Consider the following 56,271-nt stretch of genomic DNA (forward strand, 5'->3'; position numbering starts at 1 on the left):
GGCCGCCCTGCGCCTGAACATCCCGGTGGTGTTCGTCTCCGGCGGGCCGATGGAAGCCGGCAAGACCAAGCTGGCCAACCATGGCCTGGACCTGATCGACGCCATGGTCGCGGCCGCCGACGACAGCTGCTCCGACGAGAAGGTCGCCGAGTACGAGCGCAGCGCCTGCCCCACCTGCGGCTCCTGCTCCGGCATGTTCACCGCCAACTCGATGAACTGCCTGGTGGAGGCCCTGGGCCTGGCCCTGCCGGGCAACGGCACCACCCTGGCCACCCACGCCGACCGCGAGCAGCTGTTCCTGCGCGCCGGGCGCCTGGCCGTGGAGCTGTGCCAGCGCTACTACGGCGAAGGCGACACCTCGGTGCTGCCGCGCAGCATCGCCAACGTGCTCGCCTTCGAGAACGCCATGAGCCTGGACATCGCCATGGGCGGCTCGACCAACACCATCCTGCACCTGCTGGCCGCCGCCCAGGAAGGCGCGGTGCCCTTCGACCTGCGCGACATCGACCGCCTGTCGCGCAAGGTGCCGCAGCTGTGCAAGGTGGCGCCGAACATCCAGAAGTACCACATGGAAGACGTGCACCGCGCCGGCGGCATCTTCTCCATCCTCGGCGAACTGGCCCGCGGCGGCCTGCTGCACACCGAGGTGCCGACCGTGCACAGCCCTTCGATGAAGGACGCCATCGCCGAGTGGGACATCACCCAGACCTGCGACGAGCGGGTGCACACCTTCTTCCAGGCCGGCCCGGCCGGCATCCCCACCCAGACCGCGTTCAGCCAGAACACCCGCTGGCCGAGCCTGGACGACGACCGCAAGAACGGCTGCATCCGCAGCGTCGAGCACGCCTACTCCGCCGAGGGCGGCCTGGCCATGCTGTACGGCAACATCGCCCTGGACGGCTGCGTGGTGAAGACCGCCGGCGTGGACGAATCCCTCTACGTGTTCGAAGGCAGCGCGAGGATATTCGAGAGCCAGGACGCGGCGGTGAAGGGCATCCTCGCCGACGAAGTGAAGCCGGGCGACATCGTCATCATCCGCTACGAAGGCCCGAAGGGCGGCCCGGGCATGCAGGAGATGCTCTACCCCACCAGCTACCTGAAGTCCAAGGGCCTGGGCAAGCAATGCGCCCTGCTCACCGACGGCCGCTTCTCCGGCGGCACCTCGGGCCTGTCCATCGGCCACGTTTCCCCGGAGGCCGCCGCCGGCGGCGCCATCGGCCTGGTGCGGGACGGCGACCGCATCCTCATCGACATCCCCAACCGCAGCATCGACCTGCTGGTCGGCGACGAGGAACTGGCCGCCCGCCGCGTCGAGCAGGACGGCAAGGGCTGGAAGCCGGCGCAGCCCCGCGCGCGCAAGGTCAGCAGCGCGCTAAAGGCCTACGCGCTGCTGGCAACCAGTGCCGACAAGGGCGCAGTACGCAACAGGGCGCTACTGGAGGACTGAACATCCACCCCGGCGCCTTGCAAGCCTGGAAGCCGGTGATAGAGTTCTCTCAGGAGATGGCATTCTCCGTTAACCGCTGACACGTTCAGCTGATGATGCCTACCGAACCCGCGAAGGCGGGGGCGGTAGGCATTTTCGTATCTACCGCCCCACCTCGCTCAGGTCGTTCCCCCGCCAGCCTCGCTTCGCCGTACGGCACCGGCTGGCTCCGTCACCTGGAGGTACAAGTGGGCACTCCCATGCATGAAGACGCAGCGTGGTCATCGTCGGTGACCAGCCTGGTTTCCGATGACCTGGACGCATTTCTCCAGGCGCTTCCGGCGCACCACGTACTGCTGAAGATCACCTACCCCGCCGCAGCGCAGATCGCCCGCGAGCAACAAGAGCACGTGGCACGGCTGCTGTTCACCCAGGGGCTGAAGCGCTCCGCCCTGCTGGTCGAAAGCGGCGCGCAATGCCTGGTTTTCTCCGAGCCCCGCGAGGCCTGGGATACCTACTGCTGCCTGCGCTTCGCCAGCCTGGCCCTGGAGGTGCGCATCTATCGTGTCGGCTTCTATCGGGAGGCATTGGCCGAGCGACGTGCCCGGGATACGGCACTGTCCCCGCCCGCGCCCTACCGCCTGCCCGCATCGATCGTCGACGGCACGGGGAGCCCGACATGAGCGAGACACTGGGAACCCCGTCGACGGATTCGCAGCCCGGCCCGGACCCGGAGCTGCAGCGGCTAGCCGCCGGCCTGCTGCACAAGGCCGGCATCCAGATCAACGGCCAGCGCCCCTGGGACATGCAGGTGCTGCGCCCGCGCGTGTTCGAGCGCGCGCTGGCCCAGGGCAGCCTGGGCCTGGGCGAAAGCTACATGGACGGCGACTGGGACGCGCAGCACCTGGACGAGTTCTTCCACCGCCTGCTGCGCGCCCGCCTGGACCAGGAGGTCCGGCCCTGGCGCCTGCTCGCCCACGTCCTGCGCTACCGCCTGCTGAACCTGCAGAACAGCCGCCGCGCCTGGCAGGTGGGCCGGCGCCACTACGACCTGGGCAACGAACTCTACCGGGCCATGCTCGACTCGCGCATGACCTACAGCTGCGGCTACTGGGAAACCGCCAGCACCCTGGAGCAGGCCCAGGAGGCCAAGCTGGAGCTGATCTGCCGCAAGCTGCGGCTGGAGCCGGGCATGCGCCTGCTGGACATCGGCTGCGGCTGGGGCAGCCTGATGGCCTATGCCGCCCAGCACCACGGCGTGGAATGCGTGGGCGTGACCGTGTCCCAGGAGCAGGCGAACTGGGCCAGCGACCGCTACCGCGACCTGCCGGTGGAGTTCCGCCTGCAGGACTACCGCACCCTGACCGGCAGGTTCGACCGCATCGCCAGCGTCGGCATGTTCGAGCACGTCGGCCACAAGAACCACCGCGCCTTCATGCAGGTGGCCCAGCGCTGCCTGGCCGACGACGGCCTGTTCCTGCTGCACACCATCGGCAAGAACACCCGCCACGGGCGGCCCGACCCATGGATCGACCGCTACATCTTCCCCAACGGCGACCTGCCCTCCATCGGCCAGCTCGGCGACGCCGCCGACGGCCTCTTCGTGGTCGAGGACCTGCACAACTTCGGCGCCTGCTACGACCGCACGCTCATGGCCTGGCACGCCAACTTCGAAGCGGCCTGGCCGCGTTTCTCGGCGCTGGGCGAGCGCTTCCGGCGCATGTGGCGCTACTACCTGCTGTCCTGCGCCGGCGCCTTCCGCGCCCGCGATATCCAGCTGTGGCAGTGGGTGCTGTCCAGGCGCGGGGTGGCCGGCGGCTACCTGCGCCCGCAGTTGTGAGGGGCCCCCTCATGCATTCGAACGAACCAAGGAGAGCGGCATGGCCATCCTGATCCAGCAGATAGACGCCCGGGAAATCCTCGACTCCCGCGGCAACCCCACGGTGGAGGTCGACGTGACCCTGGAGGACGGCGCCCGCGGGCGCGCCTCGGTGCCCTCGGGGGCCTCCACCGGCAAGCACGAGGCGGCGGAACTGCGCGACTGCGACCCGGCGCGCTACGCCGGCAAGGGCGTGCTGCGCGCGGTGCACAACATCCGCGGCGAAATCGCCCCGCTGCTGCGCGGCCACGACGCCAGCGAGCAGACGGCGGTCGACCTGGCGATGCTGCAGTGCGACGGCACGCCGAACAAGGCGCGCCTGGGCAGCAACGCCATCCTCGGCGTCAGCCTGGCGGTGGCCCGCGCGGCGGCGGCGGCGGCCGGCATGCCGCTGTTCCGCTACCTCGGCGGCGACCAGGCCAGGCGCATGCCGGTGCCCATGTTCAACGTGCTCAACGGCGGCGTGCACGCCCACTGGCAGGGCACCGACTTCCAGGAATTCATGATCGTCCCCTCCGGCGCCGGCAGCTTCCGCGAGGCGCTGCGCTGGGGCGCGGAAATCTACCGGCAGCTGCGCACCCTGCTGGAGGCCAGGGGCTTCTCCACCTCGGTGGGCGACGAAGGCGGCTTCGCCCCGCCGCTGAAGTACAACGCCGAGGCCCTCGACCTGCTGATGAAAGCCATCGAGGCCGCCGGCTACCGCCCCGGCGAGCAGGTCCAGCTGGCCATCGACCCGGCGCCCAGCGCCCTCTACGAGAACGGCTTCTACCGCCTGCACAGCGAAGGCCGCCTGCTGGACGCCGACGAGATGATCGGGCTGTACGCCGACTGGGTGGAACGCTACCCCATCGTGGTGCTGGAAGACGGCCTGGCCGAGGACGACTGGGAAGGCTGGAAGCGCCTGACCGAGGCGCTGGGCCAGCGCATCGAGCTGGTCGGCGACGACCTCTTCGTGACCAGCGCCGAACGCATCCGCCGCGGCATCCGCGAACGCACCGCCAATGCCGTGCTGATCAAGCCCAACCAGATCGGCACCCTCAGCGAAACCCGCACCACCGTGCTGCTGGCCCACAACAACGGCTGGGGCGCGATGGTCTCGCACCGCAGCGGCGAGACCGTCGACAGCTTCATCGCCGACCTCACCGTGGCCTTCGGCACCGGCCACCTGAAGGCCGGCGCGCCCTGCCGCGGCGAGCGGGTGGAGAAGTACAACCAGTTGCTGCGCATCGAGGAAATGCTCGGCGGCACCGCCCACTACGCCGGCCGCCAGGCCTTCGTCCACTAAAGGGGCAAAGGGGCGCCTCGCGCCCCCGCGCCACCCGAGCAGAGGTGAAGCATGAGCGCCGCCGACCGTCTGGCCGCCCCGGAATCGATCGCCGAACGCATCCTCCGGCATTTCCGGGTGGCCCTGGAGGAGCGCGGCTACCGCGCCGACCCTCAGCAGCAACACGCCATCGAGCACCTGGCCAACTGGCTGGAACACTTCCTCCAGGCCCGCCACGCCTGGTTCCACAAGCCCACCGCCGGCGTCTACCTGTGGGGCGACGTGGGCCGCGGCAAGAGCTTCGTGATGGACGCCTTCTTCGCCGCGGCCCCGCTGCAGGCCAAGCGGCGCGTGCACTTCCACGCCTTCCTGGACGAAATGCAGGCGCGCCTGCAGGCCTTCGCCGGCCAGGCCGAACCGCTGGCGAAGAGCGCCCGCTGCATCGCCGGGGAAACCCGCCTGCTGTGCTTCGACGAATTCCACGTGCACGACATCGGTGACGCCATGCTGCTGGGGCCGATGCTGCAACAGCTGGTGGACCGCGGCGTCGGCCTGGTGTGCACCTCCAACTACCCGCCGGCCGGGCTGTGCGCGGACCCGCTGTACGGCGAGCGCCTGCGCCCCGTGGTCGGCTTGATCGAAAGCCGCTTCGAGGTGCTGGCGCTGGACAACGGCGAGGACTACCGGCGCCGGCTGACGCCGCTGGACGCCTGGGGCAGCTACCTGTGGCCCGCCACCGCCGACGACCCGGCGCCGCTGCGCGAGCGCTTCGGCCTGGGCCCGCAGGCCCGCTTCGACCAGGTGCTGCAGGTCAACCACCACCCGCTGTGCGTGCGCGCCCACGACGACGACCACGCCTGGCTCGACTTCGCCGAACTGTTCGAACGCCCGCACTCGGCGGCCGACTACCTGTGGCTGATCGAACGCTTCCCGTACCTGGCGGTCAGCGGCCTGGAACCGCTGCAGGGCTACCCCGACGACGTCGCCAGGCGCTTCCTGAACTTCATCGACATCGCCTACGACAAGCGCCTGAAGCTGCAGCTCTACGCCACGGTGCCGCTGGAACGGCTGGCCAGCGGCAGCACCACCCTGGACTTCGAGCGCACCCTCAGCCGCCTGCGGCAGATGACGCCGGTGCCGCTGGCGGCGGCTGCACCGTAGGGCGGATAACCGTTCGCGGTTATCCGCCGTTGGCCGTGCCACCGGGGCGTCCGGCGTGGCCGATGCCAATCGCGGACGGAGTCCGCTCCTACGCCCGTGCTTCCTGGAACCGCCGAGGTGCTCTTCGTAGGAGCGAGCTTGCTCGCGAACGGTGTTTCCCGGTGCCGTAGGTGCCGGGTTTAAGAGCCCCTCTCCCCAGCCCTCTCCCTGAAGGGAGAGGGGGCTAGTCCGTGCCGAGATAAGGAATGGTTTCAGCCGGAAACCACCTTGCTTGCCGGCTGACTCGGGAAAACCAGACCGCTCCGAACAGTCCCCTCTCCCTTCGGGGCGGGGCGCGCAGCCGAGGGTTAGGGAGAGGGAAAGGCGTCCAGCCAAAACACCGCAGTCACAGGTGAGCACCGTTCGCGAGCAAGCTCGCTCCTACGAAAAGCCGTGCGTCCTGGAACCGTAGGAGCGGACTCCGTCCGCGATCATGGCGGATAACGCCGTAGGCGTTATGCGCCCTACGCCAAGCCCTCCCATACCGTAGGGCGAATAACCGTTCGCGGTTATCCGCCGTTGGCCGTGCTACCGGGGCGTCCGGCGTGGCCGATGCCAATCGCGGACGGAGTCCGCTCCTACGCCCGTGCTTCCTGGAACCGCCGAGGTGCTCTTCGTAGGAGCGAGCTTGCTCGCGAACGGTGTTTCCCGGTGCCGTAGGTGCCGGGTTTAAGAGCCCCTCTCCCCAGCCCTCTCCCTGAAGGGAGAGGGGGCTAGTCCGTGCCGAGATAAGGAATGGTTTCAGCCGGAAACCACCTTGCTTGCCGGCTGACTCGGGAAAACCAGACCGCTCCGAACAGTCCCCTCTCCCTTCGGGGCGGGGCGCGCAGCCGAGGGTTAGGGAGAGGGAAAGGCGTCCAGCCAAAACACCGCAGTCACAGGTGAGCACCGTTCGCGAGCAAGCTCGCTCCTACGAAAAGCCGTGCGTCCTGGAACCGTAGGAGCGGACTCCGTCCGCGATCATCCGTCGTTGAAAACAGCCTCAACCCTCAGCCTTCACCCCGGCCAGATGGTAGGTCTCGTTGAGCCGGTGCAGCGTGAAGACGTCATTCTCCACGACCAACTCGTTGACGCAGCAAGGCTCCTGCTTCAGCCGCCAGTAGCGCGCCAGCGGCAGGCCCAGGGCCTGCAGCAGCAGGACGCGGTTGATGCTGTCGTGCCCCACCAGCACCAGTGTCTGCCCGGCATGTTGCCGCAACACCTCGCGCAACACACGGGTACCCCTGGCCAGCACGTCGGCCAGGCTCTCGCCATCGGGGATGGCCGCCAGGTCCGGCGCCTCCAGCCAGATGCGGTGCTCCTCCGGCCAGCGGGCGCGCACTTCGTCGTGGGTCAGGCCCTGCCACTGGCCGTAGTCGGTGTCGGCCAGGCCTTCCAGGGCCTGCGCCGGGGCGCCGGTGGCGCGGGCGATGGCGGCGCCGGTGTCGATGCAGCGCGACAGCGGGCTGGTGTAGATCGCCACCGGCTGCCAGCTTTCCGCGATGCGCCGGGCCACCGCCTCGGCCTGGCGCCGGCCCAGCGCCGACAGCGGCAGTTCGGCGCGGCCGCGGAAGCGCTCCGGGGCGATCCAGTCCACGTGGCCGTGGCGGGTCAGAATGATCCTTGTCATCGTCCTACTCCTGTCAGGTTCAGCAACGCAGGCTGGCAATGATGCGCTGCGGGTGGCTCAGCATATCCAGCGCCGAAAGGATGTCCAGGGCGACCAGGTCCGCCGAGCCGATGGCCACCGAGGAAGCGCCCTCCGGGCCGATCACCGCGATGCCCAGGGCCGACTGCTGCAACATGTAGCGGTCGTTGCTGCCGTTGCCGATGGCCACCACGCCGTGCAGGCCCAGGGTGCGCAGGTAGTCCTCCTTGGAAATGGCCTGGTCCTTCTCGGACAGCACCAGCAGGTTCACCTCCAGCGCCGCCAGTTCCGCCTCGGCGCTGCCGAAGGTGTCGCCGGTGACCACGTGCAGGGCCAGCTTCCGGCCCAGCACCTCCAGGCGCTCGGCCACCCCGTCGATCAGCCGGCCATCCACGGCCAGGGTGCCGTTGTAGTCGCAGATCATGTGTTTCAACTGCAAGCTGCCCACGCCGGGAATGTCGATCTGCAGCATGTCGTTTCCTCCTCCTGCCGCTCAGCCGCGGATGACCGTGACCGCGCAGGGCGCGTGGTCGATCACCTGGCGCGCCACCGAGCCCAGCAGCCAGCGCTCGAACCCCGAGTGGCCGCGGTGGCCGATGACGATGTGGTCGATGTGGTGCTCCTCGGCATAGCGCACGATCTGCTCGGCCGGGCGCCCCACCGAGACGTGGGTGGTCGGCCGCTCCTCCACCGGCATGCGGCTGTAGCCCAGCAGCTTGAAGGCGTGGTGGAAGTGCGTGCGGGAGCGCTCGATCACCGCCTCGGTCTCCACCTCGTCGCCGAACTCCGGCGGTTGCGCCACCGAGAGGATGTGCAGGCTGGCGCCAAAGCGCTCGGCCAGGTCGTTGGCGAAGTTCAGGGCCAGCTCCGCCGCCGTGGAAGCGTCGTAGGCCACCAGGATGCGCTTGATCATGCTTCACCTCCTCTGCGCCGCGTCTGCGGGCGCAAGTCGTCTTGGTGCGCAGGTTGCGGGGCTTGCGCCGGCGGGCCGGCGGCCTCCTCCGGGTCGTCCCTGGGCAGCAGGTGCCGGGGCAGGAAGAAGGCGTTGGCGATCAGCGTCGGCACCACCGCGCTGCCGATCACCGCGGCCACCAGCGCCGAGTACTGGCCCTGGTCGATCAGCCCGTGGGCCAGGCCGAACAGCGCCGAGATGGTGCCGAAGGTCAGCCCGGTGGACATCAGCAGGGTGGTGTAGGCCCCTTCCCGGCGCGGCGAGCCGTAGAACAGGCAGGTGGGGTACACGCCCACCAGCTTGGTGAGCATCTTCACCAGCAGCAGCAACACGAAGGCCGCGGGCGCCGCGGCCAGCGCCGGCAGCGACACCAGCGAGCCGGCGCGGATGAAGTAGAACGGCGTCAGCAGGCCGAAGGTCAGGGTGCGCAGGCGGCGGATCAGCGCGTGGTCCTTGCCCACGGTGCCGGCCAGCACCATGCCGATCAGGTAGGCCGGCAGCACCGCCTCGCTGTCGGCCCAGGTCGCCGCCGCGCCCAGGGCGAACAGGCAGAACATGAGGAACTTGGCCTCCAGTTCCGAGGGGCGGCCGCCGAAGCGCCGGAAGAAGCGCGGGGTGATCCACGGCAGCAGCAGCGCGGCCAGGACCAGGATGCCGGCGAAACCGGCGGTCCTCAGGGTGAAGGGGGCGAAGATCAGCCCCAGGGCGATCACCGTGGCCAGGTCGTTGACGAAGCAGGCCGCCAGCACGATCTTGCCGTACTCGCTGGTGTTCAGCCCCAGCTCCAGCATCACCGCGTAGACCACCGCCACCGAGGTGGTGGACATGGCGATGCCGGCCAGCCAGCTGGCCTGCGCATCCCAGCCCAGGCCCCAGCGCGCCAGCGCCGCGCAGCCGATGAAGGGCACCACGAAGCCGACCAGGCCGATCACCGTGGCCTGCTTCCAGTGGCTGCGGAACACCTTCGGGTCCAGCTCGGCGCCGGCCAGGAAGGTCAGCAGGATGGCCCCGGCGCCGGAGAGGAACTTGATCCAGCTGGCGTCGCCCTGCAGCACCGCCATGCCCAGCAGCGCGCCGATGATCAGCTGGGCGATGGTCCCGACGACGATCTCCGACAGCGCCGTGGCGATGCGCAGGAAGATCGACACCAGCGTCGCCAGCAACGCCAGCCCCAGCCACAGGGCGGCCTGGGCCCATATCTCAGTCATGGCGGCCTCCGTTGGCGGGCTCGTCGTCCTCGCCCAGTACGCCGAACTCGACGGGGGTCTTCACGTACACCAGCTTCAGGTGTTCCTCGGCCAGGCGCGTGAAGATCCGCTGCATTTCCGCCTCGGTGACCATCATCACCACCTCCAGAGGCTGGTCGGCCGGCTCGAAGAAGCGCGCGGCATGCATCCGGTGGTGGTGACCGAACCCCTCCTTGGCGGCCAGCAGGGTGGCGCCATGCACGCCCAGGCGCAGCGCCTCGGCCATCAGCCACTCGGCAACGGGCTGGTGGTGGACCTTGCGGTCCTGCTGGGTGAAGAAGGTCAGCTGGTAGCCCTTCATGGCGCACCCTCCCCCGCCGGCGGGCGGCGGCGCAGCACGGCGTACCGGCTTGCGGGAAGCGGGGTGCGGAAGGCGGCGGAACGGGACGGGTCGGGCATGTGCGCTGTCCATGGGCAGACCATGGACAGCAGAACAATGCCTACGCCGCCCATGGAGGGTTATGCGTAGGCATCATCAGCCGGGGGGCGGTTAGAGGAAGAATGCCATCTCCTGGTTAACGACATTAGCAAAGCCTTGGAAAAATGCACGCGGTCGGCGACGGCCGCGCAGGCCTGGCCTAGTGGCTGCCGCCCAGCAGGTCGAAGGAATCCAGCAGGCGCCAGGCGATTTCCGGGGTGCGCTCCAGGCCCCGGCGGATGGCCGCGGGGATGGCCTGGCGGGTCTTGCGGCACAGGCCGGGCTGCCCGGCGATGCGGATGTCCAGGCCGCGCATGCTGCGCACCTCGTTGAAACCGGGGGCGATGCTCAGGCGCAGGCCGAGCTGCTCGTACATGCGCTGCTGCATGTGCTGCAGGTCGGCCAGGTCCTTGAGCTGCTCCAGGCGCTGCAGCAGGCGCTGCTCTTCCTGGCGGGTGAGCAGGAGGATGCGGATGTCGCCGTGGGGCTCGGCCAGCAATGCCTCGCGCCCGCAATCGCAGGCGCCCGGCGGGCAGGGTTGGCGGAGGGGGAGCTGGCCGTTCATGGCCCCGAGCATAGCGATTCGCCGCGGGCGGCGCCCCTGCCCCGCGTAAAAATTCCCACGCTGAATTCGCCTTGAGGTCCTACGAGGGCGCTGGATAGATTCCGCCCTGCCGCAGCCTTGCTGTGGCCGGGGGTAGGATCCCGTTGCGGAGGGTGGTGCGTCATAGCCGTGAGCGCAGTCGGTCCATCGTTGTGTGCACTCACGTTCCGTGGCGGGCCGTCCGGGGAGGCCTTCGGGCCTGCCGTCTTCTTTCGCAACGGTATCCTACCCCCGTACGGTCCGCCTCCCTTTTCCGGGAGGCGGCTCTTGATCCCGCTCAGGAGCAATGGAACATGCACTATCCGTACTTCGCCCTCCACACCCAGGAGGCGCGCCATGTCTGATCTGCAACCCCTCACCAACCTGGCCCAGCCCCACGACGACGTACTGTTCGTCGACGCCGGCGCCCCCGCCCAGCACCTGTTCGAAGCCGCCGAGCGCCGCCTGGTGGCCCTGGAAGACCTGCTGTGCCTGCTGGCGGACTGCCCCGACGAAATGCCGCTGGTGCAGGGCCAGGCCCGCCTGGTCTCGGCCCTGCTGCCGATGGCGGCGGAAGCGCGGCAGCTCTACCAGTTGGCCCAGGACCGGCGCTGAGCGCCCCGGGCGTTCCGTACGGGGCGGCGCAGCGCTGCCGCTCCGTACCGGGCTAGCCGGCGCCCTCGGACAGCAGGCGGCAGCCCTGGCGGCGGATCTCGATGTTCGGGTAGACCGGCGAGCGCGCCTCGCCGCTGGCGCGCAGGGCCTCCACACGCTCCAACGCTTCTTCGATGCGCGACAACGGCAAGGCGGCGATCTGCGCCGGCGCCAGGTCCCACCAGCGACTGGCCAGCAGGCGCTCGCAGATTTCCGGCGGGAAGCGGTAGCGCACCACCTTCGCCGGCGAGCCGGCGACTATGGCGTAAGGCGGCACGTCGCGGGTCACCACGGACATGGCCGCCACCACGGCGCCATCGTGGACCTTCACCCCGCTCATCACCACCGCCCCCTCGCCGATGAAGGCGTCGTTGCCGATCCAGGTATCGGCGTCGGTGTCCTCGTAGCGCTGGCGTGGCGTGTCGTAGCGGTCGAACACCCCAGGCTCGTACTGCACCGAGCTGGTGCTCAGCCAGTCCATCGGGTGCGCACGGGCGGCCAGGCCGACACGGCAGTGCTGGCCGGTGGAGCTGAAGCGGCCGATGTGCGAGATGCGGTGGAAGCTGCTGGCGCGGATGGTGGAGAAGGCGCCGATGCGCATCTCGTCGCGGTAGATCTTGAACTCCGCCTCGCCGATGCTGCCGGGCGCCTCGACCAGCAGGCGCTTCCCGCGCCCCAGGCGGCTGACGCCGCTGCGGAATTCGATGTCGTGCTCTTCCAGCCAGTGCTTCCAGCGGCTGTTGCGCCAGCTCTTCAACATGGGTCCGTGGTCCTTTTGTATTTTTTCCGATACGGACCTCTGACAGGCGGGATACGTGCAAGGTTCGGTTGAAGTGAATTGCGGGGGTGTGAGTTGCTTTTCGTAGGAGCGAGCTTGCTCGCGAACGGTGCTCACCGGTGACTTCGGTGTTTCGGTCTGGCGCCTTTCCCTCTCCCTAACCCTCTCCCTGAAGGGAGAGGGGACCGTTCGGTGCGGTCTGCTTTTCCCGAGTCAGCCGGCAGGCAAGGTGGTTTCCGGCTGAAACCATTCCTTATCTCGGCACGGTCTAGCCCCCTCTCCCTTCAGGGAGAGGGCTGGGGAGAGGGGACCGTGGTCAAAGCCCATGCAGCGAAGTGGCCGGTTCACGCCGTTCGCGAGCAAGCTCGCTCCTACGAAAAGCGGTGCACCGCCCCCATCGAGACTGTCACCCCAGATGCGCAGCAAAGCCAGTCAACTGCGGTGCAATATCCTCACGCAAGGTCAGCGCGGGTATCTCGTAGTCCCCTGCGTTCTGCCGGCGGAACGGGAGGGGCGTGGTGCTGAACAGCCTGTCCAGGCGCTCGCCATAGGCCTGCTCGATGGCGGCGTAGCGGGCCTCGTCCATGCGCCCGGCGCGGTACACCAGGAACGCCGGCAGCACCTCGAAGCCCGGGTAGTAGAGGATGCCGTGGTGGATGGGGAACAGCAGGTCGTCGATCGGCCCGTTGATGCCACGGGCGCTGTAGTGCGACTCCCAGCCGCCGGTGGTGACCACCAGCATGGCGCGCTTGCCGGCCAGGCTGCCCTCGCCGTAGCGGTCGCCCCAGCGCGCATCGGAGTGCTCGCCCACGCCGTAGGCGAAGCCATAGGCGTACACGCGCTCGACCCAGCCCTTGAGGATGGCCGGCATGGAGAACCACCACAGCGGGAACTGCAGGATCAGCGCGTCGGCCCAGCGCAGCTTGGCCTGCTCGGCGGCGATGTCGGCGCTCTGCCGGCCGCCGGCGTAGGCGCGGCGGGAATCCTCGGAGGGGTCGAAGCGCCCGGCCGCCGCGCCGTCCAGGCTGTCGGCTGCATCCAGCGGGGCCTTCCAGCCCATGGCGTAGAGGTCGGACACCTGCACCTGGTGGCCGGCGGCCTGCAGGCGGCGCACGGCGAAGTCCTTGAGCGAGCCGTTGAGCGAGCGGGGTTCGGGGTGGGCATAGACGATGAGGATGTTCATGGCGGTCTCCAAAAGGTGGATGGCCGCAGCATGGCGTTGCCCACGGTATAGTGGAAATGAATATCCATTACACCAGGTATAGTCATGACCAATCTGCGCACCCTGGACCTGAACCTGCTGGTGACCCTCGACGTGCTGCTGGCCGAGCACAACGTCACCCGCGCCGCGCAGCGCCTGCACTTCTCCCAGCCCTCGGTGAGCGTGCAGCTGGCCAGGCTGCGCGAACTGTTCGACGACCCGCTGCTGCTGCCCGGCCCCCGCGGCATGCGCCCCACCGCCCGCGCCGAGGCGCTGCGCGAGCCCCTGCGCCAGGCCCTGGCGGCGCTGGAGCGGGCGGTGGCGCCGAGCGAGCCGTTCGACCCCGGCACCGCGAACAACACCTGGCGCCTGGTGGCCTCCGACTACAGCGAGGCCACCGTGGTGCTGCCGGCCCTGCGCGGCCTGCGCGAGGCGGCGCCGGGCACGCGCCTGGCGCTGTTGCCGCTGCTGCCGGCGCTGATCGTCAGGCAGCTGGAACAGGGCGACGCCGACCTGGTGTTCCACACCACCGAGGACGCTCCCGAAGGGCTGCGCCGGCGCCCGCTGTTCCAGGAACGCTACGTGCTGGTCGGCCGCGCCGGCCACCCGCGGCTGAAACGCCGGCCCAGCCTGGATCGGTTCTGCCAGCTGGAGCAGGTGATCGTCTCGCCGGACGGCGGCGGCTTCCACGGCCCCACCGACAAGGCCCTGGCCGGGCTGGGCCGCGAGCGCCGGGTGGTACTGTCGGTGCCGCACTTCCAGTTCGTCGCCCCGGTGCTGGCCAGCACCGACCTGGTGGCCATGCTGCCGCAACGCCTGGTGCGCCCGGACAGCGGCCTGCGCATGGTGGAAGCGCCGCTGGAGGTGCCGGGGTACGAGATGTCGATGCTCTGGCACGAACGCGCGCACCGCGACCCGGCGCACCAGTGGCTGCGGGGGTTCATCGCCGCGGCGGTGTGACGGCCTACCGCTCGGCCGGCCGCCGCCGCCGACGCCTTCAGCGGCGTAGGCTGGTGCGAGAACAAGAGGAGGAAACGAGCATGCGGCAGCACAGCCACCCGGATTTCCACCTGCACGAGGCGCGCCGCGCCATGCTGCTGCGCTGGGCGCAGATGGCGCAATGGTTCGGCCTGGTGATGATCCTGCTGACCATTGGCCTGGCGGCCCTGGGCGACAGCCTGGACGATCCCACCGGCACGAGCATCATCACCCTTTGCGGGGTATTGGGCCTGGCGGCGCTGATCCCGGCGCGGATGGTCCTGGCGCACTACCAGAAGCAGGACGAACGCGACGGCCGGCCCTAGCCGAAACGCACGCAGTAGATCGGCGGCAGGTGCGCGGACAGGCATTCCCAGCGCTCGCCGCCATCCTCCGACAGCCACAGGCCGCCGGTGGTCGAACCCATGGCCAGGCGTTCGCCGTCGTCGTCCACGGCCAGGCCGTGGCGGTACACCAGGTCGTAGCACGGGCCCTGGGGCAGGCCATGGTCCAGGGCCTGGAAGCTCTTGCCGCCATCCTCCGTGCGGTTGACCAGCAGGCGCCCGGCCACCGGGATGCGGCAGACGTCCCTGACCGCCGGGACGAACCAGGCGGTGTCCGGCCGGGTGGGATGCACGGCCACGGCGAAGCCGAAGCTGGAAGGCCGGGCCGGCACGTCGCGCCAGTGAACGCCGCCATCGCTGGAGGTGAAGATGCCGTTGTGGTGCTGCACCCACAGCCGGTCCGGCTGCGCCGGGCAATGCACCAGGCGGTGCGGATCCTGGATGGCGCCGTCCTCGCGCAGCTCCGGCGGCATGTAGTCGGCGTACATGCCGGCGGTGGTGTTGCGCCAGCTGGCGCCTTCGTCGTGGCTCTGCCAGACGCCGCCGCAGGACACGCCGACGGTGAGGTGGCGGCTGTCACGCGGGTCGACGCTGACGGAGTGGATGCCCGGCCAGTCGTAGCCGCCGCCGAACCAGCGGGCGCGCTCGGGGCGGTCCCACAGCGGGCGGTTGAGCGTCCAGCTGTCGCCACGGTCGTCGCTGCGGAACAGGCCGCCGGGAATGGTCCCGGCCCAGAGGGTGCCGGCCTGGTCGGTGCCGCCGGTCTCCAGGCACCAGATCAGTTGCAGGCTCCAGGGCGCCTGGGGAGCGTCGCCTTCGGCCGGCTCGGGCAAGGCGTCCGGCTGCGGCGGGTAGACCGGCACCGCGCATTCCTGCCAGTCGGCGCCGCTGGGCTTGCGCCACAGCTTGCAGCCGAAGTGGCCCAGGTCCAGCGCCGCGTAGAGGGTGTCGTCGCGGGGGTCGGCCAGCAGCATGTTCACCGGCTCGCCGAGGAAGTCCTGGCCCGCCTCGTGCCAGGCGCCACGGTCGTTGAGAAAGGTGAACAGGCCCTTGCGCGTGGCCACCAGCAGTCGATCGTCCATGCTTCCTCCTTCAGCCACCCGACAGCGCCTGCACCACGTACACCTCGCTGTCGGCCGCCAGGGCATCGCCCAGGCCATGGCGGTCGCGCAGGCGCAGGCCGTCGATGAACACGGTGACATGCCGGCGCAGGCCGCCCTGGTCGTCCAGCAGGTAGCCGCGCAGGCGCGGGTGCCGAGCGAACACGCCTTCCAGCAGGCCGCCGAGGGTGGTGCCGGGCAGGTCCTGCTCGGGTACCTCGACGTGGCGCTGGATGGACGGGGCGAAGACGATGTGGGCCATGGGCTGCGCGGCTTGACGGGTTTCGCTCAGTTTAGGCGGCAGGGCCGGCGCCGGCGGCGCGGATCGACCGGGCGGCAATCAGTTTCGATTTCGCTCAACTGAGTTCCACTAGATTCACATTTAAAGCACCCATCGCCTGTGCCAGTCTCCGGGCATCGTCCTCCACGCAGCCACCCATGCACCTTCTGCAACAGCACTTCGCCGCCGCCAGCGCCTCCGCCCCCCGGGCAGAGCCCCTGCGCCTGCCGCGCGAACGCTGCCGCTGGCTGCGCCTGCAACCCCTCTCGCTGCCGCTGGAGCTGGCCTTCTGGGCGCTCTGGCACTGCCGCCACGCGCGTCCACCGGATAGCGCCGCACGCTGACGGGCGCCCCGCGCCCGGCCCTTCGCCGGCACTACGCTGAACACAAGCGACACACGCTCCGCGTCCAGCCGTAGCCATAGCATCGCCTGCCCCGCCGCAGCCCGGCCGTGCAGGTCATCAGCGCGCCCATCGGCGCTATGCGAGAACAACAATGAAATTCGCTCCCGTGCAAGAGGCCCAGGCCTTCCTGGCCGCCAACCCCGACATCGAGATGGTCGAGCTGTTCATCCTCGACGCCAACGGCGTGCCCCGCGGCAAGCTGCTGCACCGCGAGGAACTGCTGGCGGTGTACGAGTCCGGCCGGCCCTTGCCGAGCACCATCCTCGGCCTCACCCTGCATGGCGAGGACGTGGAGGATTCCGGGCTGGTGTGGGACGTCGGCGACATCGACTGCCGCGCCTACCCGCTGGAAGGCAGCCTGGTGCGCCTGCCCTGGCGGCAGATCCCCACCGCCGCGGTGCAGGTCAGCATGCACCCGGTCGAAGGCAAGCCGGCCGACATCGCCGACCCGCGCCACGTGCTGGTCAAGGTGATCGACGAGCTGAAGGCCGCCGGCTACCACCCGGTGATGGCCTGCGAGCTGGAGTTCTATCTGCTGGACGCCAGGCGCGACGCCAACGGCCGCCCGCAACCGGCGCTGGACGCCGACGGCGGCCGGCCGCGCTCCACCCAGGTCTACGGCCTGCGCGAACTGGAGCAGATCGAACCCTTCCTCGCCGACCTCTATGCCGCCTGCAAGGCCCAGGGCATCCCGGCGCGCACCGCCATCTCCGAGTACGCCCCCGGCCAGGTGGAGATCACCCTGGAGCACGGCGACGCCCTCACCGCCATGGACCAGGCCGTGCGCTACAAGCGCTTGGTGAAAGGCGTGGCGCACAAGCACGGGATGCAGGCCTGCTTCATGGCCAAGCCCTTCGACGACCTGGCCGGCACCGGCATGCACATGCACGTGTCCCTGGCCGATGCCGAGGGCGAAAACCTCTTCGCCAGCGAAGACCCGGCCGGCACCCCGTTGCTGCGCCAGGCGGTGGGCGGCATGCTCGCCAGCCTGCTCGACTCGCTGCTGCTGTTCTGCCCCAACGCCAACTCCTACCGGCGCTTCCAGGCCAACAGCTACGCGCCGCTGGCGCCGACCTGGGGTTGCGACAACCGCACCGTCAGCCTGCGCGTACCGGGCGGGCCGGCCCACACCCGGCACATCGAGCACCGCATCTGCGGCGCCGACGCCAACCCCTACCTGGCGGCGGCGGCCATCCTCGCCGGCATCCACCGCGGCATCCGCGAAGACATCGACCCGGGCGCGCCGGTGGAAGGCAACGGCTACGCCCAGGCCAAGGAACTGCTGCCCACCGACTGGCTCACCTCGCTGCGCGCGCTGGAGCGCTCCAGCTGGGCGCGGGACGCGCTGGGACAGGAATTCCTCGGCGTGTACCTCAAGGTGAAGCAGGCGGAGTACCGGCAGTTCATGGGCGAGGTCGGGGAGCAGGATTGGCGGTGGTATCTGCACCAGGCTTGAGCATGAAGCTGAGAGCCAAGAGCCCCTCTCCCCAGCCCTCTCCCTGAAGGGAGAGGGAGCATCCGTGCCGAGATGGGAATCGTGCCCTCCGGAAACACCAGCGCAACCGGCTGAAACCGAATCAAAAGCCCGCTCCGATCCAGTCCCCTCTCCCTTCAGGGAGAGGGCTAGGGAGAGGGAACCCAGACAACAGGAAAAACACAAAAATGAACGCCGCACTGAAACCCGCCAAGCCCGCCCCCGAGCGCGCCCCCTCCTACTACTCCGCCAGCCTCGCCGTGGAAACCGACTACCCCACCCTGCAGGGCGAGGTGAACGTCGACATCGCCATCATCGGCGGCGGCTTCACCGGCGTGACCACCGCCGTGGAGCTGGCCGAGCGCGGCTACAAGGTGGCCATCGTCGAGACCAACAAGGTCGGCTGGGGCGCCAGCGGGCGCAACGGCGGCCAGGTCACCGGCAGCCTGTCCGGCGACGCCGCCATGCGCAAGCAGATGCAGCAGTGGCTGGGCCAGGACGTCGACGACTTCATCTGGCACCTGCGCTGGCGCGGCCACGAGATCATCAGGAACCGCGTGGCCAAGTACGGCATCGACTGCGACCTCAAGTTCGGCCACCTGCACGCGGCGATGAAGCCCTCGCACATGGCCGAGCTGGAAGCCTCCTATGACGAGGCCGTGCGCCGCGGCATGGGCGACGAGGTCAGCCTGCTCGACGCCAACGATGTGCGCCAGCATCTGGAGAGCGACCTCTACTGCGGCGCCATCAAGAACCTGCGCAACATGCACCTGCACCCGCTGAACCTGTGCATCGGCGAGGCCAAGGCCCTGGAAAGCCTGGGCGGGCTGATCTTCGAGCATTCCGAGGTGCTGGACATCGTCCACGGCCCGCGCCCGGCCGTGGTCACCAGCGGCGGGCGGATCAACGCCGCCCAGGTGCTGCTGGCCGGCGACGTCTACCACAAGCTGGAGCGCAAGCGGCTCAAGGGCATGATCTTCCCGGCCATGGGCGGCATCGTCACCACGAGGCCGCTGGGCGAGCTGGCCAGGCGCATCAACCCGCAGGACCTGGCGGTGTACGACTGCCGCTTCGTGCTCGACTACTACCGCCTGACCGCCGACGGCCGCCTGCTGTTCGGCGGCGGCGCCAACTACTCCGGGCGCGACTCGCGGGACATCGCCGGCGAACTGCGCCCGTGCATCGAGCGCACCTTCCCGGTGCTCAAGGGCGTGGAAATCGAGTTCCAGTGGAGCTGCGCCATGGGCATCGTGATGAACCGCATCCCGCAGCTGGGCAAGCTCTCGGACAACGTCTGGTACTGCCAGGGCTACTCCGGCCACGGCGTGGCCACCACCCACATCATGGGCGAGATCATGGCCACGGCCATGAGCGGCGACCTGGAGAAATTCGACACCTTCGCCCAGTGCAAGCACGTGAAAGTGCCCCTGGGCGACGTCTTCGGCAACCCGATGCTGGCGGCCGGCATGTGGTACTACCAGATGCTGGAGAAATTCCGCTGAGCCCCGCGGCTGCGGGCCCCGCCTCGCAGAAGGACGGCTTTTCGTAGGAGCGAGCTTGCTCGCGAACGGATTCCGCAGCGTGGCTCATTCACGCGCAAGAGCCAGGCGCCCCCTCCATCCTACGAAGAGCTCCCACGCCGTCGCCCCCGGCACCCGGCGTGCCGGCCGGCGGCGGATAACCGCGAACGGTTATCCGCCCTACGCGATGCGCGCCCCGAAACCACTCATCTTTCCTACCGATCAATCAGAAATTTCCATTGCCGGATTCAATAGTTCCAACTGGAGCGGTGCGTACCCGGCCACGTATCCTGCGCGCCCGCAGCGGTCGGCACCGGTGCCCGCGGGGCCCGGCTGCAACTGGCGTCGTTCTTGCTTCATCTTTTTTGTGACAAATTCATGACAAGCGTTGTCTGCTATTACAGGTATATGCGGCAAGCAGTATCAGGGGGTGCCCATGGGTAGTGCGATCAAGGAACGGGCGACAATCATCTGCCGCCAGGACGACAAGATCCTTTTCGTGCGCAAGGCCCGGCGCAAATGGAACCTGCCCGGCGGCCGCATCGAGGCCGACGAGGCACCGAGCCAGGCAGCGCAGCGCGAACTGGCCGAAGAGACCGGCCTGCAGGTGGAGGCCATGGCCTACCTCGCCCCGCTGGAGCTGTACCAGACCCTCCACTACGTGTTCGAGGCCGCCCTGCCCGAGCCGCAGAACCCCCGCCCGCAGAACGAGATCGCCGATTGCCGCTGGTTCTCCCTGGACGAACTGGCCAAGCGCAACGTCAACAAGGCCATCAAGCGCCTGCTCAAGGACTGCCAGCGCCCGCCGCAGTGACGCGGCGGGCCCCTCCCCCCGGAACGGCAGCGTCAGTTTCAGCCAATAGGCGTCACCGCCGAGGCGGGGCTCATCGCGGACGGAGTCCGCTCCTGCGTCCGTGCTTCCTGGAACCGTAGGGCGAATAACCGTTCGCGGTTATCCGCCGTTGACCAATGCACCCATGCCCACGAACGATGGCGGATAACGCCGTAGGCGTTATCCGCCCTACGAACGGCGCAGTTCCGTGCAATTGGAGGCCGGCGCCTACAGCCCACCGCGAGGCACGGTATCTCCCGTAGGAGCGGGCCCTGCCCGCGATTTCGCGCGCAGGGCGCGCTCCTACAGGGGAATGCAGCGGTGGGCCGCGCAGTAGCAAGCGCGCCCTACCGCCCACTCTCTCAAGGCGCGCCGAACAGCATGGTCCAGTACACCCCCTGGTCGCTGCGCGCCTCGCTGGCGTAGGCCGCGCCGACCTGGGTGAACATCGGGTTCATCAGGTTGGCGCAATGCCCGGGGCTGGCCAGCCAGCTCGCCATGGCCTGGCTCGTCGAGCCTTGCCCGGCGGCGATGTTCTCGCCGATCTGGTGGCCGCGATAGCCGGCGGCGCGGGCGCGGTCGGCCGGGGTGTCGCCGTCGGGGTCGCGGTGGGCGAAGTAGTTGCCGCGCGCCATGGCCCGGCTGTGCGCCTGCGCCGCCGCGCCCAGCGCCGGGCTCCAGCTCAGCGGGCGGGCCGCGGCGAAGCGCCGGCTGCCGCACAGCCTTGCCCGCGAGCGCGCCGCGTTGACCTCGGCCAGCAGCGCCCGACCCGCCGCGCGCGGGTCCTCCAGGGTGCCGCCGCCCATCGAGCGCGCCAGCACCAGGCGCCACTCGCCGCGGGCGCGGCTCACGCCGGCGTCGGCGAACTGCGGGTCCAGCAGCGCCGAGCAATAGCGCTCGCGCAGCATGTCGAAGGCTGCATCGGCATCGGCCGCGCCCACCAGGCGGACGCTGCGCACCACCTGCGCCTGGTAGCCGGCTGCCCGTACTTCCTCGCGCAGGCCGCCACCAAAGCCCACCGGCAGCGCCAGGCTGGCCTGCGCCCTCAGCGGCGGCAGGCGCCGCGGCGTGCTCCCGGCGCACCCCGAGGGGTGGGCGCGGTAGGCGTTGATGGCCGCCAGCAGGCGGCCTTCCTCGCCGGCGTGGGCCAGCAGGGGCGAAAGGCAGAGCAGGAACGACAGGCACGACGGCAGACGGCGGGCGATGGGGCACATGAGCAACGCTGGACTCGGGCTGGGTGGACGACACGGGCGGCGCCCACTGGGGCACCGCGGCCAGCCTCAGACTGCCGCCGCCGGCCAAGGTTCAGCGCCGCCGGGTGCCGCTCAGCCCCCATCCTTGGCGCGGGCCGCGCGGTAGCGCCCGGGGCTCATGCCCGTCCATTGGCGGAACGCCCGGTGGAACGCGCTGGGCTCCTGGAAGCCGCAGCGCGCGGCGATCTCGGCGATGCTCAGGCGCGCGTCGTCGAGGCACTCGAAGGCCAGCGCCCGGCGCACCTCGTGCTTGATGGTCTGGTAGGAGAAGCCTTCGCGCTCCAGCTGGCGGCGGAAGGCCGACTCGCTCAGCGCCAGCTGCGCGGCCATCTGCGCCTGGGATGGCCAGTCCAGGTCGCTGCAGGCCTTCAGCCGGCGGTAGACCTTGGCCGACAGCCCGGAGCGGTTGCGGAAGCGCACCACCACGCCCTCCGGGGCCTGGCGCAGGAACTGCTTGAGGCTGGCGAAGTTGCGGATCACCGGCAGCGCCAGCTGCTGGGCGTTGAACTCCAGTTCGGTGCGCTCGGCGTCGAAGCGGATCCACGGCCCCCACAGCAGCGGCTCGGCGCCGTGGGGCGGTTGCGGGTGGCCGAAGCGGGCGCGGTCGGGGTTGATGCGCCGCCCCACCAGCCAGCAGGCCACGCCGATGACCATGCTCAGGTAGATTTCCTCGGCGACGCCGCGCAAGGTGGCGTCGTCGATGCGCGTCTGCAGCACGATGGCCTCGCGGTTGCCGCGCAGCTCCAGGTGCGCGCGGATATCGCGCAGGAACAGGTTGAAGCCGGCCAGGCACTGGCGCAGGGCGTGGCCCAGGTCCGGCTCGTGCAGCACGCTGCGGCAGACCAGGGCGAAGGCGCCGCGCGGCAGGCCGGCGGAATCGAAGGCGAAGAACTCGTCGCCCAGCTCCTCGGTGAGCAGCAGCCACAGGCGCGTCACCGCGTCCGCCGGCACGCGGTGCAGCGGGTCGTCCAGCCAGTGCGGCTCGATGCCGGCCTGCGCCAGCAGTTCGCCGGCGCGTTGCGGGCGGTCGGCCAGGCGGTGCAGCGCGGCCTTCACGAAGTAGGCCGCCACCGAGTCGCGCCGGCGCCGGGTGCCGGTCTCTTCCGCAGGGCCCTGGGCGGTTTTCATCATCCGATATGTCCAAATCCGTCAGCCGGGACTGCGCAATTCTGGCATAGGACGCCGTGGCATCGCCTTCTAGACTGCTCGCCATTCTGCCAGGAGCCCTTCCCATGAACAGACCTGAAGTCTTCGTCATCAGCGCGGTGCGCACCGCCATCGGTACCTTCGGCGGCACCCTCAAGGACACCCCGCCCGCCCAGCTCGCCACCCTGGTCGCCCAGGCCGCGCTGGCGCGCGCCAACTGCGACGCGCAGCGGGTCGAGCACGTGGTGTTCGGCCACGTCATCCCCACCACGCCCAAGGACGCCTACATCAGCCGCGTGGCGGCGCTGCAGGCCGGCATTCCCAAGGAGGCCCCGGCCTTCACCGTCAACCGCCTGTGCGGCTCGGGCCTGCAGGCCATCGTCAGCGCCGCCCAGGGCCTGATGCTGGGCGACTCGCGCATCGCCCTCGCCGGCGGCGCCGAGTGCATGAGCCAGTCCGGCTACCTGGTGCCCAGCGCCCGCTGGGGCGCGCGCATGGGCGACGTGAAGATGCTCGACTACATGCTCGGCGCCCTGCAGGACCCGCTGCACGGCATCCACATGGGCATCACCGCCGAGAACATCGCCAAGCAGCACGGCATCACCCGCGAGGACCAGGACGCCCTGGCCCTGCAGAGCCAGCAGCGCGCCGCCCGGGCCATCGCCGAAGGCCGCTTCGCCGGGCAGATCGTGCCGGTGGAGATCCGCAGCCGCAAGGGCACCAGCCTGTTCGAGGTGGACGAGCACGTGCGCGCCGAGGCCAGCCTGGAGCAACTGGCGAAGATGAAGCCGGCTTTCATCGAGGACGGCAGCGTCACCGCCGGCAACGCCTCGGGCCTGAACGACGGCGCCGGCGCCCTGCTGCTGGCCACCGCCGAGGCCGTGAAGAGCGAGAACCTGCAGCCCATGGCGCGGGTGGTGGCCTATGCCCACGCCGGCGTCGAGCCCACCCTGATGGGCCTGGGCCCCATCCCGGCCACCCGCCTGGCCCTGCAGCGCGCCGGCCTGAGCGTGGCCGACCTGGACGTGATCGAGTCCAACGAAGCCTTCGCCGCCCAGGCCTGCGCGGTCAGCCGCGAGCTGGGCTTCGACCCGCAGAAGGTGAACCCCAATGGTTCCGGCATCTCCCTGGGCCACCCCATCGGCGCCTCCGGCGCCATCATCGCCACCAAGGCCATCCACGAGCTGCAGCGCATCAAGGGCCGCTACGCGCTGGCCACCATGTGCATCGGCGGCGGCCAGGGCATCGCCGTGATCTTCGAACGCGTCTGATCGGGCCGGCCGGCCAGGGGCGGGGCCCAACCCACGAAGCGGGCCCCGCGCCGGCCGGCCGCCCTTTCGGCGCGCCTTCCCGGCGAGCGGCCGCCACACCGCCCGCCAGCCACGACGTACAGGTGCCCAGATGACCGCCACTTCCGGCTCGCGTTTCGCGCGCAACCGCCCCAAGGCCCTGGAACTCTTCGCCCGGCGCGGCTTCGCCCAGGTCAGCCTGCGCGAACTGGCGCGCCACCTGGAGCTGACCGCGGGCTCGCTCTACAGCCATTGCGCAAGCAAGGAAGAGCTGCTGCTGGAGTTCATCGAGGAACACTACCTGGCGCTGCTTTCGCTGTTCGACCGGCGCCAGCTGCGCGGCTGCCCCAGGGCAGCCCTGCAACGGGTGGTCGAAGGGCTGCTGGCGTTGTACGAGAGCAACCCCCTGCACTTCCAGTTGGCAACCCGCGACGCCGGCTGCCTCACCGACGAGCAGCGCCAGTGCGTCGAGCGGCTGCGCCGGCAGCTCGGCCAGAAGCTCGATGCGCTGCTGGGCGCGGCCGGCTACGCCAGCCCCGGCCAGGCCTGCCAGCCCACCCTGGAGCTGTTCGAGCACCTGCCCCTGTGGCTCGCCCGCTACCCGCAGGACCGCGAGCAGCGCTGCGCCACCCTGCTGCGCTCGCTGACCGCCGCGCTGGCGCCTGCCGGTTGAAGCCTCGGGGCCGGCAGGGTGCCGGCCCCTCGGCGGCTCAGAAGCGCATCAGAAGCGCACGGCCACCCCGGCGGTGACGTTGAACGGGTCGCCCGGGTAGAAGTTGGCCGAGTCCCGGCCCTTGGCGTCGTAGGCGGTGTTGGCCGCGGTGGCGTAGTGCTCGTTGGTCAGGTTGCGCAGGTCGAGGAAGACTTCCCAGCGCCGGCCCGGCGCCTGGTAGCCCAGCTTGGCGCCCCACAGCGTGTACGACGGCGCGCCCAGGGTGTTGGCGTAGTCCACGTAGTAGCTGGAGGCCGCCCGCGCGTTGAGTTCGGCGTAGTAGCCGTCGTGCCGCTGGTAGTTCAGCTGCGCCTGGTACACCTGGCGCGGCAGGCTGGGCAGCTCGTTGTCGCCGAAGGTGCTGTCGCCGCGGTAGTGGAAGTCGTTCAGCGTCCAGGCCTGGCGCAGGTCCAGGCGGTCGCCGTTGGCGCCTTCCCAGAGCTGGATGCCCAGCCCCGCCTCGATGCCCTGGTGGATGGTCGGGCTGGCGTTGGAGTTGGCCACCAGCGCGTCCGCCGTGGCGGTGGCCTGGCGCACCACCACCGAGAGCAGCTCGTCCTTCACCCAGGAGCGGTACAGCGCCAGGCTGCCGTCCACCACGCCGACGCTGCCGCGGATGCCCACCTCCAGGGTGTCGGCCTTCTGCGGGGTGAGCGGGCGGACGTAGGGCACGCCGGTGCTGCCCAGTTGCCAGGTCACCGGCGGATCGATGGAGCGGCTGGCGTTGCCGAACAGCTGGACGTCCGGCGTCAGCTGGTAGCGCAGGCCCAGGCGTGGCGCCGCGTACCACTTGTTGTAGCTGACCTCGCCGGGGAACTCGCTGGTGTTGGCGCTGGTGCTGTACTCGATGCTCACGTCGCGGTCGATGTTGATCGCCGAGAGCCCGCTCACCAGCCACAGCCGCTCGTCCAGCTGCAGCTCGTTGCCGAAGGCGAACACGCTATCCCGCGAGCCGGTGTAGTCGGTGTGCTGCAGCTGCTGGCCGGTGGCCCGGCTGTGGGACTTCACGTCGGCGAACTGCGAGCGGGTGCTGCTGAAGGTCAGGGTGGTGTCGCTGGGCAGGCCGAACAGGCGGTCCTGGCGGCGCAGGTAGCGCAGCGTCAGGTTGGTGTCGGTGGAGCGCCAGTCCTGCGGCGTGGCCGAGTAGCGCCAGCCGTTGAGCAGCGGGTAGTCGTTGACGCTCAGGCCCACCTGCAGCCGCGAGTCGTCGTCGAAGCGGTAGGTGGTGGTGCTGCCCACCCAGGTGGAACCGTCCTTCTTGCGCCCGGTGGGCACCTTGTTGGAGTCGGAGTCGTGCTTGATCTGCTCGCGGGTCAGGGTGTTGCCCTGGGTCAGCGTCTCCTCGCGGTAGCGCACGATCAGCCGGGTATCCAGCCTGTCGTTGAAGCGGTGGCCGAGGTTGGCCACCAGCTCCTGGCCCTTGTTCGGGGTGTCGTGCTGGTAGCCGTCGCGCTCGTTGTGGAAGATCGACACGTAGTAGTCGCTGTCGTCCACTACCCCGCCGGTGCTCAGCTGCTGCTTGCGGTAGCCGAAGCTGCCGGCCTCCAGGCGCAGGTAGTTGCCCGGCGCGGTGTAGCCGCTGTGGGTGACGAAGTTGATGGCGCCGCCCAGGCTGGTGGCCGCGTAGTCGAAGGCGTTGGCACCGTAGAGCACCTCGGTGTGATCGATGCCGTTCATGCTCAGGTAGTCTTCCTGGGTGCCGCCCGGACCGGTGATGGGCAGGCCGTCGAACAGGTATTTGATGCCCAGCGCGTAGCCCTGGTAGAAGGTGTTCAGGCCCGAGCCGCGGATGGAAATCTTGTTCGCCCCGCTGCCGCTGGTGGCCTGGGCGAAAATCCCCGGCTGCAGCGCGAAGACGTCCTCGGCGTTGGTCGCGCGGCCCTTCTCCACCTCCTTGTTGTCCACCACCACGGCTGCGCCGGGCACCTTCTTCAATTGCTCCGCGGCCTTCTGCGCCTCGCTGCGCGCGGCGCCCTCGACCACCACCGTGGCCAGGCGGGCGTCGGCCGCCCCGTCCTCCGCCTGGGCGGCCCACAACGGGCCGCCGGCCAGGCACAGGCCGGCGCCGAGGCTCAGCAGCCGGCCCCCCAGGCCGGCGGGGGTGACATGGGTTCTGGTTTTTTTCGAATGCACGGCAAGGCTCCTATGGTCCTCCGATGAGTGGATGAGCCTCTATGCGCATAGTCGTGCTCCACAGCGCCCGCGCAGAATCCATGCCAAGCGGTAATTCCTTGTGAATCAGCAAGTTGCGGAATAACGGCGGTGTACTCGAACGAACATCTGTTGCCGCGCTGTTGATCGCTCCACAACCGCCCCGACCGCCAACTGCTCAGCCAGCAACAGCGAATCGACAAACTGCCCGCGCAGCAGCGCGAAACCCGGGCGAAACCCCACTGGAATGCGCCTTCCAGGCCGGGCATGGCTTGTGCAACGCAGCCTGGGCGGCCGTGCTCGGCGAGCGCAGGCCGCCCCGTCTTCCACCTGCAGAAGGCTGCCCACGCTTGAAGCCCAGACGCCCTACCCCACATTCCCTGGCCCTCGCCCTGCCCCTGCTGCTGGCCGCGCTGCTCGGCGGCTGCCGCGAGGCGCAGGAGCACCAGGCCCACGGCGACACCCCGGTCAGCGGCGGCACCCTGACCTACGCCACCGACCGCGAACCCATCTGCCTCGATCCCCACGTCGCCGGCGACATGCCCCAGGTGTTCCTCGCCCGGCAGTTCCTCGACTCGCTGGTGTCCATGGACGCCAACGGCCGCATCGGCCCCTGGCTGGCGAAAAGCTGGGAAGTCTCCGCCGACGGCCTGAGCTACACCTTCCACCTGCGCGACGACGTGCGCTTCAGCGACGGCACCCCGTTCGACGCCAGCGCGGTGAAGGCCAACCTCGACCACATGGTCGACCCGCGCACCCAGTCCAGTACCGCCGGCGGCTACGTGCGCCAGTACCGCGGCACCGACGTGGTGGACGCGCACACCGCGGTGGTGCACCTGGCCACGCCCTACGCGGCCTTCCTCGAAGTGCTGGCCCAGGGTTTCCTCGGCATCCAGTCGCCCGCCGCGCTGCGCCGCCCGCGCGACGAGAACTGCGAAAGCCCGGTGGGCAGCGGCCCGTTCAAGGTGGTGCGCTGGGACCGGCAGAACCAGGTGCTGCTGGAGCGCAACCCCGACTACCACTGGGCGCCGCCCACCGCGGCGCACCAGGGCCCGGCGTACCTCGAGCGCATCGTCTGGAAGTTCATCCAGGAGCCCTCGGTGCGCTTCGCCTCGCTGCAGGCCGGCGAGGTGGACGTGATCGAGAGCGTGCCGCCGGAATCCCACGCCGCCGCGCGGGCCAACCCGGAGGTGTCGCTGCTGGTCGCCCAGCGCCCCGGCAACCCCACCAACGGCACCCTCAACATGACCCGCGCGCCCTTCGACGACATTCGCGTGCGCGAGGCCTTCATCCGCTCGGCCGACATAGACGCGGCGCTCAGGAGCGTGTACTTCGGCGAGTTCCCCCGCGCCGGCGGCCCGCTCAGCCCGGCCACGCCCTTCTACAGCGCGGACTTCGAGCACGCCCAGGACTACGACCCGCTGCGCGCCGAGCAACTGCTCGACGCCGCCGGCTGGACCGGCCACGACGCCGAGGGCTACCGCACCCGCGACGGCAGGCGCCTGCAGGTCCACGTGATCATGGGCAACCGCACGCCGCCCTCGGAGTTCAGCCTGTGGGAGCAGGTGCAGGCCACCGCCCGCAGCGCCGGCTTCGAGGTGATCATCGAGCAGATGAGCGACGTGCTCGCCCAGCAGCGCCAGGCCGACTGGGACTACGACATCCGCATCGGCTACTGGAACACCAACACCCCGGACGTGCTGCGGATCATCTTCGGCTCGGCCTTCCTGCGCCCGGCCGGGGTGCGCGGCTACCACCAGAACACCGCCGGCTTCGACGACCCGCGCTTCGACGCCCTGATGGAACAGGCCCTGGCCACCCAGGACGCGGCGCGCCGCCGCGAGCTGTACCACCAGGCCCAGGCCCTCGCCTCCAGCCAGTACCTGCAGCTGACCACCTACCCGCAGAGCACCCGCCTGGGCATCTACAAGCGCGCCCACGGGGTGCGCCTGGAGCCGTCGCTGGCGGTCACTTCCCTCTATGACGCCTGGGTGAACCCATGACACTTTCCGCACCCGATCCACGCCGCGAACGCCTGCTGCGCCTGGCCCGCCACGCCGCCTGGCGCCTGCTCGGCGGCCTGCTGGTGCTGTGGGCCGCCGCCAGCCTGACCTTCTTCGCCCTGCGCCTGATGCCCGGCGACCCGGTGCTGGCGATCCTCGGCGGCCCCAGCGGCAACCCCACGCCCGAAACCATCGCCGAGGCCACCCGCGAATACGGCCTGGACCGGCCCCTGGCGGTGCAGTACGCGATCCACCTGGGCCACCTGCTGCGCGGCGACCTCGGCACCTCCTACTCGCAGCACCTGCCGGTGACGCGCATCCTCGCCGAGCAGACCGGCGCCACCCTGCAGCTGACCTTCGCCGCCCTGGCCCTGGCCTGGCTGATGGTGCTGGGCTGGACGCTGCTCAGCGCCGGCCGCCGCCACTGGTTCGGCGGCCTGGCCTCGCTGCTGGAGACACTCGCCGCGGCGCTGCCACAGTTCTGGCTGGCGATCCTGCTGCTGGCCGCCTTCGCCTTCGGCCTGCAGTTGTTCCCCCCGGCCGGCAGCGATGGCCTGCGCAGCCTGGTGCTGCCGGCCCTGGCGCTGGCGGTGCCGCTGGCCGGGTTCATCGGCCAGGTCACCCGCGAGGCGCTGGAGATCACCCTGGAGCAGCCCTTCATCCTTTCCGCGCGCACCCGCGGCCTGAGCGACCGCGCCGTGCGCTACCGCCACGCCCTGCGCCATTCGGTGCTGCCGGCCATCTCGCTGTCGGGCTGGGCGCTGGGCGCGCTGCTCAGCGGCTCGGTGGTGGTGGAAGTGATCTTTTCCCGCAAGGGCCTGGGCCGCCAGCTGTTCCAGGCCGTGCAGAGCCAGGACCTGCCGCTGGTGCTGGGCATCACCCTGGTGGTCGCCGCCGGCTACGTGCTGGCCAACATCCTGGTCGACCTGCTGTACGAGCTGGTCGACCCCCGCCTGCAAAGGAGTGCGCCATGAGCGAGCTGGCCCCGACCCTCGAGCTGCCCCTGGCGCCACGCCGCCAGGCCCGCCCGCTACCCTGGCCGGCGCTGCTGGCCACGACCTTCCTGGCGCTGCTGGTGGCCGCGGCGCTGTTCCCGCAGCTGTTCGCCCACGACGACCCCCTGGCCATCCAGCCGCGCGAGGCGTTCAGCACGCCGGGCTGGGCCCACTGGTTCGGCACCGACCAGTCCGGCCGCGACATCTACGCGCGGGTCATCCACGGCGCGCGCCAGTCGCTGACCATCGGCCTGGCCGCCACCGCCCTGGCGATGAGCATCGCCATCGGCCTGGGGCTCGCCGCGGGCCTGGCCGGCGGCGCCGTGGACCGCGGCATCGGCTGGCTGCTGGAAGTGCTGTTCGCCTTCCCCAGCCTGATCCTCGCCCTGCTCTTCGTCGCCATCTTCGGCAGCGGCATCGGCCCGCTGATCGTCGCCACCGGCATCGGCAGCGCGCCGGGCTACGCGCGCATGGTCCGCGGCCAGGTGCTGGCGGTGCGCAACGCCGGCTACATCGAGGCGGCCCGGGCGCTGGGCCACGGCCCCTGGCGCACCATCGTCCGGCAGATACTGCCCAACGCCATGCGCCCGCTGATCGTCACCCTGACCATGGGCGTGGGCCACGCCATCGTCTGGGCCTCGGCGCTGAGCTTCCTCGGCCTGGGCGCGCGGCCGCCGGCGCCGGAATGGGGGACCATGTTGTCCATGGGCCGCGACTTCATCGTCAACGCCTGGTGGCTGACCTTCTTCCCCGGCCTGTTCATCGTCCTCACCACCCTGTCGACCACGGTCGCCGGGCGCTACCTGCAACGACGCCTGGAGGGCCGCCGCTGATGCCGCGCCAACCGCTGATAGTCGAAGACCTGTCCGTGCATTTCGGCGAGCACCGCGTGCTCGACCGCCTGTCCTTCACCCTGCAGCCGGGCCGCGCGCTGGCCCTGGTCGGCGAGTCCGGCTCGGGCAAGAGCGTGCTGGCGCGCAGCCTGGTCGGCCTGGCCGGGGTTGGCGCGCGCGTCCAGGCGCGGCGCCTGGAATACGCCGGGCGCGACCTGCTGGCCCTGGACGATCGGCGCTGGCGCGAGCTGCGCGGCCGCGAGATCGGCTTCGTGCTGCAGGACGCCCTGGTGTCGCTGGACCCGCTGCGCCCGGTGGGCCAGGAAATCCTCGAAGTGCTCGCCACCCACCGCTGGGGCGACCGCCACAGCCGCCAGCAGCGGGTGCTGGAGCTGCTGGCGAAGGTCGGCGTGCCGGAACCGGCGCTGCGCGCCCGGCAGCGTTCCGAGCAACTCTCCGGCGGCCTGCGCCAGCGCGCGCTGATCGCCAGCGCCCTGGCCCTGGACCCGGGCCTGGTGATCGCCGACGAGCCGACCACCGCGCTGGACGCCACCGTGCAGGCGCAGATCCTCGGCGTGCTGCAGCAGGTCAAGGAGCGCGGCGACTCGCTGCTGCTGATCAGCCACGACCTGGCGGTGGTCGCCCAGCTCGCCGACGAGGTGCTGGTGCTGCGCCACGGCGAGGTGGTGGAACAGGGCCCGATCGAGCAGATCCTCCACGCCCCGCGCCACCCGTACACCCGCAGCCTGCTGGAGGCGATCCCCGCCAACCGCCCGCGCGGCACCCGGCTGACGCCCGGCGCGGCGCCGGCCGCACGCCGCGAGGCTGCCGCGCACCCCGAGGTGCTGCTGGAGGCCCGCGGCCTGGGCAAGCGCTATCGCGGCCCCGACCAGCAGTGGCGGCAGGTGCTCGACGACGTCAGCTTCCGCCTGCACGCCGGGCGCACCCTGGGCATCGTCGGCGAATCCGGCTCGGGCAAGAGCACCGCCGCGCGCATCGCCCTCGGCCTGCTGGAGCCGGACGCCGGCAGCGTCGAATTCGCCGGCCGGCCCTGGAACGCCGCGCCCGCGCAACGCGTGAGCGAGCGCGAACGGCGCCCGCGGCGGCGCGACATCAGCGTGATCTACCAGGACCCGCTGAGCTCCTTCGACCCGCGCTGGAGCGTCGGCCAGGTGCTCGACGACGCACTCCAGGCCGGCGGCCTGGACGCCGCCCTGCGCCCGGCGCGCATCGCCGAACTGCTGCGCCAGGTGCGCCTGCCGGCGGAACTGGCGCAGCGCCGCCCGCTGCAGCTCTCCGGCGGGCAGCGGCAACGGGTGGCCATCGCCCGCGCCCTGGCCAGCCAGCCGAAGGTGATCATCTGCGACGAGCCGGTGTCGGCGCTGGACGTCTCGGTGCAGGCCCAGGTGCTCGACCTGCTGGCCGACCTGCAGGACGAGCTGGGCCTGGCCTACCTGTTCATCTCCCACGACCTGGGGGTGATCCGCCACCTCAGCGACGAGGTGCTGGTGATGCTGCAGGGCAAGGTCGTCGAATCCGGCCCCACCGAAGCGCTGCTGCAGGCCCCGCAACACCCCTACACCCGGCGCCTGCTGGCCTCGGTGCCGCAGCTGCCGGCCGAGGGCCGCCCGCTGCCGCCACGCCTGGCGCCCGCCAGCGTCGACCTGGCGCCGCCGTTCGAGGAGCGCTGGCTGTGGGGGCTGGCGGTCTGAAGGGCGCGCGGGGGCGGGCACTGCTGTTGTAGGAGCGAGCTTGCTCGCGAACGGGGTTTGCCGGTCGGAGGCGGTGCCTGTCCTGAAGAGCACCCTCTCCCCAACCCTCTCCCTGAAGGGAGAGGGGACTGTCCTCTGCCTGCCGAGGCCTCCGCGTAATCCTGTAGCTTCCGGCTAACGCCTGACTTCTCAGCCATGCCGAACGGCCCCCTCTCCCGCTTGCGGGAGAGGGCTGGGGAGAGGGTACGGCGTCAACCTCCCACGCCAGCCCCACCGGCTGAAGCCGTTCGCGAGCAAGCTCGCTCCTACGAAAAAACACCCCAACTTTCCCCGCCCGGCGCAATACAACTTTCCGCCATCCAACATCACGTTATTTGCATATAACCCAAGCACTGCGCACAAACCAACAGAACATCAGCACCTGTTGATCCAGCGCAAGCAGACAGAAAATTCAAACAAACTACAACTCATTGAATTTAAACAAATTATTGAATTGGCACGACTTCTGCTCAAGTAGAAACGGAGCATGACTATACGAATAGAAAGCTGAACATCTTGTCTATCCCACGAGGACTTTGAAGTTGGCTGTTAATTATGTTGGGGGTGAATGGGGGAAACTTGCCTTGGCGATCCGTCGGGCAACGTTCTGGTCGGCGAGCATAGGTTCGGCGGTATTGCTGGTGGGGAGCCAGGCAATGGCCGAAACGTCGGGCGGCGACGCCAGCGACGGCGACAAGCAAAGCAGCGGCACCCGCCTGCAGACGGTGGTGGTGCAGGCGCAGAAGGAAAGCCCGGTGGAGGCGGCGCGCAGCCAGCTCGCCGACGTCCCCGGCGGCGTCAGCGTGGTGGACAGCGAGCAGCTCTCCAAGGGCCGCACCGCCAACCTGCAGGACACCCTGGCCTACCAGCCCGGCGTGTTCGTGCAGTCCACCGGCGGCAACGACGCGGCGAAGATTTCCATCCGCGGTTCGGGCGCCAACACCTCGCCGGGCTACTTCCGCGAGGGCATCAAGTTCCTCTTCGACGGCCTGCCGCTGACCGGCCCGGGGGGCACGCCCTACGAGTTCCTCAACGGCTCGGGGGTGAACTACACCGAGATCCTGCGCGGCGCCAACGCCTTCCAGTACGGCGCACTGACGCTCGGCGGCGCGGTGAACTTCGTCAACCAGACCGGCTACACCGCGCCCGGCACCCGCCTGCGGGTGGAGGCCGGCAGCTATGGCTACCAGAAGGAAGTGCTGAGCGCCGGCGGCGTGGCCGGCGGCTTCGACTACTACGCCAACGTCGACAACTACCGCAACGACGGCTACCGCGACTACAGCCTGTCGAAGAGCCAGGGCGTGGTGCTCAACCTCGGCTACAGCTTCAACCCGAAGCTGCAGACGCGCCTGCTGGTGCGCTACCGCGACGAGTACCACAACGACCCCAGCGCCATCACCCTCAAGCAGCTCAAGCACGACCCGGACAAGGCCAGCCCCACCGCCGCCAGCAGCGGCGCCGGCAGCCGCCGGCCGGGCAGCACCTGGGTCGGCAGCAAGACCACCTATACCTTCGACGACGACGCCAAGCTGGACGTCGGCCTGGTCTACTACGACTACCCGCACAACAACAGCCCGGACAGCCCGACCAACCCCAGCTACTGGGACTGGCACGACCTGAGCTTCGTCCTCAACTACTCGCGCACCGACCAGTGGTTCGGCCATGAAAGCCGCTCCAGCGCGGCCTTCACCTCCACCGAACACCTCAAGGGCGGAGTCGACTCGACACGGGCCAACAAGCAGCCGGTGAAGGTAGTGGACTACGGCTCGTCCTTCGACCATGTCTTCTCCTTCGGCAACGACCTCGAGCTGACCGAGGACCTCTGGCTGACCACCGGCCTGTCCTTCATCAACGTGCGCCGCAGCACCGACATCAAGTACGTGAACACCGCCAACACCAGCGGCTACCCGAGCAAGGACACCTACGAGAACTGGAGCGCCGCGCCGCGCATCGGCCTGCGCTACCAGTTGACCCCGGACCTGCAGCTGTTCGGCAACTTCAGCCGTTCCATCGACCCGCCGGCGTCCTGGCAGTACTCCAACTCGGCGGCCGCCACGCCTTTCGTCAAGCCGCTGGTGGAACAGAAGGCCAACACCCTGGAAGTCGGCATCAAGGGCTCCCACGGCATCTTCGACGGCAGCCTGGCGCTGTACCGCTCGTGGATCCGCGACGAGCTGCTGAACGTGCAGATCATTCCCGCCACCGCCACCACCGCCGCGGTCACCTCGGCCTTCAACGCCGAGAGCCCGACCATCCACCAGGGCGTCGAGGCCGGGCTGAACACCCTGCTCTGGGAGAACAGCGTCGGCGAGAAGATCAGCTGGCGCCAGGCGTACACCTACAACGACTTCTACTACCGCCACGACGACACCTTCGGCGACAACCAACTGCCGGGCATTCCCAAGCACGTCTACCAGGGCGAGCTGCAGTACCAGCACCCCAGCGGCTTCTATGGCGGCGTCAACGTGACCTCCGCCTCGCGCACCGCGGTGGACTACGCCAACAGCTTCTACGCCCCCTCCTACACCATCTTCGGTGCGGGGGTCGGCTACGAGGCACCGAAGAAGGACTGGAAGGTCTCCCTCGACCTCAAGAACCTCGCCAACGAGAAGTACGTGACCGCCGTGTCGCCGCAGTACGACGCCAAGGGCAAGGACGTCGCCGCCCTCTACCCGGGCGACGGCATCGGCGCCTACGTCGGCCTCGAACTGCGCTACTGACCGGCCGCGCCGCCCGACCGGGGCGGCGCGCACTGACGCGGGCGGTGCGATCCGCCGCCCGCCTGGCAACAGGACCCCGTAGATGCCATCGACACTGCAAGCCCCACCGGCCGCCTCGCGGAGGCCGGCATGATCGACAGACTCCTGCCCCTGGCGGCCGGCGCCCTGCTGGCCGCCGTTCTGGCCGGCTGCTCGCCGGCCGCCGACGACACGCCCGGCGCCAGCGGCGCCGCCCTCGACACCGGCACCCTCAAGGACGGCCAGCTCAGCTACCCGGCCGAGGACTTCCACGAGCAGGCCCCCGGCCAGCCCGGCGGCACCCTGCGCGTCACCGCGGCGCTGGACACCTATTCCTTCGATATCCACGCGCTGTCCCACGGCAACGTGCAGTGGCTGGGGCGCATCCTCTACGACTGCCTGGTGTACCAGGACGAACAGGGCAAGGTCTCACCCTGGCTGGCGAAGTCCTGGGACATCTCCCCGGATGGCCTGACCTACACCTTCCACCTGCGCGACGACGTCAGCTTCAGCGACGGCACGAAATTCAACGCCGAGGCCGTGCGCATCAACCTCGAACACATGCGCGACCCGGCGACCAAGTCGCCGCTGGCCGCGGCCTACATCGCGCCCTACCAGTCGGGCAAGGTGCTCGACGAGTACACCTTCCAGGCCACCCTGCGCGAACCCTACTCGCCCTTCCTCGACGTGCTGGCGCAGTCCTGGCTGGGGATGATCTCGCCGAAGCAGATCCTCGAAGACCCGAAATCCATCGCCGCCCACCCGGTGGGCTCCGGCCCCTTCGTGCTGGAAAGCTACACCCGCGACCAGGGCGCCGCCTTCGTCCGCCGCGCCGGCTACCACTGGGCGCCGCCGGTGCTGCGGCACCAGGGCCCGGCCTACCTGGAGCGCCTGGAGCTGAGCTTCGTGCCCGAGGCGCTGATCCGCTACAGCTCGCTGGTCTCCGGGCAGTACGACTTCACCCTGGACGCGCCGACGCAGAACGCCCAGGCCATCCGCAAGGACCCGCAACTGGTGCTGCGCAGCCGCATCCGCAAGGGCAACCCGGTGCGCAGCCTGACCTTCAACGTCGAGCGCTTCCCCTTCGACGACGTGCGCGTGCGCAAGGCCCTGGCCCGCGCCATCGACCGCGACGGCCTGGCCTGGATCACCGGCTTCGGCGAGTTCCAGGTCAAGGCCGACTTCCTCGCCGCCAACACCCGCTTCTACGACCCGGCCTACCGCGACGCGCTGAGCTACGACGTGGCCGCCGCCGGCGCCCTGCTCGACGAGGCCGGCTGGACCGGGCGCGATGCCGGGGGCTACCGCACCCGCGACGGCCAGCGCCTGGCCGCCACCCTGCTGATGATCGACAGCCCGGCGCTGCCGGCGAGCGTGGCGGTGGCCATGCAGGCCGACGCGAAGAAGGTCGGCATCGACCTGGGCCTGCGCGTGCTGCCCCAGGCCCAGGTCAACGACCTGCGCTACGCCGGCGACTACCAGGCGCTGGTGGGCGGCTACTGGCACACCAACACCCCGGACGGCCTGTACATCCTCTACCACAGCAACTCCATCGCCACGCCGAAGCTGATCGGGCAGAACAGCGCGCGCCTGCGCGACGCCCAGCTCGACGACCTGCTCGCCCGCGCCCGCCGCAGCACCGACGCCGCCGAGCAGCAGCGCCTGTACAGCGCTGCCCAGCAGCGCCTCACCGAGGTGGTGCCGGCGGTGCCGGTGTACGAAAGCCAGCTGACCATCGCCTACCGCCGCAACGTCAAGGGCGTGGTGTTCGACAGCTCGCACAACGTGCCCTTCTTCACCAGCGTCTGGCTGGACCGGGAGCCGCAACCATGAAAGCCCTGCGCCGCGTGCTCTGGCGTTTCCTCGGCGGCCTGGCGGTGCTCTGGGGCGCCGCCAGCCTGACCTTCGTCGCCCTCAACGTCAGCGGCGGCGACCCGGCCCTGGCGATCCTCGGCGGGCCCGACGCCATGCCCACCGCCGAGGCCATCGCCCAGGTGCGCCGCGACTACGGCCTGGACCAGCCGCTGCCGGTGCAGTACGCCCACTACCTGGGGCGCCTGGTCCAGGGCGACCTGGGCGAGTCCTACCGCCTGCGCATCCCGGTGGCCCAGGCCATCGCCGGGCAGATCGGCGCCACCGCCCAGCTGGCCCTGTGGGCGGCGCTGGCGGCGGTGCTGCTGGCGGTGGCCGCGGCGGTGCTGACCGCCAACCGCGCGCCCTGGGCCCGCGGCCTGGCCTCCGGCGGCGAGTTGCTGCTGTCGTCCATGCCCAGCTTCGTGCTCGGCATCCTCCTGCTGCTGGTGTTCTCCTTCCAGCTGCACTGGCTGCCGCCCACCGGCTCGCGGGGCTGGAAGAGCCTGGTGCTGCCGATCCTCACCCTGGCCCTGCCGGTGGCCGCGGTGCTGGCCCAGGTGCTGCGCCAGGAGCTGGAGGAAATCCTCGAGCAGCCCTTCATCGCCATGGCCCGCGCCCGCGGCCTGTCCGAGGCCGGCGTGCGCCTGGGCCACGCCCTGCGCCATGCGCTGACGCCGCTGATCACCCTGTCCGGCTTCGTCTTCGCCGCGTTGCTGGGCGGCGCGGTGATCACCGAGAACCTGTTCGCCCGCCAGGGCATCGGCCGCCTGATGCTCAACGCGGTGAACGACAAGGACGTGCCCGTGGTGCTCGGCATCACCCTGCTGGCGGCGTTGATCTACGTGCTGGTGAACCTGGCCGTGGACCTGCTCAACGCCCTGGTCGACCCGCGGGTGAGCGAGGCATGAGCATGACCGCGAGCATCGCCCTGGCCAACCTGCGCCAACTGTTCGACGCCCGCGAGGCGCCGCTTCCTTCCATCGCCCGCCCCGAGGACACCGCGATGATCTTCCCCGACGACCTTCCCGCCGCCGCCGGCGCGCCGGCGCACCCCGACGACACCGCCCTGCTGCAGCGCTTCGAGCCGGTATTCGAGCGCATCGCCGCCGGCGCCATCGACCGCGAACAGGACCGCGAGCTGGCCTACGAGCCGGTGGCCTGGCTGCGCGAGGCCGGCTTCGGCGCGCTGCGCGTGCCGCTGGCCTACGGCGGCCTGGGCGCCAGCCTGCCGCAGCTGTTCCGCCTGGTCCGCCGGCTCGGCGCCGCCGACTCCAACCTGCCGCAGATCTTCCGCGCGCACTTCGGCTTCGTCGAAGGCCGCCTCAACGACGACGACGAGGCCAGCCGCCAGCACTGGTTCCCGCGCATCGTCGGCGGCGAGCTGTTCGGCGCGGCCATGGCCGAACGCAGCGAAGTCACCGGCAACAGCGTCACCCTCACCCGCCAGGACGGCCACTGGCTGCTGGACGGCGAGAAGTACTACTGCACCGGCACCCTCTACGCCGACTGGATCGCCGTGTCGGCCAGCGATGGCGACGAGCACGTCGCCGTGGCTGTGTCCACCGCCGCGCCCGGCGTCACCCGCCTGGACGACTGGGACGGCTTCGGCCAGCGCCTGACCGGCAGCGGCACCACCCGCTTCGAAGGCGTGCGCGTGGAGGAGCACCAACTGTTCCGCCGCTTCAAGGTCGGCGAAGGCCGCAGCGACAGTTACATCACCGCCTTCTACCAGCAGGTACACCTGGCCACCCTGGCCGGCATCGCCCAGGCGGTGCTGCGCGACGCCATCGAGTTCGTCCAGGGCCGCACCCGCGCCTTCGGCATCCCCGGCCGCTCCAGCCCGCGCCAGGACCCGCTGGTGCAGCGCGTGGTGGGCCGCCTGGGCAGCCTGGCGTTCTCCGCCGAGGCGCTGGTGGAAGCCGTCTCGGCCACCCTCGAACGCACCTGGCAGGCGCACCGCGCGGGCACCGCCAGCCGCGAGCTGTACGGCGAGGCGGACATCCGCGCCTACCAGGCGCAGCAGGTCGTCCTGCCCCAGGTGCTGGAGGCCGCCACCCTGCTCTTCGAGGTCGGCGGCGCCTCGGCCACCAGCAGCGGCCGGCGCCTGGACCGGCACTGGCGCAACGCCCGCACCCTGGCCTCGCACAACCCGGCGATCCTGCGCGAGGCCTACCTGGGCGACTACCACCTCAACGGCACCCTTCCCAGCGAGGCCTGGAGCGAGCGCTTCGCCGCCGCCAAGGCCACGCAACAGCAAGCCCCCAGCACCGAGGAGACCCCGGCATGAGCAACGCACAGCGGCAAATGAGCATCGGCATGAACATCCTCGGCTTCGGCGCCCACGCCGCGGCCTGGCGCACCGGCGAGGTCCCGCCCACCGCCTACCTGGACGTCGGCTACTACCAGAACATCGCGCGCATTTCCGAGCGCGGCACCCTCGACGCCATCTTCCTCGCCGACGGCCCGGCCCTGGCCGGCGACGTCGGCCGCCAGCCGGCCGGGCGCCTGGAGCCCACCGTGCTGCTCACCGCGGTGGCCGCGGCCACCCAGCGCATCGGCGTGATCGCCACCGCCTCCAGCTCCTACAACGAGCCGTTCAACCTGGCCCGGCGCATCGCCTCCCTCGACCACATCAGCGGCGGCCGCGCGGCCTGGAACGTGGTGACCAACGCCGGCGACGCCGCCGCGCAGAACTTCGGCCTGGCCGGCGCGCCGCTGCACGTGGACCGCTACGCCCGCGCCGAGGAGTTCGTCGACGTCACCCTCAAGCTGTGGGACAGCTGGGAAGACGGCGCCATCATCGGCGACGCCGCCTCCGGGCGCTTCGCCGACCCGGCCCGGGTGCACGCCATCGACCACGTCGGCAAGCACTTCTCGGTCAAGGGGCCGCTCAACGTGCCGCGCTCGCCCCAGGGCCGCCCGGTGCTGGTCCAGGCCGGCTCCTCGGAGGGCGGCAAGGCCCTGGGCTCGCGCTTCGCCGACGCCATCTTCACCACCCAGACCACCCTCGCCGACGGCCAGGCCTTCTACCGCGAGATGAAGCAGCGCGCCCGCCAGTGGGGGCGCAACCCCGAGCACCTGAAGATCATGCCCGGCCTGTCGACGGTGCTCGGCAGCACCGAGGCCGAGGCACTGGAGCGCTTCGAGCGGCTGAACAGCTACCTCGGCGAAGGCGGCCTGCTGCGCCAGATCGCCCAGCGCATCGGCGTCGACGCCAGCGAGCTGGACCCGGACGCGCCGCTGCCCTGGCAGCGCATCGGCCCGGTCAACGAGTTCGAGAAGGGCTCCCACGGCTTCCTCGAGGCCCAGCTGAACCTGGCCCGCGCCGAGAACCTCAGCGTGCGCCAGCTGTCGCGCCGCATCCTGGTCGGCCACCGGCTGCTGGTGGGCACCCCCGAGCAGGTCGCCGCCAGCCTGGAGGAATGGTTCCTGGCCGGCGCCGCCGACGGCTTCAACATCATGCCCGACAGCTTCCCCTCGGGCGTGGAGATCTTCGTCGACGAAGTGGTGCCGCGCCTGCGCAAGCGCGGGCTGTTCCGCCACGAGTACCAGGGCAGCACCCTGCGCGAACACCTCGGCCTGCCCTACCCGGCCAGCCAGTACGAACACCCCGCGGCCGCCTCGGCCTGACCCCTTGCGAGAGACCTCCACATGAAATACCGCCCACTCGGCAACAGCGACCTGAAGGTCAGCGTCATCGGCCTCGGCAGCATGACCTGGGGCCACCAGAACAGCGAGGCCGACGCCCACGCCCAGCTCGACTACGCGCTTTCGCGCGGGGTCAACCTGGTGGACGCGGCCGAGATGTACCCCACCCCGTCCCGGGCCGACACCTGGGGCGACACCGAACGCTTCATCGGCACCTGGCTTGCGCGCAGCAAGCGCCGCCAGGACATCGTCCTGGCCAGCAAGATCGTCGGCCCGCCGCGCCAGAGCGGGCACATGCAGCACATCCGCGACGGCGCCACGCGCTTCGACCTGGCCACCCTGCGCAGCGCCCTGGACGGCAGCCTTGACCGCCTGCAGACCGACTACCTGGACCTCTACCAGCTGCACTGGCCCAGCCGCAGCAGCAACTTCTTCGGCACCCGCGACTACCCCTGGGTGGACGACGAGGAAAGCGACGACATCGGCGAAACCCTCGCCGCCCTGGCCGAGCTGGTGAAGTCCGGGCGGGTGCGCCATATCGGCGTGTCCAACGAAACGCCCTGGGGCGTGGCCGAGTTCCTCAAACAGTCCGAGCGCCTGGGCCTGCCGCGCATCCTCAGCGTGCAGAACCCCTACAGCCTGCTCAACCGCCAGTACGAAACGGGCCTGGCGGAGTTCAGCCACCGCGAGCGCATCGGCCTGCTGGCCTACTCGCCGCTGGCCTTCGGCGTGCTCACCGGCAAGTACCTGGACGGCGCCCAGCCGGCCGGCGCGCGCCTGAGCGCCGGTTCCGCCTATGGCCGCTTCGCCCGCTACGCCAGCGCCGAGGCGCAGCAGGCCACCCGCGCCTACGTGGAACTGGCCCGCGAGCTGGGCCTGGCGCCGGCGCAACTGGCCCTGGCCTTCGTCATCGGCAAGCCCTTCGTGGCCAGCGCGCTGAACGGTGCCACCAGCCTCGAACAGCTGGCGCAGAACCTCGACGCCGCCGAGCTGCAGCTGACGCCGGAGGCCCTCGCCGCCATCGACGCCATCCACGCGCGCCTGCCGAACCCGGCGCCCTGACAGGAGAACGCCCATGGCCAGTCCGTCGACCGCACTGCCCCGCCTGTTGCCCGCGACCTCGCGGCGCCGCCGGCTGCCCGCCTTCCTCGGCGCGGCCCTGGCCCGCCCGGGGCTGACGCTGGCCGGGGTGTTCCTGGTGCTGCTGGTGCTCGCCAGCCTGGTACCGACCTGGCTGGTGGCCACCGACCCGCTGGCGGCCAGCGCCCGCCACGCCTTCCAGGCACCCGGCGCGGCGCACTGGCTGGGCACCGACGAGAACGGCCGCGACGTGCTCGCGCGGCTGGTCCACGGCGCCCGGCCATCGCTGCTGATGGGCCTGGCGGCCACCGCCATCGGCCTGCTCGGCGGCATCGCCGTGGGCCTGCTGGCGGGCCTCGGGCCGCGCTGGCTGGACGCCGCCGCCATGCGCTGCATCGACGTGCTGCTGGCCTTCCCCGAGCTGCTGCTGGCCCTGGTGATCATCACCTTCTGGGGCCAGGGCCTGGTCAACGCCATGCTCGCCGTGGGCATCGCCGGCATCCCGCGCTACGCCCGCCTGGTGCGGGCCCAGGCGAAGGTGGTGCGCGGCGCCGCCTACGTCGAGGCGGCGGTCACCCTGGGCCTGTCGCGGCCGGCGGTGATCTGGCGCCACTTGCTGCCCAACGCCATCCGCCCGGTGCTGATCCTGGCCACCCTGGGCATAGGCGCGAACATTGCCGCCGGCGCCTCGCTGAGCTTCCTCGGCTTCGGCGCGCCGCCGCCGGCGCCCGAGTGGGGCGCGATGCTCTCGGTCGGCCGCAACTTCCTTTCCAACGCCTGGTGGCTGGTCGCGGCCCCGGGCACGGCGGTGACCCTCACCGTGGTCGCCGTCACCGTGCTCGGCCGCGCCCTGCTGCGCTACAGCGAGGGCAAACGCCCATGACCACCCTGATCAACCCGTTCCGCCCGCTGCTGGAAGTGGCCGGCCTGGACGTCGCCTTCGGCCGCGCCCAGCCGGTGCTGCAGCAGGTCTCCTTCAGCCTCTACCCCGGCGAATGCCTGGCCCTGGTCGGCGAGTCCGGCTCGGGCAAGAGCGTCACCTCGCGCACCCTGGCCGGGCTCACCGGCGCCGGCGCCCAGGTCCGCGCGCGGCGCCTGGCCTTCGACGGCCTCGACCTGCTGGGCCTGGGCACACGCCAGTGGCGCGAGCTGCGCGGCTCGCGCATCGGCTTCGTGATGCAGGACGCCCTCGGCTCGCTCGACCCGCTGCGCCCGGTGGGCCGCGAGATCGACGAGCCGCTGCGCCTGCACACGGCCCTGGCGCGCGAGCAGCGCCAGCAGAAAGTCCTCGACCTGCTGCGCGCGGTGGGCGTGCCCGAGGCCGAGCTGCGCGCCCGCCAGTACCCGCACCAGCTCTCCGGCGGCCTGCGCCAGCGCGCGCTGATCGCCTCGGCCATCGCCTGCGACCCCGACCTGCTGATCGCCGACGAGCCCACCACGGCGCTGGACGCCACCGTCCAGGCGCAGGTGCTCGACCTGCTGCAGAGCCTGCGCCAGCGCGACCGCGCCATGCTGGTGGTGAGCCACGACCTGGCGGTGGTGGCGCGCCTGGCCCACCGCGTGGCGGTGATGCAGCACGGCGTGATAGTCGAGGAAGGCCCGGTCGACCAGGTGCTGGAAGACCCGCGCCACCCCTACACCCGCTCGCTGCTGCGCGCCGCCTCGGCGGTGCACATCAGCCATGCGCCGCAGCCCGCCGCCAGCGAGCCGCCGCCGGCCAGCCTCGGCGCCCGGCCGGTGGTGCTGGAGGCGCGCCAGCTGGCCAAGAGCTTCGCCGGCCCCGACGGCGCGCCGCGCCAGGCGGTGGCCGCGGCCTCCTTCACCCTGCGCGCCGGCGAGACCCTGGGCATCGTCGGCGAATCCGGCTCGGGCAAGACCACCCTCACGCGCATGGTGCTCGGCCTGGAGCGCCCCGACAGCGGCGAGGTATACCTGCGCGGCCAGGCCTGGAGCGCCCTCGACGCCCTCGCCCAACGCCGCGAACGGCGCCGCGTGCAGGTGGTGTTCCAGGACCCGCTGGCCTCCTTCGACCCGCGCTACACCGTGGCCCGCGTGCTCGACGAGGCCCTGGCCCAGGCCGGCGGCAGCCGCGCCGAGCGCCAGCAGCGGGCACGCGAACTGCTGGAACTGGTGCGCCTGCCGGCGGGCATGCTGGCGCGCCGGCCCATCGAGCTGTCCGGCGGCCAACGGCAACGCATCGCCATCGCCCGCGCCCTGGCGGCGCAGCCGGAAATCCTGGTGTGCGACGAGCCGGTATCGGCGCTGGACGTGTCGGTGCAGGCGCAAATCCTCGACCTGCTCGCCGACCTCAAGCAGCGCCTGGGCCTGGCCTGCCTGTTCATCTCCCACGACCTGGGCGTGGTGCGCCACGTCAGCGACCGCGTGCTGGTGATGAAGGACGGCCACATCGTCGAGACCGGCCCGGTGCGCGAGGTCTTCGCCCGCCCGCAGCACGCCTACACCCGCGCCCTGCTGGGCGCCATCCCCCACCTGCCGCAACCCCGGGAGCGCCGCATCCGTGTCGAAGCCATTGCACGTTAACCTGTTCGAGATGAACTGCGTCAGCCACATCGTCCACGGGCTCTGGGCGCACCCGGAAAACCAGCGCCACCGCTTCAACGACATCGACTACTGGACGGAACTGGCGCAACTGCTGGAGCACGGCACCTTCGACGGCGTCTTCCTGGCCGACGTGGTGGGCGTCTACGACCGCTTCCGCGGCGGCCCCGAGACGGCCCTGCGCGAGGCCGTGCAGGTGCCCAGCAACGACCCGCTGATGGTCATCCCGGCGATGGCCGCGGTGACCCGCAACCTGGGCTTCGGCGCCACCTTCTCCACCACCTACGAGCCGCCCTTCGCCTTCGCCCGGCGCATGAGCACCCTCGACCACCTGACCCGCGGCCGCGTCGGCTGGAACATCGTCACCTCCTACCTGCCCAACGCCGCGCGCAACTTCGGCCTGGACGAGGAGGTGCCCCACGACCGACGCTACGAGATCGCCGACGAGTACCTGGACGTGCTCTACAAGCTCTGGGAAGGCTCCTGGGACGACGACGCGGTGCTCGCCGACCGACAGCTGCGCCTCTACACCGACCCGGCCAAGGTGCGCTACATCGACCACGTCGGCGAGCACTTCAAGGTCGCTGGGCCGCACCTCTGCCAGCCCTCGCGGCAGCGCACCCCGGTGCTGTTCCAGGCCACCGGCTCGCCGGCCGGCACCGAGTTCGCCGGGCGCCACGCCGAAGTGGTGTTCACCGGCGGCCCGACGCCGGCCGCGGTGCGCCGCAACATCGCCCACATGCGCGAACGCGCCCGCGCCCACGGCCGCGACCCGGCGGGGATCAAGTTCATCGTCCAGGCGGCGGTGATCGTCGGCCGCAACGACCTGGAAGTGCAGGCCAAGCTTGAGGACTACCGGCGCCTGCAGAGCCTCGACGGTGCCCTGGCGCACATGCAGTCGGGCCTGGACCTGGCCGCCTACCCGGCGCACACCCCGCTGACCGAGCTGCCCAGCGGCGGGCCCTGGGCGGCGCTGCTGGCCAGCGACCCGCAGGCCACCGTCGGCCAGCTGGTGAAGCGCCTGGGCGGCTTCGACGAGGGCCGCTTCTTCGTCGCCGGCACGCCGAAGGTGGTGGCCGACGAGATCGAGAAGTGGCTGGACGAGGACGGCATCGACGGCATCAACCTGCGCCAGTTCCTCACCCCGCATACCGCCCGCGACTTCATCGAACTGGTGGTGCCCGAACTGCGCCGCCGCGGCCGCTTCCGCGAGGCCTACGACGACGGCGAGACGCTGCGCGAGCGCCTGTTCGGCGCCGGCCACGCGCGCCTGCCCGCCGACCACCACGGCGCCCGCTACCGCGACCCGGCGGCCCTGCGCCAGGCCGCCCAGCCGCTACGCTTCGCCCAGGCGCCGGCCTGACCCCCTTCAGCTGATGGACCCGAAGATGTCGACTACCGCTGCAACCGCCCTGCCCCCTGCCAACCCTGAGCTGAACGCCCTCGACCTGGCCGAACTGCGCCGCCGCGCCGTGCCGCGCCTGGCCGCCATCGCCGAGGGCGCCGCCGAACGCGAGCGCCTGCGCCAGCTGCCCCACGAACAGGTACGTGCCCTGGCCGCCGACCGCCTGCTGTGCTTCCGCATTCCCGTCGAGCACGGCGGCGCCGGCGCCAGCGTGCGCGACACCGTGCAGTTCGTCATCGACCTGGCGGCGGTGGATTCCAACGTCGCCCAGTCGCTGCGCCCCAGCTTCGCCTTCATCGAGGGCCTGCTCGCCCGCGGCGACGAGGCCGAGCAGCGGCGCTGGTTCCCGCGCTTCCTCGCCGGCGAAGTGTTCGGCAACGCCGGCTGGGAGGTCGGCGGCGCCAACGGCGCGGTGAGCGCGCGCCTGCGCCGCGACGGCGAAGCCTTCCGCGCCAGCGGCAGCAAGTACTACAGCACCGGCTCGCTATATGCGGACTGGGTCAGCGCGGTGGCCCTGGACGAGGACGACAGGCCGGTGTCCTTCGTGGTCCCGCGCGACCGCGAGGGCCTGGAACTGCTGGACGACTTCGACGCCATGGGCCAGCGCCTCACCGCCAGCGGCACCACGCGGCTCAACGACCTGCTGGTGCAACCGGGGGAGATCCGCCCGCGGGTGGTGGAGGAAGGCCAGCGCTCCATCGTCACGCCCTTCCTGCAGCTGTTCCTCGGCGCGGTGGAGGCCGGCATCGCCCGCAACGCGCTGAGCGACGCCGTGGCCTTCGCCCGTAACCACGCCCGGCCGATCAAGCACAGCAGCGCGCAGCGCTCGGTGGACGACCCCTACGTGGAATTCGCCGTGGGCGAGATTTCCGCCCGCGCCCTGGCCGCCGAGGCGGTGATCCTGCGCGCCGCCGAACGCATCGACCAGGCCTGGTCGGCGGGCCTGGCCCACGACGCGGTCAACCTGGCCGCCGTGGAAGTGGCCCAGGCCCAGTACATCGCCGTGGAATCGGCGCTCAAGGCCGCCGAGCTGCTGTTCGACGTCGGCGGCGCCTCCACCACCGGCCGCCAGCACAACCTCGACCGCCACTGGCGCAACGCCCGCACCCTGGCCAACCACAACCCGCGCCACTGGAAGGCCGCGGTGGTCGGCGCCTGGCACCTGAAGGGCAGCGAGCCGCCGACCTCGGGGCTGTTCTGATGGGCGCAGCCATGCGCCCCCTGCCCTGCGTTACCGATGCCCCGGCGCGCGGCGGCCGCCTGGTGCCGATGATCACCGGCGCCGCGCTGTTCATGGAGCTGCTGGACAGCACCGCGGTGCTCACCGCGCTGCCGCAGATGGCCGCCGACTTCGGCGAGGCCGCGGTGCGCATGAACCTGGTGGTGTCGCTGTACCTGCTGGCGGTGGCGCTGTTCGTGCCGGTCAGCGGCTGGGTGGCCGACCGCTTCGGCCCGCGCCGGGTGCTGCTGGCGGCCATCGGCCTGTTCATGCTCGCCTCGCTGGCCTGCGCGGCCTCCACCTCGCTGCTGCAGCTGTCCCTGGCGCGCCTGTTCCAGGGCGCCGCCGGGGCGCTGATGGCGCCGGTGGGCCAGGTGCTGCTGTTGCGCTGGTCGACGCCGGACACCCTGCTGCGCAACATGGCCGCGCTGGCCATCCCGGCGCTGGTCGGGCCGCTGCTCGGCCCGCCCGTGGGCGGGCTGCTGGTGGACCTGCTGTCGTGGCACTGGATCTTCCTGGTCAACCTGCCCATAGGCGCGCTGGGCATCGCCCTGATCCTGCGCTTCGTCCCGGACTTCCCGGGCGATGGGCAAAGGCGCCTGGACCGCCGCGGCTTCCTGCTCAGCGGCTGCGCCCTGGCGGCGCTGGTGTTCGGCTTCGAGGCCCTGGGCCACCGCCTGCTGCCGTTGCCGCTGGTGGCCGCCCTGCTGGCCGGCGGCGCCCTGGCGGCCCTGGCCTACCTGCGCCATGCCCGACGCCACGCGGCGCCGCTGATCGACCTCGGCCTGCTGCGCATCCCCACCTTCGCCACGGCCATCTGGGGCGGCAACCTGTTCCGCCTGGGCAGCGCCGCGCAGCCGTTCCTGATGGTGCTGATGCTGCAACTGGGCTTCGGCCACGGGGCGCTGGACGCCGGCCTGCTGACCCTGGCCGGCGGCGCCGGCGCGCTGAGCGTGAAGTTCCTCTCGGTGCGCATCGTCCAGCGCCTGGGCTTCCGCCGCACCCTGGTCGGCAACGCCCTGCTCTGCGCGCTGTCCATCGTCGGCTGCGCCCTGCTGCGCGCCGACACGCCCTGGTGGCTGCTGGTGGCGCTGCTGTACGTCAGCGGCCTGCTGCGCTCGCTGCAGTTCAGCACCCTGGGCGCGCTGACCTTCTGCGAGGTGCCGCGCGAGCTGGCCAGCCGCGCCAGCAGCCTGTCGGCGATGTCCATGCAGTTGGCCATGAGCCTGGCGGTGGGCCTGGCCGCCAGCCTGCTGGGGCTGGTCATGCACGCCCAGGGGCACGCCCGGCCGCAGGTCGGGGACCTGTCCCTGGCGATGCTCGCCGGGGCGCTGCTGTGCGCCGCCTCGGCGCTGCCGTTCCGCCGCCTGGGCGAGGCCGCCGGCGCCTCGGTCAGCGGCCGCGCCAGCCCCTCGATCACCGACGCCGCATGCCCCGAGGAGGCCGCCCATGGCTGAGCCCGCACGCCCCGAACCCCTGATCCGCCACGCCCGCGAAGGCGATGCCCGGCCCATCGCCGAAGCCCACGTGCAGAGCTGGCAGGCGACCTACCGCGGGCTGCTGCCGGACAGCTACCTGCAGGGCCTGGCCGACAGCCTGCAGCGCCGCGTCGACTTCCTCGACAACGCCATCCGCAATGGCGGCCGCGACATCCGCGTGGCCGAGCGCGGCGGCGCGGTGGTCGGCTGGAGCTCCTTCGGCGCCAGCCGCGACCCCGACGTCGAGCCCGGCACCGGCGAGCTCTATTCCATCTACCTGGTGCCGTCGGCCTGGTCCGCCGGCATCGGCCGCGCGCTCTGGCTGGCCTCGCGCCAGGCCCTGGAGGCCGCGGGCTTCGCCCGCGTCACCCTCTGGGCGCTGGACGGCAACGCCCGCGCCGAACGCTTCTACCGCGCCGCCGGCTTCACCCCGCAAGGCAACGCCTCGCGGGTCTTCGAGGAGGACGGCACGGCCTTCCCGGTGACCCGCTACCTGCTGCCCCTGACCCACGCCTGAAGGACCCGACCCACCATGAGCCATACCCCGGACGACACCGCCGGCGAACGCCAGGCCCCAGCCTGGAACATCCGCTACCTGCCGGAGGCGCCGGTACCTTTCGTCATCCACTTCGTCAGCCAGTACCGCTGGGCCTACCTGGCGATCCTGCTGCTGCAGATCACCGCGGTGGTCTGCACCGTGCTGATCCCCTGGAGCCTGGGCCAGGTCACCCGCCTGGTGAACGCCGGCTCCGCCCCCCACACGCTGCTCTGGCCGGTGGCCGGCTTCGCCGTGCTGGTGGCCCTGGAGGTGGTCTTCAGCCGCAGCGCCAACACCATCAACATCCGCGTGCTGCCGCGCCAGCGGGCGCGCGTCACCTACACCGTCTACGCCTACCTGCAGCAGCACTCGCACCGCTTCGTCAGCAACGAGTTCGCCGGCGCCCTGGCGCACAAGGTCTCGGAAGTCGCCATGGGGGTGAACCAGACCATGAACATCCTGCTCTTCGACCTGATCCCGCTGCTGGTCACCCTGAGCCTGGCGAGCCTGGTGCTGGCCAGCGCCTCGGGCCTGCTGGCAGGGTTCATGCTGGCCTGGTCGGTGCTGTTCATCGGCATCTCCTTCCTGCTCGCCCGGCGCAGCCACCCACTGGCGCAGAAGTACTCCGCGGCGCGCAGCATCAGCACCGGCAAGGTGGTGGACGCGGTGACCAACCTGAGCAACGTGCGCCTGTTCGCCCGGCACTCCCACGAGTTGGAGTACCTGTCCGGCTACCTGGACGGCGAGCTGGCGGCGGCCCGCCGCTCGCTCGGCTACATGGAGAAGATCCGCTGGTTCCAGAACAGCTGCGGCATGGCCCTGAAGATCGGCATGCTGCTGCTCACCCTGTGGCTGTGGCGCAGCGGCGCCATCAGCATCGCCGCCTTCGTCATGGCCACCAGCATGGCGCTGCTGATCATCAACGACGTGGCCAGCCTGTCGCGGCGCTTCCTCGAACTGTTCGAGGCCACCGGCAACATCGCCAACGGCGTGCGCACCCTGATCCGCCCCCACGAGGTGGTGGACAGCCCCGACGCCCGGCGCCTGGAAGTGCGCCAGGGCAACGTCGAGTTCCGCGGCGTGCGCTTCGGCTACCACCCCGGCCAGCCGATCTTCGAGCAGCTCGACCTGCGCATCCCGGCCGGTCAGCGCGTCGGCCTGGTGGGCTTCTCCGGCTCCGGCAAGTCCACCCTGCTCAACCTGCTGCTGCGCCTGTACGACGTCGACGGCGGCCAGGTGCTGATCGACGGCCAGGACATCCGCGAGGTGACGCAGCACTCGCTGCACCGACAGATCGGCCTGATCCCCCAGGAGCCGGGGCTGTTCCACCGCAGCATCCGCGAGAACATCCACTACGGGCGCCTGGAGGCCAGCGCCGAGGAACTGGCCGCGGCCATCCACGGCGCCGGCGCCAGCGCCTTCATCGAGCGCATGGAGCACGGCTACGATTCCCTGGTGGGCGAGCGCGGCGTCAAGCTCTCCGGCGGCCAGCGGCAGCGCATCGCCATCGCCCGGGTGCTGCTGAAGAACGCGCCCATCCTGGTGATGGACGAGGCCACCTCGAGCCTGGACTCCATCACCGAGCGCTTCATCCAGGACCAGCTGGACAGCATCATGCAGGGCAAGACCGTGATAGTGGTGGCCCACCGCCTGTCGACGGTGGCGCACCTTGACCGCATCATCGTCTTCGACAAGGGCCGCGTGGTCGAGGACGGCAGCCACCAGGAGCTGCTGAAGAAACGCGGCCAGTACTACCGCCTGTGGAGCCGGCAGTCCGACGGGCTGTTCCAGGAAGAGGCCGAGGCGGTCTGAATTCCCCAACCGGAGAGCGACATGAACTACCGAACCCTGGGCCGCTCCGGCCTGCAGGTATCCCCCCTGGCACTGGGCAGCATGATGTTCGGCGGCCAGACCGACGCCGCCACCTCGCGGCGCATCGTCGACCAGGCGCTGGAGCGCGGGATCAACTTCATCGACACCGCTGACGTATACAACGACGGGCGCTCGGAACAGATCGTCGGCCAGGCCATCGCCGCGCGCCGCGACGACTGGGTGCTGGCCTCCAAGGTCGGCATGGGCCCGGCGGACGCCTGGCCGAACCGCCGCGGCCTGGGCCGCAAGCACATCGCCGCGGCCCTGGACGCCAGCCTGGCGCGCCTGGGCACCGACTACCTGGACCTGTACTACCTGCACCGCGAGGACCACCAAACGCCCCTGGAGGAAAGCATCGCGGCCATCGGCGACGCCATCGGCCAGGGCAAGGTGCGCCACTGGGGGCTGTCCAACTACCGCGGCTGGTGCATCGCCGAGGTGGTCCATGTGGCCGAGCGCCTGGGCGTGCCCCGGCCCATCGCCAGCCAGCCGCTGTACAACCTGGTCAACCGCCAGTCCGAGACCGAGCAGTTCACCGCCGCCGCGTACCACGGCCTGGGCGTGGTGCCCTACAGCCCGCTGGCGCGCGGCGTGCTCAGCGGCAAGTACCTGCCGGGGGTGGAACCGGCCGCCGACAGCCGTGCCGGGCGCCAGGACAAGCGCATCCTGGAGACCGAATGGCGCGCCGAATCCCTGGAGATCGCGCAGAAGGTGAAGGCCCACGCCCAGGCGCGCGGCATCGGCGTGGTGCAGTTCGCCATCGCCTGGGTGCTGAACAACGCCCTGGTCAGCGCGGCCATCGTCGGCCCGCGCACCGAGGAGCAGTGGCAGGACTACCTGAAGGCGCTGGACGTGCGCCTGGACGCCGAGGACGAGGCCTTCGTCGACGCCCTGGTCACCCCCGGCCACGCCTCCACGCCGGGCTACAACGACCCGACGCACTTCGTCCCCGGGCGCCGCCCGCGCGGTGCATGACGGGAGCGACTATCCCGCCAGCCGCGCCGAAATGCTCTTCGTAGGAGCGAGCAAGCTCGCTCCTACGAAAAGCCGTGCTCGCCCGTCCGCCGCCGCCCGGCTCAGATCGACAGCCGCACGATCCGGCTGGCCAACGGCGCTGGCGTGCGGCGCTTGTTCACCACCAGTTCGCCGGCGGCGATCAGCCGTGCCCTGACGATGTTGCGGCTGAGCCCCAGCAGGTCGGAGGTGTGCACCTGGTTGGCATGGCAGAACTGGTAGGCCTCGCGCACCAGCAGGCTTTCCACCTGCTCGTGGACATGACTGCGACGTTCGCTGAACAGGCGCAGGAAGGCGCGCTCCAGTTGCGCCTCCAGCGGCTCGTCGGCGGCGGCTCCGCCGTCCAGGCGCTCCGGGCGCAGCCCCGGCAGGCGCAGGTCGGCGGCCTCGATGCGTTCGTCCTGGCACACCAGCAGGGTGTGGTGGATGACGTTCTCCAGCTCGCGGATGTTGCCCGGCCAGTCGTATTCCGCCAGCTTGCGCGCCGCCGCGTCGGAGAGGCCCACCGTCTCGAAGCCGAGCCTGCGGCCGTAGGTGCCGATGAAGTGCCGCACCAGCGGCAGGATGTCGCCGCGCCGTTCGCGCAGCGCGGGCAGCTGCAGGGTGACGACGTTCAGGCGGTAGTACAGGTCCTCGCGGAAGTGCCCGGCGTTGATCGCCTTCTCCAGCTGCACGTTGGTGGCCGCCAGCACCCGCACGTCGATGGGGATGCCCTTGCGCGAGCCCAGGCGCACTACTTCGCGCTCCTGCAGCACGCGCAGCAGCTTGACCTGGATGGCCATGGGCAGGTCGCCGATCTCGTCGAGGAACAGGGTGCCGCCGTCGGCCGCCTCGAACCAGCCGGCCTTGGCGCCCAGGGCGCCGGTGAAGGCGCCCTTCTCGTGGCCGAACAGCTCGGCCTCCACCAGGGATTCGGAGAAGGCGCCGCAGTTCACCGCGACGAAGGGCCGGTCGCGCCGGCCGCTGAGGTTGTGGATGTGGCGTGCGACCAGCTCCTTCCCCGTGCCGGTCTCACCGATGATCAGGACGCTGGCCTCGCTGGGGGCGACCTGTTGCAGATGGGTGAGAAGCGCCTGCGATTTCGGGTCTTCGAAGACCTGTGCGGTTGCCCGGATCGAGGTGGCCAGTGTCGGGTTGGGTGGGAGGGTCAGCAGTTGCATGGGCTTCCTTACGAGTAGAACGTGGGCGAAGGTCGCTGCCGGTTGAGCGCCCAGGCGCCGAGCTCCTGGACACGGTAGTCGAGGGGGTCGTGCAGGCTCTGGGTGCGCAGGTTGCGCCAGTGCCGGTCGAGCCGCAGCGCGGCGTGGGTGGCGCGGGCGCCGGTGACTTCGAAGAGGCGGCTACAGAGCTCCAGGCCGACGCGGGTGGCAGCCACCTTGGCGGTGCCGATGGCGATGGCCAGCTCGGCGCGCTCCTCGGCGCCCAGGCGCTGCTCCTTGCGCCAGGCCGCGTCGAACTGCGCGGCGGCGCGCTCCACCAGCAGGCGCACGCCTTCCAGGCCGACCCAGAAGTCGCCGTAATGGCGCAGTACGTACGGGTCCTCGGTGATGCTTTCGGCGCTGGAACGGAACCAGGGCCGCGCTTCCTTGAGGGTGTAGCCGCGGAACTCCTCGAAGGCGCCCTCGGCGATGCCGAGGAACACGTGGGCGAAGATCAGCTGCGCCAGCAGCGGGCGCAGGCAGGCGAAGGGCGTGCTCAGCGGGCCCGGCTCCAGCAGCAGCTCGGACTGCTCCACCCGCACCCGCTCGAAGGTCACGCTGCCGCTGTCGGTCTGGCGCTGGCCCATGTTGTCCCAGTCGTCGTGCACGCCGATGCCGCTGCGCCCGCTGGGCAGCGCGGCGATCAGCAGCTTGCCGCCGGCGCCCTCGTCCACCGCCGAGGCGATCAGCATCTCCGAGTCGCTGGCGCCGGAACAGAAGCTCTTCTTGCCGGAGAACTCGCACCAGCCGTCGAACCACTTCACCTGGGTACGGGTGTCCAGCGGGTTCAGGGCATTGCCCCAGAACCAGTTCTTGCGCGCGGTCAACTCGAACCACGGCTGCCACTGCTCGGGGCGGGAGAACAGGCGCACGGTGGCCAGCATCAGGTGGTGGAAGCCGAACACGTGGGCCACGGAACTGTCGGCCCGGGCGAACTCGCGGACCACCTCGAGGGTCAGCGACCAGTCCGCGCCATGGCCGCCGAAGGCGCCGGGAATGCTCAGGGCCAGCAGGCCGCTGCGGCGGATGGCGTCGCGCTCGGCCTTGGGCGTGCCGCCGCGCTCGTCGCGTTCGGCGGCGTTCTCGGCGAAGCCGGCGGCCAGCTGGCGGGCGATCTGCAGAGGATTGAGAATGCGGCTGGGCTGGTTGACGCTCACACGGTATCCCTCGTCGGTCGGGGCGGCCCTCACGCGGTCAGCGCCCCGGCAATGAACCTTCGGCCGCGGCCGCCATGGGCCCGACCGGCGAAATTGAACTGCACAGTGGAGCCGAGCAATAACCATTCCAGCGTCCGCCGGGCGGTTTCCCCGGCCTGGCGCGGGCCGCTTGTTGTTATCTGAGCAACAACTGTTGATTCACTGTTGCGCTGGCCCCTCCGCCGATCGGCAACCCCTGGCGCAGCGCATCGCTACCGGCTACACCCGCTTATAGGGACGGCGCGCGACGCAGCCGCGGCGACGCGCGCAGGTCGGTTTCAGGATGCGCCGGGTCGCTTGGGTGCAAACCCCGGGCGACGGGGATGGCAAGCTTGCACGATGCCCCCGGACCGGTGCGTGAAGACGCCGGCCGGCGGCAGGGATGGCGACCGGATGGGCCACGCAGCCGTGACGTGGACGGTGCGCCGCAGCCGAAGACACCGGACGGTCGCCGCCAGGGCGAGCCGGGCCGCGATGCCGAGGTACGCTGTATGCCTGATGAGACGCTTCACCTGCCGCTGATCCACGATGTGCTGGCGCGCGAGAAGGACGCCCCCGGCGCCCTGCTGCCGATCCTCCACGCCATCCAGGAAGGTTGCGGGTACATCCCCGACCTCGCCGTCGCGGAAATCGCCCATGCCCTCAACCTCAGCCAGGCCGAGGTGCGCGGGGTGATCAGCTTCTACCACGACTTCCGCACCACGCCGCCGGCGCGCCATACCCTGCGCCTGTGCCGCGCCGAATCCTGCCAGAGCATGGGCGCCGAGCGCCTGGCCGCGCAGTTGCGCGAACAGCTGGCGCTGGACGACCACGGCACCAGCGCCGACGGGCGCATCAGCCTGCGGCCGGTGTACTGCCTGGGCGCCTGCGCCTGCTCGCCGGCCCTGGAGCTGGACGGCCGGCTGCACGCCCGGCTCACCGCCGAGTGCCTGCGCGAGCTGGTGAGCGGCTGCCTGGAGGACGACCCATGCTGAGGCTCTGCGTCCCCCGCGACTCCGTGGCCCGCGCCGTGGGCGCGGAACAGGTGGCCGCCGCGCTGGCCCGCGAGGCCGAACGCCGGCAACTGCCGCTGGAGCTGCGCCGCACCAGCTCCCGCGGCCTGTACTGGCTGGAGCCGCTGGTCGAGCTGGAAGACGCCGACGGCCGCCGCCTGGGCTTCGGCCCGCTCGCCGAGCAGGACGTGCCCGGCCTGCTCGACGCCCTGGCCGCCGACCCCGCCGGCCACCCGCTGGCCCTGGGGCCGGTGGAGGACATCCCCTACCTGAAGAGCCAGCAGCGCCTGCTGTTCGCCCGCGCCGGCATCACCCGGCCGCTGTCCCTGGAGGACTACCGCGCCCAGGGCGGCTTCGCCGGCCTGGAACGGGCCATGGCGATGGACACCGCGGACGTGGTCGCCGCCGTGCTCGACTCCGGCCTGCGCGGCCGCGGCGGCGCGGCCTTCCCCGCCGGCATCAAGTGGCGCACCGTGCGCGAGGCGCCGGCCACGCCGAAATACGTGGTGTGCAACGCCGACGAGGGCGACTCCGGCACCTTCGCCGACCGCATGCTGATGGAGGGCGACCCCTTCCTGCTGGTCGAGGGCATGGCCATCGCCGGCCTCGCCGTGGGCGCCAGCCTGGGCTACATCTACGTGCGCTCGGAATACCCGGACGCCATCGCCACCCTCGACCAGGCCCTGGCCATCGCCCGCGCGGCCGGCTACCTGGGCGCCGACGTGCTCGGCAGCGGCCGCGCCTTCGACCTGCAGGTGCGGGTGGGCGCCGGCGCCTACATCTGCGGCGAGGAAACCGCCCTGCTCGACTCCCTGGAAGGCAAGCGCGGCGTGGTCCGCGCCAAGCCGCCGCTGCCGGCCCTGCAGGGCCTGTTCGGCCAGCCGACGCTGGTGCACAACGTGCTCACCCTGGCCTCGGTGCCGGTGATCCTGGCCCGCGGCGCGCAGTTCTACCGCGATTTCGGCATGGGCCGCTCGCTGGGCACCATGCCCTTCCAGCTGGCCGGCAACGTGCGCCACGGCGGCCTGGTGGAACGCGCCTTCGGCCTGACCCTGCGCGAGCTGGTGGAAGGCTACGGCGGCGGCACCGCCAGCGGCCGGCCGCTGAAGGCGGCGCAGGTGGGCGGCCCGCTGGGCGCCTGGGTGCCGCCGGCGCAGTTCGACACGCCGCTGGACTACGAGGCCT

At 70.8% G+C, this 56,271-nt stretch carries 49 protein-coding genes and 2 riboswitches (1 of these 51 only partly in view); of the genes, 34 read left to right on the plus strand and 15 right to left on the minus strand.

Going from position 1 to position 56,271, the window contains the following annotated elements; translation table 11 throughout:
• The 5 genes from ilvD to zapE all read left to right on the plus strand — a co-directional run.
• A partial coding sequence (ilvD, locus tag VV867_RS18090) for a dihydroxy-acid dehydratase (RefSeq protein WP_328567174.1) occupies window positions 1-1,447 on the plus strand: 1,447 nt, incomplete at its 5' end.
• A gap of 43 nt (window positions 1,448-1,490) precedes the next feature.
• Window positions 1,491-1,556: riboswitch (Fluoride riboswitch) on the plus strand.
• A gap of 130 nt (window positions 1,557-1,686) precedes the next feature.
• Window positions 1,687-2,109, plus strand: a complete 423-nt coding sequence (locus tag VV867_RS18095; protein WP_275626754.1) for a hypothetical protein — start codon at window positions 1,687-1,689, stop codon at window positions 2,107-2,109.
• Complete coding sequence (cfa, locus tag VV867_RS18100) at window positions 2,106-3,266, plus strand: cyclopropane fatty acyl phospholipid synthase (protein ID WP_328567175.1); 1,161 nt, start codon at window positions 2,106-2,108, stop codon at window positions 3,264-3,266. The genes VV867_RS18095 and cfa overlap by 4 nt, the downstream gene beginning before the upstream one ends.
• 40 nt (window positions 3,267-3,306) lie before the next feature.
• Window positions 3,307-4,590 carry a phosphopyruvate hydratase gene (gene eno / locus VV867_RS18105; protein WP_328567176.1) on the plus strand — a complete coding sequence of 428 codons (1,284 nt, stop codon included), beginning with the start codon at window positions 3,307-3,309 and terminating at the stop codon, window positions 4,588-4,590.
• A gap of 51 nt (window positions 4,591-4,641) precedes the next feature.
• Window positions 4,642-5,730 carry a cell division protein ZapE gene (zapE, locus tag VV867_RS18110; protein ID WP_328567177.1) on the plus strand — a complete coding sequence of 363 codons (1,089 nt, stop codon included), beginning with the start codon at window positions 4,642-4,644 and terminating at the stop codon, window positions 5,728-5,730.
• A 1,021-nt stretch (window positions 5,731-6,751) separates the two neighbouring features.
• Here zapE and VV867_RS18115 read toward each other — a convergent pair.
• The 6 genes from VV867_RS18115 to VV867_RS18140 form a co-directional block, all read right to left on the minus strand.
• Window positions 6,752-7,378: a histidine phosphatase family protein gene (locus VV867_RS18115; protein ID WP_275626757.1), complete on the minus strand. Its 627-nt coding sequence runs from the start codon at window positions 7,376-7,378 to the stop codon at window positions 6,752-6,754.
• A gap of 19 nt (window positions 7,379-7,397) precedes the next feature.
• Window positions 7,398-7,868, minus strand: a complete 471-nt coding sequence (locus VV867_RS18120) for an HAD family hydrolase (RefSeq protein WP_109936948.1) — start codon at window positions 7,866-7,868, stop codon at window positions 7,398-7,400.
• Between the two features lie 21 nt (window positions 7,869-7,889).
• Window positions 7,890-8,309 carry a universal stress protein gene (locus VV867_RS18125; RefSeq protein WP_109936947.1) on the minus strand — a complete coding sequence of 140 codons (420 nt, stop codon included), beginning with the start codon at window positions 8,307-8,309 and terminating at the stop codon, window positions 7,890-7,892.
• A complete protein-coding gene (locus VV867_RS18130) occupies window positions 8,306-9,556 on the minus strand; it encodes a cation:proton antiporter (RefSeq protein ID WP_109936946.1) in 1,251 nt (416 codons plus the stop codon). The genes VV867_RS18125 and VV867_RS18130 overlap by 4 nt, the downstream gene beginning before the upstream one ends.
• Window positions 9,549-9,896 carry a DUF190 domain-containing protein gene (locus VV867_RS18135; RefSeq protein WP_328567178.1) on the minus strand — a complete coding sequence of 116 codons (348 nt, stop codon included), beginning with the start codon at window positions 9,894-9,896 and terminating at the stop codon, window positions 9,549-9,551. Before VV867_RS18135 ends, VV867_RS18130 begins: the two co-directional genes overlap by 8 nt.
• A 158-nt stretch (window positions 9,897-10,054) precedes the next feature.
• Window positions 10,055-10,116, minus strand: a riboswitch (Fluoride riboswitch).
• Between the two features lie 57 nt (window positions 10,117-10,173).
• Window positions 10,174-10,578 (minus strand): hypothetical protein, encoded by a 405-nt coding sequence (locus tag VV867_RS18140; protein ID WP_328567179.1) that lies wholly within the window; start codon window positions 10,576-10,578, stop codon window positions 10,174-10,176.
• A gap of 375 nt (window positions 10,579-10,953) precedes the next feature.
• Here VV867_RS18140 and VV867_RS18145 point away from each other — a divergent pair, with 375 nt between their 5' ends.
• A complete protein-coding gene (locus VV867_RS18145; RefSeq protein WP_275626761.1) occupies window positions 10,954-11,211 on the plus strand; it encodes a hypothetical protein in 258 nt (85 codons plus the stop codon).
• A gap of 52 nt (window positions 11,212-11,263) precedes the next feature.
• Here the strand turns inward: VV867_RS18145 and VV867_RS18150 are convergent, their stop codons facing one another.
• Both VV867_RS18150 and VV867_RS18155 read right to left on the minus strand, forming a co-directional pair.
• A complete protein-coding gene (locus tag VV867_RS18150; RefSeq protein WP_328567180.1) occupies window positions 11,264-12,010 on the minus strand; it encodes a CatB-related O-acetyltransferase in 747 nt (248 codons plus the stop codon).
• A gap of 424 nt (window positions 12,011-12,434) precedes the next feature.
• On the minus strand, window positions 12,435-13,211 hold the full coding sequence (locus tag VV867_RS18155; RefSeq protein ID WP_328567181.1) for an NAD(P)H-dependent oxidoreductase: 777 nt from the start codon (window positions 13,209-13,211) through the stop codon (window positions 12,435-12,437).
• A gap of 84 nt (window positions 13,212-13,295) precedes the next feature.
• On the opposite strand from VV867_RS18155, the gene VV867_RS18160 reads away from it, so the two are divergent.
• Window positions 13,296-14,189 (plus strand): LysR family transcriptional regulator, encoded by an 894-nt coding sequence (locus VV867_RS18160; protein WP_328567182.1) that lies wholly within the window; start codon window positions 13,296-13,298, stop codon window positions 14,187-14,189.
• Between the two features lie 80 nt (window positions 14,190-14,269).
• A complete protein-coding gene (locus tag VV867_RS18165) occupies window positions 14,270-14,533 on the plus strand; it encodes a hypothetical protein (RefSeq protein WP_089392393.1) in 264 nt (87 codons plus the stop codon).
• Here the strand turns inward: VV867_RS18165 and VV867_RS18170 are convergent.
• Both VV867_RS18170 and VV867_RS18175 read right to left on the minus strand, forming a co-directional pair.
• Window positions 14,530-15,633 carry a WD40/YVTN/BNR-like repeat-containing protein gene (locus VV867_RS18170; protein WP_275626765.1) on the minus strand — a complete coding sequence of 368 codons (1,104 nt, stop codon included), beginning with the start codon at window positions 15,631-15,633 and terminating at the stop codon, window positions 14,530-14,532. The genes VV867_RS18165 and VV867_RS18170 overlap by 4 nt on opposite strands.
• A gap of 10 nt (window positions 15,634-15,643) precedes the next feature.
• Window positions 15,644-15,913 carry a MoaD/ThiS family protein gene (locus tag VV867_RS18175; protein WP_328567183.1) on the minus strand — a complete coding sequence of 90 codons (270 nt, stop codon included), beginning with the start codon at window positions 15,911-15,913 and terminating at the stop codon, window positions 15,644-15,646.
• A 176-nt stretch (window positions 15,914-16,089) separates the two neighbouring features.
• Between VV867_RS18175 and VV867_RS18180 the strand changes: the two genes are divergently transcribed.
• The 4 genes from VV867_RS18180 (at window position 16,090) to VV867_RS18195 (ending at window position 20,143) form a co-directional block, all read left to right on the plus strand.
• On the plus strand, window positions 16,090-16,275 hold the full coding sequence (locus VV867_RS18180; RefSeq protein WP_109936940.1) for a hypothetical protein: 186 nt from the start codon (window positions 16,090-16,092) through the stop codon (window positions 16,273-16,275).
• A 151-nt stretch (window positions 16,276-16,426) separates the two neighbouring features.
• On the plus strand, window positions 16,427-17,791 hold the full coding sequence (locus tag VV867_RS18185; RefSeq protein WP_328567184.1) for a glutamine synthetase family protein: 1,365 nt from the start codon (window positions 16,427-16,429) through the stop codon (window positions 17,789-17,791).
• A 206-nt stretch (window positions 17,792-17,997) separates the two neighbouring features.
• Window positions 17,998-19,311, plus strand: a complete 1,314-nt coding sequence (locus VV867_RS18190) for an NAD(P)/FAD-dependent oxidoreductase (RefSeq protein WP_328567185.1) — start codon at window positions 17,998-18,000, stop codon at window positions 19,309-19,311.
• A gap of 454 nt (window positions 19,312-19,765) precedes the next feature.
• Window positions 19,766-20,143, plus strand: coding sequence for an NUDIX hydrolase (locus VV867_RS18195; RefSeq protein WP_089392399.1), 378 nt, complete (start codon window positions 19,766-19,768; stop codon window positions 20,141-20,143).
• Between the two features lie 380 nt (window positions 20,144-20,523).
• Here VV867_RS18195 and VV867_RS18200 read toward each other — a convergent pair whose 3' ends face one another.
• Both VV867_RS18200 and VV867_RS18205 read right to left on the minus strand, forming a co-directional pair.
• A complete protein-coding gene (locus VV867_RS18200) occupies window positions 20,524-21,375 on the minus strand; it encodes a CAP domain-containing protein (RefSeq protein ID WP_328567186.1) in 852 nt (283 codons plus the stop codon).
• A gap of 111 nt (window positions 21,376-21,486) precedes the next feature.
• Window positions 21,487-22,545: an AraC family transcriptional regulator gene (locus VV867_RS18205; RefSeq protein WP_275626768.1), complete on the minus strand. Its 1,059-nt coding sequence runs from the start codon at window positions 22,543-22,545 to the stop codon at window positions 21,487-21,489.
• Window positions 22,546-22,646: 101 nt separating this feature from the next.
• Between VV867_RS18205 and VV867_RS18210 the strand changes: the two genes are divergently transcribed.
• Window positions 22,647-23,831, plus strand: a complete 1,185-nt coding sequence (locus VV867_RS18210) for an acetyl-CoA C-acyltransferase family protein (RefSeq protein WP_275626769.1) — start codon at window positions 22,647-22,649, stop codon at window positions 23,829-23,831.
• A gap of 130 nt (window positions 23,832-23,961) precedes the next feature.
• The gene (locus VV867_RS18215; RefSeq protein ID WP_089392401.1) at window positions 23,962-24,522 is read left to right on the plus strand and encodes a TetR/AcrR family transcriptional regulator; all 561 of its coding nucleotides are present in this window, start codon (window positions 23,962-23,964) and stop codon (window positions 24,520-24,522) included.
• Window positions 24,523-24,570: 48 nt separating this feature from the next.
• On the opposite strand, the gene VV867_RS18220 is transcribed toward VV867_RS18215, so the two are convergent.
• Window positions 24,571-26,694, minus strand: coding sequence for a TonB-dependent receptor family protein (locus VV867_RS18220; RefSeq protein ID WP_275626770.1), 2,124 nt, complete (start codon window positions 26,692-26,694; stop codon window positions 24,571-24,573).
• A 368-nt stretch (window positions 26,695-27,062) separates the two neighbouring features.
• On the opposite strand from VV867_RS18220, the gene VV867_RS18225 reads away from it, so the two are divergent.
• The 18 genes from VV867_RS18225 to VV867_RS18310 all read left to right on the plus strand — a co-directional run bounded on the left by VV867_RS18225 (window position 27,063) and on the right by VV867_RS18310 (window position 51,660).
• Window positions 27,063-28,715, plus strand: a complete 1,653-nt coding sequence (locus VV867_RS18225; protein WP_442965041.1) for an ABC transporter substrate-binding protein — start codon at window positions 27,063-27,065, stop codon at window positions 28,713-28,715.
• Entirely contained in the window at window positions 28,712-29,689 is a 978-nt protein-coding gene (locus tag VV867_RS18230) for an ABC transporter permease (RefSeq protein WP_328567187.1), read from the plus strand. The genes VV867_RS18225 and VV867_RS18230 overlap by 4 nt, the downstream gene beginning before the upstream one ends.
• Window positions 29,686-30,543 carry an ABC transporter permease gene (locus VV867_RS18235; protein WP_328567188.1) on the plus strand — a complete coding sequence of 286 codons (858 nt, stop codon included), beginning with the start codon at window positions 29,686-29,688 and terminating at the stop codon, window positions 30,541-30,543. The genes VV867_RS18230 and VV867_RS18235 overlap by 4 nt, the downstream gene beginning before the upstream one ends.
• Window positions 30,543-32,255, plus strand: coding sequence for an ABC transporter ATP-binding protein (locus tag VV867_RS18240; RefSeq protein ID WP_328567189.1), 1,713 nt, complete (start codon window positions 30,543-30,545; stop codon window positions 32,253-32,255). The genes VV867_RS18235 and VV867_RS18240 overlap by 1 nt, the downstream gene beginning before the upstream one ends.
• Window positions 32,256-32,950: 695 nt before the next feature.
• Window positions 32,951-35,014: a TonB-dependent receptor family protein gene (locus VV867_RS18245; protein WP_275626773.1), complete on the plus strand. Its 2,064-nt coding sequence runs from the start codon at window positions 32,951-32,953 to the stop codon at window positions 35,012-35,014.
• A gap of 129 nt (window positions 35,015-35,143) precedes the next feature.
• Window positions 35,144-36,865, plus strand: a complete 1,722-nt coding sequence (locus VV867_RS18250; RefSeq protein WP_328567190.1) for an ABC transporter substrate-binding protein — start codon at window positions 35,144-35,146, stop codon at window positions 36,863-36,865.
• The gene (locus tag VV867_RS18255) at window positions 36,862-37,794 is read left to right on the plus strand and encodes an ABC transporter permease (RefSeq protein ID WP_109935574.1); all 933 of its coding nucleotides are present in this window, start codon (window positions 36,862-36,864) and stop codon (window positions 37,792-37,794) included. Before VV867_RS18250 ends, VV867_RS18255 begins: the two co-directional genes overlap by 4 nt.
• A 2-nt stretch (window positions 37,795-37,796) precedes the next feature.
• A complete protein-coding gene (locus VV867_RS18260; RefSeq protein WP_328567223.1) occupies window positions 37,797-39,173 on the plus strand; it encodes an acyl-CoA dehydrogenase family protein in 1,377 nt (458 codons plus the stop codon).
• On the plus strand, window positions 39,170-40,516 hold the full coding sequence (locus tag VV867_RS18265) for an LLM class flavin-dependent oxidoreductase (protein ID WP_109935576.1): 1,347 nt from the start codon (window positions 39,170-39,172) through the stop codon (window positions 40,514-40,516). The genes VV867_RS18260 and VV867_RS18265 overlap by 4 nt, the downstream gene beginning before the upstream one ends.
• Window positions 40,517-40,537: 21 nt before the next feature.
• Window positions 40,538-41,596: an NADP(H)-dependent aldo-keto reductase gene (locus VV867_RS18270; RefSeq protein WP_328567191.1), complete on the plus strand. Its 1,059-nt coding sequence runs from the start codon at window positions 40,538-40,540 to the stop codon at window positions 41,594-41,596.
• A 13-nt stretch (window positions 41,597-41,609) separates the two neighbouring features.
• A complete protein-coding gene (locus VV867_RS18275) occupies window positions 41,610-42,497 on the plus strand; it encodes an ABC transporter permease (protein WP_089392412.1) in 888 nt (295 codons plus the stop codon).
• Entirely contained in the window at window positions 42,494-44,155 is a 1,662-nt protein-coding gene (locus VV867_RS18280; RefSeq protein ID WP_328567192.1) for an ABC transporter ATP-binding protein, read from the plus strand. Before VV867_RS18275 ends, VV867_RS18280 begins: the two co-directional genes overlap by 4 nt.
• Window positions 44,133-45,536: an LLM class flavin-dependent oxidoreductase gene (locus VV867_RS18285; protein ID WP_328567193.1), complete on the plus strand. Its 1,404-nt coding sequence runs from the start codon at window positions 44,133-44,135 to the stop codon at window positions 45,534-45,536. Before VV867_RS18280 ends, VV867_RS18285 begins: the two co-directional genes overlap by 23 nt.
• A gap of 25 nt (window positions 45,537-45,561) precedes the next feature.
• Window positions 45,562-46,779 (plus strand): acyl-CoA dehydrogenase family protein, encoded by a 1,218-nt coding sequence (locus tag VV867_RS18290; protein WP_109935579.1) that lies wholly within the window; start codon window positions 45,562-45,564, stop codon window positions 46,777-46,779.
• An 11-nt stretch (window positions 46,780-46,790) separates the two neighbouring features.
• On the plus strand, window positions 46,791-48,254 hold the full coding sequence (locus tag VV867_RS18295) for an MFS transporter (protein WP_328567194.1): 1,464 nt from the start codon (window positions 46,791-46,793) through the stop codon (window positions 48,252-48,254).
• Entirely contained in the window at window positions 48,247-48,792 is a 546-nt protein-coding gene (locus VV867_RS18300; protein WP_328567195.1) for a GNAT family N-acetyltransferase, read from the plus strand. Before VV867_RS18295 ends, VV867_RS18300 begins: the two co-directional genes overlap by 8 nt.
• A gap of 15 nt (window positions 48,793-48,807) precedes the next feature.
• Window positions 48,808-50,625, plus strand: a complete 1,818-nt coding sequence (locus tag VV867_RS18305; protein WP_328567196.1) for an ABC transporter ATP-binding protein — start codon at window positions 48,808-48,810, stop codon at window positions 50,623-50,625.
• 21 nt (window positions 50,626-50,646) lie between these two features.
• Window positions 50,647-51,660: an aldo/keto reductase gene (locus VV867_RS18310; protein WP_328567197.1), complete on the plus strand. Its 1,014-nt coding sequence runs from the start codon at window positions 50,647-50,649 to the stop codon at window positions 51,658-51,660.
• Window positions 51,661-51,761: 101 nt separating this feature from the next.
• Here VV867_RS18310 and VV867_RS18315 read toward each other — a convergent pair whose 3' ends face one another.
• Window positions 51,762-52,859, minus strand: coding sequence for a sigma-54 interaction domain-containing protein (locus VV867_RS18315; protein ID WP_328567198.1), 1,098 nt, complete (start codon window positions 52,857-52,859; stop codon window positions 51,762-51,764).
• An 8-nt stretch (window positions 52,860-52,867) separates the two neighbouring features.
• The gene (locus VV867_RS18320; RefSeq protein ID WP_328567199.1) at window positions 52,868-54,055 is read right to left on the minus strand and encodes an acyl-CoA dehydrogenase family protein; all 1,188 of its coding nucleotides are present in this window, start codon (window positions 54,053-54,055) and stop codon (window positions 52,868-52,870) included.
• A 530-nt stretch (window positions 54,056-54,585) separates the two neighbouring features.
• On the opposite strand from VV867_RS18320, the gene VV867_RS18325 reads away from it, so the two are divergent.
• Both VV867_RS18325 and VV867_RS18330 read left to right on the plus strand, forming a co-directional pair.
• Complete coding sequence (locus tag VV867_RS18325; RefSeq protein WP_328567200.1) at window positions 54,586-55,068, plus strand: formate dehydrogenase subunit gamma; 483 nt, start codon at window positions 54,586-54,588, stop codon at window positions 55,066-55,068.
• Window positions 55,062-56,271 carry the 5' portion of a formate dehydrogenase beta subunit gene (locus VV867_RS18330; RefSeq protein WP_109936896.1) on the plus strand. 353 nt of this gene lie beyond the right edge of the window, so 1,210 of the gene's 1,563 nt are visible here — the first part of the coding sequence; it begins with the start codon at window positions 55,062-55,064; the stop codon falls past the right edge of the window. Before VV867_RS18325 ends, VV867_RS18330 begins: the two co-directional genes overlap by 7 nt.

The organism is Pseudomonas sp. JH-2 (genome assembly GCF_036231725.1).
GTDB lineage: Bacteria > Pseudomonadota > Gammaproteobacteria > Pseudomonadales > Pseudomonadaceae > Pseudomonas > Pseudomonas delhiensis.

Excerpts from the sequence above, each read along its gene's own strand:
- VV867_RS18235 (WP_328567188.1), top strand. The coding sequence starts at position 29,686 with ATGAGCGAGCTGGCCCCGACCCTCGAGCTGCCCCTGGCGCCACGCCGC.
- VV867_RS18175 (WP_328567183.1), bottom strand. The coding sequence starts at position 15,913 with ATGGCCCACATCGTCTTCGCCCCGTCCATCCAGCGCCACGTCGAGGTA.
- VV867_RS18325 (WP_328567200.1), top strand. The coding sequence starts at position 54,586 with ATGCCTGATGAGACGCTTCACCTGCCGCTGATCCACGATGTGCTGGCG.
- VV867_RS18295 (WP_328567194.1), top strand. The coding sequence starts at position 46,791 with ATGCGCCCCCTGCCCTGCGTTACCGATGCCCCGGCGCGCGGCGGCCGC.
- VV867_RS18255 (WP_109935574.1), top strand. The coding sequence starts at position 36,862 with ATGAAAGCCCTGCGCCGCGTGCTCTGGCGTTTCCTCGGCGGCCTGGCG.
- VV867_RS18200 (WP_328567186.1), bottom strand. The coding sequence starts at position 21,375 with ATGTGCCCCATCGCCCGCCGTCTGCCGTCGTGCCTGTCGTTCCTGCTC.
- VV867_RS18150 (WP_328567180.1), bottom strand. The coding sequence starts at position 12,010 with ATGTTGAAGAGCTGGCGCAACAGCCGCTGGAAGCACTGGCTGGAAGAG.
- VV867_RS18290 (WP_109935579.1), top strand. The coding sequence starts at position 45,562 with ATGTCGACTACCGCTGCAACCGCCCTGCCCCCTGCCAACCCTGAGCTG.
- VV867_RS18260 (WP_328567223.1), top strand. The coding sequence starts at position 37,797 with ATGACCGCGAGCATCGCCCTGGCCAACCTGCGCCAACTGTTCGACGCC.
- VV867_RS18250 (WP_328567190.1), top strand. The coding sequence starts at position 35,144 with ATGATCGACAGACTCCTGCCCCTGGCGGCCGGCGCCCTGCTGGCCGCC.
- VV867_RS18305 (WP_328567196.1), top strand. The coding sequence starts at position 48,808 with ATGAGCCATACCCCGGACGACACCGCCGGCGAACGCCAGGCCCCAGCC.
- VV867_RS18155 (WP_328567181.1), bottom strand. The coding sequence starts at position 13,211 with ATGAACATCCTCATCGTCTATGCCCACCCCGAACCCCGCTCGCTCAAC.
- VV867_RS18215 (WP_089392401.1), top strand. The coding sequence starts at position 23,962 with ATGACCGCCACTTCCGGCTCGCGTTTCGCGCGCAACCGCCCCAAGGCC.
- VV867_RS18210 (WP_275626769.1), top strand. The coding sequence starts at position 22,647 with ATGAACAGACCTGAAGTCTTCGTCATCAGCGCGGTGCGCACCGCCATC.
- VV867_RS18275 (WP_089392412.1), top strand. The coding sequence starts at position 41,610 with ATGGCCAGTCCGTCGACCGCACTGCCCCGCCTGTTGCCCGCGACCTCG.
- VV867_RS18300 (WP_328567195.1), top strand. The coding sequence starts at position 48,247 with ATGGCTGAGCCCGCACGCCCCGAACCCCTGATCCGCCACGCCCGCGAA.
- VV867_RS18160 (WP_328567182.1), top strand. The coding sequence starts at position 13,296 with ATGACCAATCTGCGCACCCTGGACCTGAACCTGCTGGTGACCCTCGAC.
- VV867_RS18230 (WP_328567187.1), top strand. The coding sequence starts at position 28,712 with ATGACACTTTCCGCACCCGATCCACGCCGCGAACGCCTGCTGCGCCTG.
- VV867_RS18240 (WP_328567189.1), top strand. The coding sequence starts at position 30,543 with ATGCCGCGCCAACCGCTGATAGTCGAAGACCTGTCCGTGCATTTCGGC.
- VV867_RS18170 (WP_275626765.1), bottom strand. The coding sequence starts at position 15,633 with ATGGACGATCGACTGCTGGTGGCCACGCGCAAGGGCCTGTTCACCTTT.
- VV867_RS18310 (WP_328567197.1), top strand. The coding sequence starts at position 50,647 with ATGAACTACCGAACCCTGGGCCGCTCCGGCCTGCAGGTATCCCCCCTG.
- VV867_RS18245 (WP_275626773.1), top strand. The coding sequence starts at position 32,951 with ATGGCCGAAACGTCGGGCGGCGACGCCAGCGACGGCGACAAGCAAAGC.
- VV867_RS18165 (WP_089392393.1), top strand. The coding sequence starts at position 14,270 with ATGCGGCAGCACAGCCACCCGGATTTCCACCTGCACGAGGCGCGCCGC.
- VV867_RS18135 (WP_328567178.1), bottom strand. The coding sequence starts at position 9,896 with ATGAAGGGCTACCAGCTGACCTTCTTCACCCAGCAGGACCGCAAGGTC.
- VV867_RS18270 (WP_328567191.1), top strand. The coding sequence starts at position 40,538 with ATGAAATACCGCCCACTCGGCAACAGCGACCTGAAGGTCAGCGTCATC.
- VV867_RS18095 (WP_275626754.1), top strand. The coding sequence starts at position 1,687 with ATGCATGAAGACGCAGCGTGGTCATCGTCGGTGACCAGCCTGGTTTCC.
- eno (WP_328567176.1), top strand. The coding sequence starts at position 3,307 with ATGGCCATCCTGATCCAGCAGATAGACGCCCGGGAAATCCTCGACTCC.
- VV867_RS18140 (WP_328567179.1), bottom strand. The coding sequence starts at position 10,578 with ATGAACGGCCAGCTCCCCCTCCGCCAACCCTGCCCGCCGGGCGCCTGC.
- VV867_RS18315 (WP_328567198.1), bottom strand. The coding sequence starts at position 52,859 with ATGCAACTGCTGACCCTCCCACCCAACCCGACACTGGCCACCTCGATC.
- VV867_RS18180 (WP_109936940.1), top strand. The coding sequence starts at position 16,090 with ATGCACCTTCTGCAACAGCACTTCGCCGCCGCCAGCGCCTCCGCCCCC.
- VV867_RS18185 (WP_328567184.1), top strand. The coding sequence starts at position 16,427 with ATGAAATTCGCTCCCGTGCAAGAGGCCCAGGCCTTCCTGGCCGCCAAC.
- VV867_RS18145 (WP_275626761.1), top strand. The coding sequence starts at position 10,954 with ATGTCTGATCTGCAACCCCTCACCAACCTGGCCCAGCCCCACGACGAC.
- VV867_RS18115 (WP_275626757.1), bottom strand. The coding sequence starts at position 7,378 with ATGACAAGGATCATTCTGACCCGCCACGGCCACGTGGACTGGATCGCC.
- VV867_RS18280 (WP_328567192.1), top strand. The coding sequence starts at position 42,494 with ATGACCACCCTGATCAACCCGTTCCGCCCGCTGCTGGAAGTGGCCGGC.
- VV867_RS18205 (WP_275626768.1), bottom strand. The coding sequence starts at position 22,545 with ATGATGAAAACCGCCCAGGGCCCTGCGGAAGAGACCGGCACCCGGCGC.
- VV867_RS18130 (WP_109936946.1), bottom strand. The coding sequence starts at position 9,556 with ATGACTGAGATATGGGCCCAGGCCGCCCTGTGGCTGGGGCTGGCGTTG.
- zapE (WP_328567177.1), top strand. The coding sequence starts at position 4,642 with ATGAGCGCCGCCGACCGTCTGGCCGCCCCGGAATCGATCGCCGAACGC.
- VV867_RS18265 (WP_109935576.1), top strand. The coding sequence starts at position 39,170 with ATGAGCAACGCACAGCGGCAAATGAGCATCGGCATGAACATCCTCGGC.
- VV867_RS18120 (WP_109936948.1), bottom strand. The coding sequence starts at position 7,868 with ATGCTGCAGATCGACATTCCCGGCGTGGGCAGCTTGCAGTTGAAACAC.
- cfa (WP_328567175.1), top strand. The coding sequence starts at position 2,106 with ATGAGCGAGACACTGGGAACCCCGTCGACGGATTCGCAGCCCGGCCCG.
- VV867_RS18125 (WP_109936947.1), bottom strand. The coding sequence starts at position 8,309 with ATGATCAAGCGCATCCTGGTGGCCTACGACGCTTCCACGGCGGCGGAG.
- VV867_RS18195 (WP_089392399.1), top strand. The coding sequence starts at position 19,766 with ATGGGTAGTGCGATCAAGGAACGGGCGACAATCATCTGCCGCCAGGAC.
- VV867_RS18190 (WP_328567185.1), top strand. The coding sequence starts at position 17,998 with ATGAACGCCGCACTGAAACCCGCCAAGCCCGCCCCCGAGCGCGCCCCC.